The sequence below is a fragment of the Burkholderia sp. NLJ2 genome, assembly GCF_049487195.1.
Lineage (GTDB): Bacteria > Pseudomonadota > Gammaproteobacteria > Burkholderiales > Burkholderiaceae > Burkholderia > Burkholderia pyrrocinia.
In genome coordinates this window covers 1320481-1376641 of the sequence record NZ_CP137810.1, presented here as the reverse complement: position 1 = coordinate 1376641, position 56161 = coordinate 1320481, and the positions used below count along the sequence as shown (strand labels likewise).

The 56161-nt window shown below is 67.0% G+C and carries 50 protein-coding genes and 1 pseudogene (2 of these 51 running past the window's edge); 18 read left to right on the top strand and 33 right to left on the bottom strand.

Features of this window, described 5'->3' with window-relative positions:
* A protein-coding gene (locus R9B84_RS28445; protein WP_423763300.1) for a GNAT family N-acetyltransferase crosses the window boundary here: on the bottom strand, positions 1-356 show its 5' portion. 208 nt of this gene lie to the left of the window's left edge; the window shows 356 of its 564 coding nt (coding positions 1-356); it begins with the start codon at positions 354-356; the stop codon falls past the left edge of the window.
* A 98-nt stretch (positions 357-454) separates the two neighbouring features.
* Positions 455-1474: an AraC family transcriptional regulator gene (locus R9B84_RS28440; protein ID WP_423763299.1), complete on the bottom strand. Its 1020-nt coding sequence runs from the start codon at positions 1472-1474 to the stop codon at positions 455-457.
* A 427-nt stretch (positions 1475-1901) separates the two neighbouring features.
* Between R9B84_RS28440 and R9B84_RS28435 the strand changes: the two genes are divergently transcribed.
* Entirely contained in the window at positions 1902-3266 is a 1365-nt protein-coding gene (locus tag R9B84_RS28435; protein WP_423763298.1) for an MFS transporter, read from the top strand.
* Between the two features lie 75 nt (positions 3267-3341).
* Here the strand turns inward: R9B84_RS28435 and R9B84_RS28430 are convergent, their stop codons facing one another.
* Positions 3342-4235 (bottom strand): LysR family transcriptional regulator, encoded by an 894-nt coding sequence (locus R9B84_RS28430; RefSeq protein WP_423763297.1) that lies wholly within the window; start codon positions 4233-4235, stop codon positions 3342-3344.
* Between the two features lie 131 nt (positions 4236-4366).
* On the opposite strand from R9B84_RS28430, the gene R9B84_RS28425 reads away from it, so the two are divergent.
* Positions 4367-5365 carry a quinone oxidoreductase family protein gene (locus R9B84_RS28425; RefSeq protein ID WP_423763296.1) on the top strand — a complete coding sequence of 333 codons (999 nt, stop codon included), beginning with the start codon at positions 4367-4369 and terminating at the stop codon, positions 5363-5365.
* A gap of 99 nt (positions 5366-5464) precedes the next feature.
* Here the strand turns inward: R9B84_RS28425 and R9B84_RS28420 are convergent, their stop codons facing one another.
* A complete protein-coding gene (locus tag R9B84_RS28420; RefSeq protein ID WP_423763295.1) occupies positions 5465-6979 on the bottom strand; it encodes an MDR family MFS transporter in 1515 nt (504 codons plus the stop codon).
* A 230-nt stretch (positions 6980-7209) separates the two neighbouring features.
* Here R9B84_RS28420 and R9B84_RS28415 point away from each other — a divergent pair, with 230 nt between their 5' ends.
* A complete protein-coding gene (locus R9B84_RS28415) occupies positions 7210-8769 on the top strand; it encodes a methyl-accepting chemotaxis protein (RefSeq protein ID WP_423763294.1) in 1560 nt (519 codons plus the stop codon).
* Between the two features lie 56 nt (positions 8770-8825).
* On the opposite strand, the gene R9B84_RS28410 is transcribed toward R9B84_RS28415, so the two are convergent.
* The 5 genes from R9B84_RS28410 to R9B84_RS28390 form a co-directional block, all read right to left on the bottom strand.
* Positions 8826-9062 (bottom strand): hypothetical protein, encoded by a 237-nt coding sequence (locus R9B84_RS28410; RefSeq protein ID WP_423763293.1) that lies wholly within the window; start codon positions 9060-9062, stop codon positions 8826-8828.
* A gap of 90 nt (positions 9063-9152) precedes the next feature.
* Positions 9153-9596 carry a hypothetical protein gene (locus R9B84_RS28405; protein WP_423763292.1) on the bottom strand — a complete coding sequence of 148 codons (444 nt, stop codon included), beginning with the start codon at positions 9594-9596 and terminating at the stop codon, positions 9153-9155.
* Between the two features lie 22 nt (positions 9597-9618).
* The gene (locus tag R9B84_RS28400) at positions 9619-10455 is read right to left on the bottom strand and encodes a hypothetical protein (RefSeq protein ID WP_423763291.1); all 837 of its coding nucleotides are present in this window, start codon (positions 10453-10455) and stop codon (positions 9619-9621) included.
* A gap of 199 nt (positions 10456-10654) precedes the next feature.
* Positions 10655-12322, bottom strand: coding sequence for an ATP-binding domain-containing protein (locus R9B84_RS28395; protein WP_423763290.1), 1668 nt, complete (start codon positions 12320-12322; stop codon positions 10655-10657).
* Positions 12323-12433: 111 nt separating this feature from the next.
* Entirely contained in the window at positions 12434-13288 is an 855-nt protein-coding gene (locus R9B84_RS28390) for a helix-turn-helix domain-containing protein (RefSeq protein ID WP_175840076.1), read from the bottom strand.
* A 225-nt stretch (positions 13289-13513) separates the two neighbouring features.
* On the opposite strand from R9B84_RS28390, the gene R9B84_RS28385 reads away from it, so the two are divergent.
* Positions 13514-14848: an NAD(P)/FAD-dependent oxidoreductase gene (locus R9B84_RS28385; RefSeq protein WP_423763289.1), complete on the top strand. Its 1335-nt coding sequence runs from the start codon at positions 13514-13516 to the stop codon at positions 14846-14848.
* Between the two features lie 84 nt (positions 14849-14932).
* Positions 14933-16027, top strand: a complete 1095-nt coding sequence (locus tag R9B84_RS28380) for a potassium channel family protein (protein WP_423763288.1) — start codon at positions 14933-14935, stop codon at positions 16025-16027.
* 100 nt (positions 16028-16127) lie between these two features.
* On the opposite strand, the gene R9B84_RS28375 is transcribed toward R9B84_RS28380, so the two are convergent.
* Positions 16128-16754 (bottom strand): TetR/AcrR family transcriptional regulator, encoded by a 627-nt coding sequence (locus R9B84_RS28375; protein WP_423763287.1) that lies wholly within the window; start codon positions 16752-16754, stop codon positions 16128-16130.
* Positions 16755-17108: 354 nt separating this feature from the next.
* Here R9B84_RS28375 and R9B84_RS28370 point away from each other — a divergent pair, with 354 nt between their 5' ends.
* Positions 17109-17444: an H-NS family nucleoid-associated regulatory protein gene (locus tag R9B84_RS28370; protein WP_423763286.1), complete on the top strand. Its 336-nt coding sequence runs from the start codon at positions 17109-17111 to the stop codon at positions 17442-17444.
* A 76-nt stretch (positions 17445-17520) separates the two neighbouring features.
* Here the strand turns inward: R9B84_RS28370 and R9B84_RS28365 are convergent, their stop codons facing one another.
* Entirely contained in the window at positions 17521-18279 is a 759-nt protein-coding gene (locus R9B84_RS28365) for an SDR family oxidoreductase (RefSeq protein ID WP_423763285.1), read from the bottom strand.
* A gap of 135 nt (positions 18280-18414) precedes the next feature.
* The gene (locus R9B84_RS28360; protein ID WP_423763284.1) at positions 18415-19359 is read right to left on the bottom strand and encodes a LysR family transcriptional regulator; all 945 of its coding nucleotides are present in this window, start codon (positions 19357-19359) and stop codon (positions 18415-18417) included.
* 166 nt (positions 19360-19525) lie between these two features.
* Between R9B84_RS28360 and R9B84_RS28355 the strand changes: the two genes are divergently transcribed.
* The gene (locus R9B84_RS28355) at positions 19526-20740 is read left to right on the top strand and encodes an FAD-dependent monooxygenase (RefSeq protein WP_423763283.1); all 1215 of its coding nucleotides are present in this window, start codon (positions 19526-19528) and stop codon (positions 20738-20740) included.
* A 105-nt stretch (positions 20741-20845) separates the two neighbouring features.
* Here the strand turns inward: R9B84_RS28355 and R9B84_RS28350 are convergent, their stop codons facing one another.
* Together R9B84_RS28350 and R9B84_RS28345 are read right to left on the bottom strand one after the other, a co-directional pair.
* Entirely contained in the window at positions 20846-21790 is a 945-nt protein-coding gene (locus R9B84_RS28350; RefSeq protein ID WP_423763282.1) for an alpha/beta hydrolase, read from the bottom strand.
* Positions 21791-21851: 61 nt separating this feature from the next.
* The gene (locus R9B84_RS28345; RefSeq protein WP_423763281.1) at positions 21852-22949 is read right to left on the bottom strand and encodes an OpgC domain-containing protein; all 1098 of its coding nucleotides are present in this window, start codon (positions 22947-22949) and stop codon (positions 21852-21854) included.
* 381 nt (positions 22950-23330) lie between these two features.
* Here R9B84_RS28345 and R9B84_RS28340 point away from each other — a divergent pair, with 381 nt between their 5' ends.
* Entirely contained in the window at positions 23331-24485 is a 1155-nt protein-coding gene (locus R9B84_RS28340; protein WP_423763280.1) for a porin, read from the top strand.
* 39 nt (positions 24486-24524) lie between these two features.
* On the opposite strand, the gene R9B84_RS28335 is transcribed toward R9B84_RS28340, so the two are convergent.
* Entirely contained in the window at positions 24525-25439 is a 915-nt protein-coding gene (locus R9B84_RS28335; RefSeq protein WP_423763279.1) for a LysR substrate-binding domain-containing protein, read from the bottom strand.
* A 148-nt stretch (positions 25440-25587) separates the two neighbouring features.
* Between R9B84_RS28335 and R9B84_RS28330 the strand changes: the two are divergent.
* Together R9B84_RS28330 and R9B84_RS28325 are read left to right on the top strand one after the other, a co-directional pair.
* A pseudogene (locus R9B84_RS28330) lies at positions 25588-25746 on the top strand (aldo/keto reductase); the annotation flags it as partial.
* A 138-nt stretch (positions 25747-25884) separates the two neighbouring features.
* Positions 25885-26625 (top strand): sulfite exporter TauE/SafE family protein, encoded by a 741-nt coding sequence (locus R9B84_RS28325; RefSeq protein WP_423763278.1) that lies wholly within the window; start codon positions 25885-25887, stop codon positions 26623-26625.
* 102 nt (positions 26626-26727) lie between these two features.
* Here R9B84_RS28325 and R9B84_RS28320 read toward each other — a convergent pair whose 3' ends face one another.
* Complete coding sequence (locus R9B84_RS28320; protein ID WP_423763277.1) at positions 26728-28908, bottom strand: hypothetical protein; 2181 nt, start codon at positions 28906-28908, stop codon at positions 26728-26730.
* 629 nt (positions 28909-29537) lie between these two features.
* Positions 29538-30434 carry a LysR substrate-binding domain-containing protein gene (locus tag R9B84_RS28315; RefSeq protein ID WP_423763276.1) on the bottom strand — a complete coding sequence of 299 codons (897 nt, stop codon included), beginning with the start codon at positions 30432-30434 and terminating at the stop codon, positions 29538-29540.
* 502 nt (positions 30435-30936) lie between these two features.
* On the opposite strand from R9B84_RS28315, the gene R9B84_RS28310 reads away from it, so the two are divergent.
* From R9B84_RS28310 to R9B84_RS28300, 3 genes are all read left to right on the top strand, one after another.
* Positions 30937-31797: a peptidoglycan DD-metalloendopeptidase family protein gene (locus R9B84_RS28310; RefSeq protein ID WP_423763275.1), complete on the top strand. Its 861-nt coding sequence runs from the start codon at positions 30937-30939 to the stop codon at positions 31795-31797.
* A 210-nt stretch (positions 31798-32007) separates the two neighbouring features.
* Entirely contained in the window at positions 32008-32907 is a 900-nt protein-coding gene (bla, locus tag R9B84_RS28305) for a class A beta-lactamase (RefSeq protein WP_423763274.1), read from the top strand.
* Between the two features lie 97 nt (positions 32908-33004).
* A complete protein-coding gene (locus R9B84_RS28300; protein ID WP_423763273.1) occupies positions 33005-33877 on the top strand; it encodes a LysR substrate-binding domain-containing protein in 873 nt (290 codons plus the stop codon).
* A gap of 46 nt (positions 33878-33923) precedes the next feature.
* On the opposite strand, the gene R9B84_RS28295 is transcribed toward R9B84_RS28300, so the two are convergent.
* From R9B84_RS28295 to sapR, 9 genes are all read right to left on the bottom strand, one after another.
* Positions 33924-34259, bottom strand: coding sequence for a type 1 fimbrial protein (locus R9B84_RS28295; protein WP_423763272.1), 336 nt, complete (start codon positions 34257-34259; stop codon positions 33924-33926).
* 364 nt (positions 34260-34623) lie between these two features.
* Positions 34624-34878, bottom strand: coding sequence for a GlsB/YeaQ/YmgE family stress response membrane protein (locus R9B84_RS28290; RefSeq protein WP_423763271.1), 255 nt, complete (start codon positions 34876-34878; stop codon positions 34624-34626).
* A gap of 129 nt (positions 34879-35007) precedes the next feature.
* Positions 35008-35784: an ABC transporter ATP-binding protein gene (locus tag R9B84_RS28285; RefSeq protein WP_423763270.1), complete on the bottom strand. Its 777-nt coding sequence runs from the start codon at positions 35782-35784 to the stop codon at positions 35008-35010.
* The gene (locus R9B84_RS28280) at positions 35781-36695 is read right to left on the bottom strand and encodes an ABC transporter ATP-binding protein (protein WP_423763269.1); all 915 of its coding nucleotides are present in this window, start codon (positions 36693-36695) and stop codon (positions 35781-35783) included. Before R9B84_RS28280 ends, R9B84_RS28285 begins: the two co-directional genes overlap by 4 nt.
* Before the next feature lies 1 nt (position 36696).
* Complete coding sequence (gene nikC, locus R9B84_RS28275; RefSeq protein WP_096474060.1) at positions 36697-37611, bottom strand: nickel transporter permease; 915 nt, start codon at positions 37609-37611, stop codon at positions 36697-36699.
* Positions 37612-37677: 66 nt separating this feature from the next.
* Positions 37678-38748 carry an ABC transporter permease gene (locus R9B84_RS28270; protein ID WP_065501758.1) on the bottom strand — a complete coding sequence of 357 codons (1071 nt, stop codon included), beginning with the start codon at positions 38746-38748 and terminating at the stop codon, positions 37678-37680.
* A 10-nt stretch (positions 38749-38758) separates the two neighbouring features.
* Positions 38759-40360 (bottom strand): ABC transporter substrate-binding protein, encoded by a 1602-nt coding sequence (locus tag R9B84_RS28265; protein ID WP_423763268.1) that lies wholly within the window; start codon positions 40358-40360, stop codon positions 38759-38761.
* 61 nt (positions 40361-40421) lie between these two features.
* Positions 40422-40985, bottom strand: a complete 564-nt coding sequence (gene ddpX, locus R9B84_RS28260; RefSeq protein ID WP_423763267.1) for a D-alanyl-D-alanine dipeptidase — start codon at positions 40983-40985, stop codon at positions 40422-40424.
* A 27-nt stretch (positions 40986-41012) separates the two neighbouring features.
* Positions 41013-41888, bottom strand: coding sequence for a sap1 transcriptional regulator SapR (gene sapR / locus R9B84_RS28255; RefSeq protein WP_423763266.1), 876 nt, complete (start codon positions 41886-41888; stop codon positions 41013-41015).
* A gap of 257 nt (positions 41889-42145) precedes the next feature.
* On the opposite strand from sapR, the gene R9B84_RS28250 reads away from it, so the two are divergent.
* The 4 genes from R9B84_RS28250 to R9B84_RS28235 all read left to right on the top strand — a co-directional run bounded on the left by R9B84_RS28250 (position 42146) and on the right by R9B84_RS28235 (position 46801).
* Complete coding sequence (locus tag R9B84_RS28250) at positions 42146-42394, top strand: helix-turn-helix domain-containing protein (protein ID WP_423763265.1); 249 nt, start codon at positions 42146-42148, stop codon at positions 42392-42394.
* Between the two features lie 3 nt (positions 42395-42397).
* Entirely contained in the window at positions 42398-43732 is a 1335-nt protein-coding gene (locus R9B84_RS28245; protein WP_423763264.1) for a type II toxin-antitoxin system HipA family toxin, read from the top strand.
* A gap of 415 nt (positions 43733-44147) precedes the next feature.
* Complete coding sequence (locus R9B84_RS28240; protein WP_072438967.1) at positions 44148-45404, top strand: oxalate decarboxylase family bicupin; 1257 nt, start codon at positions 44148-44150, stop codon at positions 45402-45404.
* A gap of 89 nt (positions 45405-45493) precedes the next feature.
* Entirely contained in the window at positions 45494-46801 is a 1308-nt protein-coding gene (locus R9B84_RS28235) for an Nramp family divalent metal transporter (protein WP_423763263.1), read from the top strand.
* Between the two features lie 35 nt (positions 46802-46836).
* Here R9B84_RS28235 and R9B84_RS28230 read toward each other — a convergent pair whose 3' ends face one another.
* From R9B84_RS28230 to R9B84_RS28205, 6 genes are all read right to left on the bottom strand, one after another.
* Complete coding sequence (locus R9B84_RS28230) at positions 46837-48126, bottom strand: hypothetical protein (RefSeq protein ID WP_423763262.1); 1290 nt, start codon at positions 48124-48126, stop codon at positions 46837-46839.
* Positions 48127-48294: 168 nt separating this feature from the next.
* A complete protein-coding gene (locus R9B84_RS28225) occupies positions 48295-49884 on the bottom strand; it encodes an ABC transporter substrate-binding protein (protein WP_423763261.1) in 1590 nt (529 codons plus the stop codon).
* A gap of 130 nt (positions 49885-50014) precedes the next feature.
* Positions 50015-50350, bottom strand: coding sequence for a sugar ABC transporter ATPase (locus R9B84_RS28220; protein ID WP_065501768.1), 336 nt, complete (start codon positions 50348-50350; stop codon positions 50015-50017).
* Positions 50351-50601: 251 nt separating this feature from the next.
* On the bottom strand, positions 50602-50931 hold the full coding sequence (locus tag R9B84_RS28215) for a hypothetical protein (protein ID WP_423763260.1): 330 nt from the start codon (positions 50929-50931) through the stop codon (positions 50602-50604).
* A gap of 130 nt (positions 50932-51061) precedes the next feature.
* The gene (locus tag R9B84_RS28210) at positions 51062-51982 is read right to left on the bottom strand and encodes a bestrophin family protein (RefSeq protein WP_423763259.1); all 921 of its coding nucleotides are present in this window, start codon (positions 51980-51982) and stop codon (positions 51062-51064) included.
* 12 nt (positions 51983-51994) lie between these two features.
* Positions 51995-54319, bottom strand: a complete 2325-nt coding sequence (locus tag R9B84_RS28205; protein ID WP_423763258.1) for an FdhF/YdeP family oxidoreductase — start codon at positions 54317-54319, stop codon at positions 51995-51997.
* A 155-nt stretch (positions 54320-54474) separates the two neighbouring features.
* On the opposite strand from R9B84_RS28205, the gene R9B84_RS28200 reads away from it, so the two are divergent.
* Positions 54475-55896, top strand: a complete 1422-nt coding sequence (locus R9B84_RS28200) for a PLP-dependent aminotransferase family protein (RefSeq protein WP_423763257.1) — start codon at positions 54475-54477, stop codon at positions 55894-55896.
* A gap of 55 nt (positions 55897-55951) precedes the next feature.
* Here R9B84_RS28200 and R9B84_RS28195 read toward each other — a convergent pair whose 3' ends face one another.
* Positions 55952-56161 carry the end of a mechanosensitive ion channel family protein gene (locus R9B84_RS28195; protein WP_423763256.1) on the bottom strand. The gene runs 1032 nt beyond the window's last position, so only the last 210 of its 1242 coding nucleotides appear in the window; its start codon lies off the right edge, out of view — the gene reads right to left on this strand; it ends in the stop codon at positions 55952-55954.

Genomic DNA, 56161 nt, shown 5'->3' with positions numbered 1-56161 from the left:
GGGCCGGCTTCGCAGCGCGCGATCAGCGCCGCGAGCAGTGCGCGGCCGATCCCGCGCCCGCGCTGCGCATCGTCGATGTAGATCGAATCCTCGATCGTGAAGCGGTAGGCGCTGCGCGTGCGGTAAGGCGTCGCGTACGCATAGCCGGCCACGCGGCCGTCGTTTTCCGCGACGAGATACGGCAGCCCGTGGCCCAGTACCGCGTCGCGGCGCGCGCGCAGCTCGGCGGTGTCGGGCGGCGTTTCCTCGAACGACGCGACGCCGTGGCGGACGTGATGTGCATAGATCGCGTGGATGGCGGCGAGATCGGCGTCGGTCGCATCGCGGACGATGCAGGCGGCTGGCGTGGCGGACATGGTGACGGGGCGGCAGGGCGGGGATGCGGGCAAACCATTACTATGCGGGCGATTGCGTGACGCGTAAAGCGACGGCCGCGCGTGCAGCGCCGCGGCGTTCAGTTCGGCGTACGGTTCTTCTGCGTGTCGCGCGGCAACTCGTCGAAGCGGGCGAAGTAATAGGCGGAAAAGCGGCCGAGGTGCCCGAAGCCGAACGTCAGCGCCGTATCGGTGATGCTGGCCACCGGGTCGGTCAGCAACTGCACGCGCGCGGCGTCCAGCCGGATGTTGCGCAGCAGCTCCATCGGGGTCGCGCCGTGGTAGCGCCGGCACAGCACGTTCAGCGTCCGCAGGCTGACGCCGGCCGCCCTGGCGAGATCTTCGAGCGAGATCGGCGCGCAGAGCCGCGCGTGGATGAATTCGTGCAGCGCATCCATCTGCCGGATGCCGCCGCGCGATCCGGCTTGCGCCGGCGCGCCGCGCGCGTGCGGCGCCGGGCCGGCATGCGCAGCGGCGGGCGACGGCGGGCAATGCACGAGCAGGAACAGCGCGAGGCTTCGTTCGAAGTGGTCGCGCCATTCGGCCCGGATGCCACCGTCGTCGGCAACGGCGAGCACGTTGAGCAGCGACTGCGCGATCAGATCCCATTGCGACGCAAGCGCCGTCGGCAACAGGAATCCCGGCGCGAGGCCGGGCGTCGCTTCGTCGGGCCGGCGGCCGCAGACCGCGCGCATCAGCGAATCGGGCACCTTGACGATCAGTTGCCGGGTGCCGGAGCGCCAGCGGAGGCGGACGCGCGACGTCGGCGCCAGCACGGCGGTGCGCCCTTCGGACACGCCCATCACGTGCCCGTCGCACTCGATTTCGGCGCCGCCCGCGAGCGACGTGTGGACGAGCGAAAAGCCGTCGAACGGGCGCGGGGCGACCTCGACTTCGGCGCCGTACTGCAGCGCGTAGACGCTCAGGTGATTCAGTTGCCCCTTGAAAAGCGCCGCGTCGGGTACGCCCTGCTTCCAGCGCAGCGCATGCTCGGCCAGTTCCAGCGAGACCTGCTCGTGCGCATCCGTGCGCAAGCCGGATCGGAACACGCAATTCCGATACAGCGCGGACAGCACTTCCGCATTCGGGGTGAGGGGCATGGGGCGTCTCCTGTGTGGCGTTTTTCGCGCAGCGCATCCGGCTGGCCGCGGATGCGCGTCGTGCCACATCGGTTTCTCTTGTGAGCGAGATAACCTGAAAGGATGATATTGATCTTTGTCAGGCTTGTCGAAAGTTTCGCAAGAATCGGATAGTCCTGCCTCAACCGGGGAAAAAATCGGATAGCGCGGGGGGTGCGGTACGAGAAAAAGCGGATCAAATTCGCGAGCCGCCTGCAAATTCCGGATAGTGGGAATCATTGTGGCTTCCTACACTGCGCCGGCAGCCGGACGGACAGCGGCGCATCTCACGACGATGATTCGTACAACTACTAAATCGATAGGCTGAGCGATCGGATTAGTTCGAACGAGCGTAATGCGACGGCTACCGCCCGGCCTGAATCCCCTCTGGAAAAAGGAAGGAAGCTCCATGCGTCAAATCAACCTGCAGGCGCTCTCCGACGATGCGCGGCTGGGCAAGCTGCACGGCGTCGTGCTGTTCTGGTGCGCGCTGATCATCGTGTTCGACGGGTACGACCTGGCAGTGGCCGGCATCGCGCTGCCGGCGATCATGAAGGAGATGGGCGTCAACCCCGCGCAGGCCGGTTTCATGGTCAGCTCGGCGCTGTTCGGCATGATGTTCGGCAACATCGTGTTTGGGACCGTTGCCGAGCGGATCGGGCGCCGCTGGGCCATCGCGGCCTGCCTGACGCTGTTCAGCGTCTTTACCGCGGCGGCCGGGCTGGCGCCGACGCCCGCGCTGTTCGGCGCTGCCCGCTTCCTGGCGGGCATCGGCATCGGCGGCGTGATGCCGAACGTGATCGCCCATATGACCGAGTACGCGCCGCGCCGCGTGCGCAGTACGCTGGTGACGCTGATGTTCAGCGGCTATTCGGTCGGCGGCATGCTGGCGGCCGTGATGGGCAAGGGGATGATCGCGGCGTACGGGTGGCAGTCCGTGTTCGTCGCCGCGGGTGCGCCGGTGCTGCTCGTTCCGCTGCTCGTGAAATGGATGCCGGAATCGCTGCCGTTCCTGATCCGGCGCGGCAGGACCGACGAGCTCGCGCGTATCGCGCGCCGGCTCGATCCCGCATACCGGCGTCAACCGGGCGACTGTTATGTCGTTCCGCGCGAGGACAAGGCGGGCGGCGCGCCGGTTCGCCAGTTGTTCGACGACGGTCGTGGATTCAGTACGGTCATGTTCTGGATCGCGTGCTTCATGTGCCTGTTCATGGTGTATGCGCTCAGCTCGTGGCTGACCCGGCTGATGGCGAGCGCCGGCTACAGCCTCGGCTCCGCGTTGACCTTCGTGCTGGTGCTGAACGCCGGCGCGATGGTCGGCGCGATCGGCGGCGGCTGGCTGGCCGATCGCTTTCCGATCAAGACGGTGCTCGTGTCGATGTATCTGCTCGCCGCGGTGTCGATCACGCTGCTCGGCTACAAGATGCCGACCGCGCTGTTGTTCGTGCTGGTCGGCCTCGCGGGCGCATCGACGATCGGCACGCAGATCGTCAACTGCGCATATGCGGGGCAGTTCTATCCGATGGCGATCCGCTCGACCGGCATCGGCTGGACGCTGGGCGTGGGCCGCAGCGGCGCGATCCTGGCGCCGATCGTCATCGGTTTGCTGGTGGGCATCGATCTGCCGCTGGAACAGAACTTCATGGCGATCGGGCTGCCCGCGCTGGCGGCGGCCGTCGCGGTCGGCCTGATCGATCATCGGCGCTCGGCGTCGCATCACGGCCTTCCGGCTTCGGCCGGCGAACGGCAGGCGTCGCCTGTCCGGCAGTCCTGAGCGGCGCGTCGGCGGGGCGCAACCGGCCGGGGATCATGGCCGGCCCGGAGCAGGGGCTCCGACGGGCATGCTCCGTCAGAGCCGCCCGTCCGCCGCGCGCACCGCGTCCGCGATCGCATCCGCGACGCGCTGGACGCGCGGCGAGCGACGCACATCCGGATGGACGACGAGCCAGATCTCGCGCTCGATGTCGCAGCGCGGCGCGGACGTTAGTTCGACCAGCGGCGCGGGCGCGGACGAGGGTGCCGCACCGGCCTCGGCGCGCGAATCGTCGACGAGAAACCGCGGCAACAGCGCGACCCCCGCGCCGGCGACGCACGCGCGATGCAGCGCCGCGAGGTCGTTCGCGACGAACGCGAAACGGCGCCCGGCCGCGAAGCGTTCGAGCCATTGCTGCTGTGGCGTTTGCGCGAGCGCGTCGTCGTAGCCGACGAACGGCCAGGTGTCGGGCGGCGCGTCCGCCCATTCCGGCGACGCGCACAGCGCGAAGCGCATCGTGCCGAGCCGGCGCGCGGCGAGCCCCGGCTCGCTCGGTCGCGACAGCCGCACCGCGAGATCGGCTTCGCGTGCGTACAGGTTCGCCGCATGCATCTCGCCCATCAGGTCGATCCGCAGCGCCGGCCATGCGCGCTGTGCGCGGGCAAGGCGCGGCGCGAGGAAATGGCTGGCGAACACCGGCGACGCCGACACGCGCACGACGCCGTCGAGCGCTGCCGCGCCCTGCGCGGCGCGCGCGAACGCATGTGCATCGGTTTCGAGGCGGGCGGCGTGCTCGGCGAGGTGCAGCCCTTCGTCGGTCGGCGGCCAGCCGCGCGGCAGCCGGTCGAACAGCCGGATGCCGAGCGCGGACTCCAGCGCGTCGATGCGCCGCGCGACCGTCGAATGCTGGACCTGCAGCGCGCGTGCGGCGGCCGACAGGCTCCCGCCGCGCATCACCGCGAGGAAGGTGCGGATGTCGTCCCAGCTCATCGGCAGCGCGGACGCAGGAACGGGATCTGGATCGGTCGAATTTTGCACAGTAGATGGGCGGAAAACGGGAATTCCGATCGATTATGCACGATGGGATGATCGTGTCACTTCATTCGATTGCGAGGAACGTCATGACCCAAACAACCACCGCCATCCGGATCGGGCTCGACCGCTACGGCGACGCCGGCGTGCTGCGCCGCGTCGATGCGCCCGTCGCGTCACCCGGCGCCGGCGAGGTGCGGATTCGCCAGACCGCCGTTGGCGTGAATTTCGTCGACATCTATTTCAGGACGGGCGCGCACGCGTTGCCCGCGCTGCCGGACGCGCTCGGCGTCGAGGCGGCCGGCGTGATCGACGCGGTCGGGCCCGGCGTGACGGATCTCGTGCCGGGCCAGCGCGTCGCGTATGCGGGCATGCCGACCGGCAGTTATGCGAGCCTGCGCACGATGCCGGCGGGGCGCGTGCTGCCGATACCCGACGGCCTGAGCGACGACGCGGCCGCCGCCGGGCTGCTGAAAGGGATCACCGTCTACATGCTGCTGCATCGCGTCCGGCAGGTCGGTGCCGGCGACACGGTGCTCGTGCATGCGGCGGCGGGCGGCGTCGGGCTGCTGGCGACGCAATGGGCGCGCGCGCTCGGCGCGCGGGTGATCGGCACGGTCGGGTCGGCCGCGAAAGCCGCGCTGGTGCGCACGCATGGCGCGGAGGAAGTCGTCGATTATCGCGAGGAGGATTTCGTTGCGGCCGCGCGTGCGTTCGGCGGCGGCGCGGGTGTCGATTACGCGATCGACGGGATCGGCGGCGACGTGCTGACGCGTACGCTCGGCGCGATCCGGCCGTTCGGGATGGTCGCGAGCATCGGGCAGGTGGCCGCGATCGGCGCACGGCAGACGTTCGATCTCGACGAACTGGGGCCGGCCCACTCGATCGCGCTTGCGCGGCCGAGCGTGCTCGGTTTCATTGCGCGCGATGTGGCCGGATATCGCGAAGCCGCACGCGCGACGCTCGAACGGCTGGCCGGCGGAATGCACGTCGAGATCGGCGCGCGGCTGCCGCTCGAACAGGCGGCCGATGCGCACCGGCTGCTGGAGTCGCGGGCGACGACGGGCGCGGTCGTGCTGGTGCCGTAACGGCGGGCCGCCGTGGATGGGTCGCGATGCGGGGCGATGGCCTGAAGGCCGCGACATGGCGTGCTTCCGGTGCCGGTCACGGCGCGGCTCGCATCCCGATCAGTTGTGCGTGCGCAGCGGCGCATCCTCGACGAACCACGCGAGCACGAACGCGATCGCAACCACGACGGCCGCCGCGAGATACACGACATGCAGCGAGCCCGCGAACGCATGCAGGTACGCGTCGCGTACGGCATCCGGCAACTGGTGCACGGCGCCGGGGCCGAGCGCAGGCGGCAGCTCCGTGCCGGCCGGCAGCGCCTGCAGCATTCGCGCCTGCAGTCCGTGCGAGAACAGCGCGCCGAACGCCGCGACGCCGATCGAACTCCCGATCGAGCGGAACAGCGTCGCGCCCGATGTCGCGACGCCCATGTGCCGGAACTCGACCGTGTTCTGCACCGCGAGCGTGAGCACGGGCATCACCATCCCGAGGCCGATCCCGAGCAGCGCCATGTACGCGTACATCGTATGCAGCGGCGTATCGAGCGACAGCGTCGACAGCAGCGCCAGCGCGATCCCGCCGATCAGCGTGCCGGCGATCGGGAACATCCGGTATGAGCCGAGCCGCGAGATCAGCCGGCCGCTGATCGCCGACATCGCGAGCATCCCGCCCATCATCGGCAGCAACTGCATCCCGGCCTGCGATGGCGTCGAGCCCTTCACGACCTGCAGATAGAGCGGAATGAACGTGACCGAGCCGAACAGCGCGGTGCCGACCACGAAACCGATCAGGCTGACCAGCACGAACGTGCGATGGCGGAACAGTTCGAGCGGGATGATCGGCTCGGCCGCGAGCCGTTCTTCATAAATGAAGCCGCCGATCGCGACGACGCCGAGCACGAGCGTCATCCACAGTTGCGGCGACGTCCACGGCAGCAGCGAGCCGCCTTCGCTCGTGAACAGGATCACGCAGGTGAGGGCGGTCGCGAGGAACGCGGCGCCCATGTAGTCGATCCGGTGCTTCACGTGCGCGGTGTGCGGGCGGAACGCGATGCCGATCACCGCGAGCGCGAGAACGCCGAGCGGCAGGTTGATCGTGAAGATCCAGCGCCACGACAGGTGCTCGACCAGGAAGCCGCCGAGCAGCGGGCCGACGATCGTCGCGAGGCCGTAGACGCCGCCGAACATCCCCTGGTAGCGCGCCCGGCGATCGGGCGGGACCAGATCGCCGATCGCGGCCATCGTGACGACCATCAGGCCGCCGCCGCCGAGCCCCTGCAGCGCGCGCAGCACGATCAGCTGCGTCATGTCCTGCGCGACGCCGCACAGCGCGGAGCCGGCGAGGAACAGCACGATCGCGGCCTGCAGCACGATCTTGCGGCCGTACAGGTCGCCGAGCTTGCCGTACAGCGGCAGCACGACGGTGGACGACAGCAGGTACGCGGTGACGACCCACGACAACTGGTCGAGCCCGCCGAGCTCGCCGACGATCGTCGGCAGCGCGGTCGACACGATCGTCTGGTCGAGTGCGGACAGCAGCATGACGAGCAGCAGCGCGGCGACGATCAGGCCGGTCGGCGCGTCGCGGCGGGCCGTTTGGGCGGCAGGCGCAGTAAGGAGGGTGTCGGTGGTCATCGAGATATCTGCCATGGCAGGGAATTGGTTCGGAATATAACGACCAATGATTGACTAGTCAATTTCTGCCCAGCCTCAATATGTTGCAGCCGTAACAGGAGATTGCCGGCGCGAAAAATTGACCGGGATCAGGGAGAAAGAGGGCCGGACTCAAGTTTTCTGCAGGCAAACCGTAATCCAGAGTGCTGCGGACCGATTGCCGCGGCACTTTTTATCGCTCACGTGCCGTCATGAACCTGAACGCCCTGTTTTCCCGTTTCTCGATCCGTACGCGGATCTTCTCCACGCTCGGCCTCGTTGCCGCGCTGCTCGTCGTGTCGGGGCTGATCGGCCTCGCCGGCATGCAGAGCTCGAACCGCGCGCTCGACGAGGCCTATACGCAGCAACTGGCTGCGAAGACCGCGCTGTCCGCGGCGAGCCTGAACCTGACGATCGTGCGCACGACGCTCGACCGCGCGCTGCTGCATCCGGAAGCGGCGGAAGTGCCCGATCTCGTCAAGAAGGCCGAGAGCTATCTCGCGAAGGCCGATGCCGCGTGGCGCGGCTACGCGGCGATGCCGCACGACGGCGACGAAGGCCCGCTGGCGAGCCGTCTCGACGCCGCGCGCCAGGCGCTGATCGGGCAGGCGCTGAAGCCGTTGATCGATGCGATCCGCGACGGCCGGCGCGACGAGGCCGACCGCTTGCTGATGTCGGTCGCGCCGCCGCTGTCGGTCGCGCTCACGCAGGCGAGCGATGCGCTCGATACGTATCAGGCGGCGCGCGGCAAGGATGTCTACGACACCGCGCAGACCTATTACGGCTGGATGCGCGCAGGCGCGATCGCGGGCATCGCGTTCGGCCTGGCCGCGTGCCTCGGCTGCGCGATCGGCCTGCATTACGCGATCACGCAGCCCGTGAACCGGCTGCTGTCGCATTTCCGCCGCCTGTCGGACGGCGACCTGACGTCGGAAGTGCGCTGGTCGTCGCACGACGAGATGGCCGAACTGGTCAAGGGCGTGACGGGCATGCAGCGCAGTCTCGCGGACACGGTGCGCCAGGTCAGCCAGGGCTCCGAAGCAATCTCGACGGCGACGCACCAGATCGCGGCCGGCAACACCGATCTGTCGCAGCGCACCGAGGAACAGGCGTCCGCGCTGCAGGAGACGGCCGCGAGCATGGAGCAACTGACCGCGACCGTGAAGCAGAACGCCGACCATGCGCTCGAGGCGCAGGCGTGTGCGGACAGCGCGAGCGAGATTGCGACGCGCGGCGCGACGGTGGTCGGCGAGGTGATCGGCACGATGAACGAGATCGACCAGAGCTCGCAGAAGGTTGCGGACATCATCGGCACGATCGAAGGCATCGCGTTCCAGACCAACATCCTCGCGCTGAACGCGGCGGTCGAGGCCGCGCGCGCCGGCGAGCAGGGCCGCGGCTTCGCGGTGGTCGCGGGCGAGGTGCGTACGCTCGCGCAACGCTCGGCGTCCGCGGCGAAGGAGATCCGCACACTGATCGGCGAATCGGTCGAGCGCGTCGCGAACGGCTCGCGGCTCGTCGGCGTTGCCGGCACGACGATGCAGGACATCCAGCAGGCGATCGGGCGCGTGACGGGCATCATGACCGAGATCGCGGCTGCGTCGAACGAGCAGCGCGACGGGATCGAGCAGGTGAACCGCGCGGTGTCGCAGATGGACCAGGTGTCGCAGCAGAATGCGGCGCTCGTCGAGCAAGCTGCAGCGGCTGCCGCGTCGCTGGAAGAGCAGGCGGACGGGCTGCGTCGCGCGGTGGGGGCGTTCCGGGTGGCGTGAGTGGGCGCGTGGCGAATGGTGGCGGGTTTGTCGGTTGGCGCGACCCGCCTCACGGGTCAGTCCGTGTTCTCGCGAATGATTTGGTCGAGCAGATCGGCGGCATCCGACGGCTCCTCTGATCCCGTGAACGTACACACCTCGATGTGCCCGTCACGAAACACGTCCACGTCGACGCGCATGCCGACAACGGTGATCGAGACCAGCACGCTATCGGATCGATTGCGGCTCAAGGTATAGTAAATTTTCGCGGTATCGAACCGGTCGAGCAGGTCGAATAGCGGATGTGCAGTCATGGCCAGAATGGCTGTTTCCTGGTCCGATATTGGCAAGCGACTCGGCGTGATCACCCAAGTGTTTCGCTGCCACTTCACGCCGTCGGATGTTCAAGCGTCGGGGTCCAGGCTGAACCAGATCGCCTCGCACAGCACAGCGACTTCTGCGCCGCATGACGGCTCGAGTACGAACAATGCCTTTCGATCTGCGTCGAAATCGGCCAGATACCGATTGAGCAGGGACTCGTCGACGCTCGCCGCTTCGAAATCCTCTCGGCTGTCCATCCACTTCAGCCACTGGCCTACCTCCGCCGCCGAAAATGGGTATGCAGCGGATATCAGAAGGCGTGACACAACGTTCTGTTCCGCAAAATCGATCACTCGCTGGGAAATGACACCGGTGAAGCGAAAGGTGCCGACTCCACCGTCGATTCGACGGAACCGAAGCCGCAATTCCTGATCGGTCGGACGATGGTCGATCATGACGAGTTCGGCGTCATGGAAGGTCGGCATGTTCTCGAACCCAATGAGGTTTTGGTGATTCACGTTTTCCATAAATGAAATTCCGGCTCATATTTTAAGGAAGAATAGATATTGGTACGCCCGGCCCTCGGCGTAATTTTCCGCGAAGTGGGTCAATCGCCCAGTTATGCGCGTGAGGAATACCTTGGCCGTGATCGTGGTCGAAATCGATGTCGACTGCTGGTCGCCCACCGTCGCCGTACAAGCGCATCTGTCCGCTGCCTGGATTCGTGTACCAGGTTCCAGGTTTTCCGGTGTTCGGTGTTTTTGCAATCTCAAAAATGCCGTCGCTCGGCGACGCTTCCGAATACTCGAACGGCTGCGCGTCGCCGAGTAGCTTGGAGGTGAAGCTATCGCCAGCCTGCGTGGCTGCTCCTTCAGACCTCAAGCGACCCACAACGCCTTGCAGATAGTTGAGGAGTTCATCCGCGCTCACGTCGTTCGGCGTGACCCAACTGCGAGCGGCGGTCGTTTCGCAAGGTGAAGGCGGCATGCCGACCGGTTTGACGCTTTCCAGATCGGAGAACGGCATGAACGATGGTCCGGCCGCCATGGCCTTTCGGGCGGCCGGCTTGCTGGTTCCGCCGCTCCCGCCGGATTGCGTAGCTGTTCGCTCGATCGAAACGGAAACGCCCCCGCTTCGTATGGCCGAGCAAAGCACTGCAACAGCATCGCCGGCGGCCGCGCCAGCCGCGCTATACGACGCGTGAAGCCCAAGCCGCCGAATATAGTCCAGCGCTCTATAGGTTTCATTCCCGACGCGTGCGGTCGGCCAAGCCCGCAAGAACTCGTCCGCATCTCGTCTCTGCTGGAACGTCAACGCGTTCGGAGAAACGGGAATGCTCAAGGTGGCCTGCCTGCCGAAACCTAAAGCGATATTGACTGCAGCCATCGATCGATACCTTTCGAATGCCATACGGAATGGCTTGGCATCGTAACGACAGGCAGCAAGTGGATACACCATAACGTGTTGCAGGAACCGCTCGAAAGGCGGGTAGTTCAGGGCGCGGGGCAGAAAGAAATGTGCCCGATTGTGTCGACGAGTATCACGACGGAGCTGGTCGCCGTGTCGAACGGGCCGTGGAGCCTTATCAAACAGCCGCGAGTTGCGCGGCCGCGCGCGCCGACGCGACGATCAGCAGTTTCATCGTCGCGCGCGTCGCGCCGACGAACAGCTTGCGCGCAGCACGCGCGTCGAGCGTATCGAAGTCGACTTCGGTGAGGATCACGCACGGCGCCGACTGGCCCTTGAAGCGGTAGATCGAATCGAGCAGCACGTCGCCTTCGCGATATTCGGGGTTGCCGAACAGGTCGTACTTGCCGGTGAAGCTCTTGATCTGGTGCGGGCCGAGCTGGTCGAGCGGCGCGAGCACCGAGCCTTCGCGGCCGCGATACGACAGCACCGCGATGTCCTGCTTGCGGAAGCCGAGCGACAGCGCGTGCGTGATCGCGCGTTTGGTCGCGTCGATGCAGGCTTCCGCCAGTGCGTCGCCCGACATGCCTTCTTCTCCGTATGCCGACACCGACGGATCGGACCCGTCGAACGGGCTGCCCGAGCGCAGTTCGGCCGCGAGCGGCTCGACGCGCCCGACGACGTCGCGCACGAATTCGAGCAGGTCGCGCGGGCTGCGGTAGTTCGTCAGCGCCTTCAGCGTGACCCAGCCGCGCAGTGCGACGGGCTCGCGCATGTACAGGTTCTGCAGCGGATCTTCGAGCCACCACCACGCGCCGTCCGGTGCCAGCAAACGCTCCAGTGCGGCCGCCCACGGCGCATGGAAATCCTGCCCTTCGTCGACGATCAGCACGTCGAAGCGCCAGCGTTCGGGGATCGGCGCTTGTGCGAAGCGCGCTTCGAGCCGCTCGAATTCGCCGGGTACCTGGAAATCGGGTGTATAGCCGCCGTCGCGCGCGACCCAGTCGCACAACTGGTGGTAGTTCGCGATCTTCGCGCCGGGCGGCGCGATGCGCGCGATGTAGTCGGCGAGCGGCCGGTTGAAGCACACGTAGAGCACGCGCTTGCCGGCCGCGACGGCATCGCGCATCGCCTGCACCGCGAGCTGCGTCTTGCCCGAGCCGGCCGTGCCGGTGACGCGCAGCCGGAACGGCGCGAATTCGAGCTGGCGCGCCCACGCGGCGAGGCCGCCCGACAGCCGCGTGACGAGCGTGCCGGCCTGCCCGACGAGTGCGCTCGTGTCGGGCGTGAGTGCGAGTTCGTCCGCGAGGAAATGGTGGAGCTTCGGCGCGTTCGGGAGACGTTCGTCGTCCTCGGGCAGGATCTGCAGGATCACCTGCGCGAGCTGCGCCTTGCGCGACGCGTCGACGATCCGGTCGGCCGCGACGCCGGCGATCGACGCCTGGCGGATCGAGTAGTCGGGGCAGTACAGCAGCGCCTCGACGCCGTAGACGCCCGCGCCGAGCGCGGCCGTCAGGCGCCGGTGCAGCGTTTCCTGCGTGCGCGCGAGCTGGATCGCGACGTTGCGCTCGGTCTGCAGGTAGACCTTCACGAGCCCCTTCGGCGTTTCGCGCAGGAAGCCGGCCTTTTGCTCGATCAGCAGCACGCGGCCGGCCGGGCTCACGACGACGAACGCGGCTTCACCGAACACCGAGAAGCCTTGTTCGGCGCGCGTCCAGTGCACGCCGTGATACACGGTGTAGCTGTCCGGCAGCGCGCGTTCGAGCGCGGCGAGCGTTTCGCGCTCGCGTTCGGCCGCGCCGGTCGCGGCGAGGCTTTTCCAGTCGTCGGGAATGAGGCGGGCCATGGAGTCGGGCGGCGTAGGCGTGAACAGGTGCGGCTATTGTACTGAGGAACCTGTTCACGGCCGCCGTGCCGCGGACGTCGGCCGTCCGGAAGAGGCGCGGCGCGGCGGAAATTACCCGCGCGCGAGCCGTTTCGCGAGATCGGCGCTGAGGATTGCCATGCGTGCGGGTTTTTCGTAGCAGACGACGTCGAACGCGCGGATCACTTCGCTGATGTCGGCTTCGCTCGCGCGGCCGGTGAGCAGGTCGCCCGTCAGCACGAAAATCGGTGCGCCCGGGTTGTCGGACGTGCGCACGGCCTTGATCGCGGTCGCGGCCGTGCTGTCGTCGAACAGCCATTCGGTCAGCACCGCATCGAAGGCCTGGCCCTGCAGCGCGTCGACGAACGGCGCGAGGCCGTCGAACGCGGCCGTCGCAAAACCCTGCCGTTCGAGATAGCGGCACAGCTCGGTCGCGCTGACGCGATCGGGATCGATCACGGCGACGACGAGCTTGTCGCTCTCCGCGCGGCGCGGATAGATTTCGATCTTGTGCACGTCATACGCGTTCTGGTACAGCACGCCCGTGTGGCGCAGCACGCGCCAGCGGCCGTTCTGTTCGTACGCGACGAACTCGGGGCGCGCGCCGGCTTCGAGCGGCGCGCCGATCCATGCGGTGCACGGAATCTCGGCGACGCCCGCGTAAAGTACGGCCTCCTGCGAATAGGCGCCGACCATGCCGGGGTCGAGCGTTTGCGCGCCGAACAGTTGCGCGGCGGGTTCGCCGTACGCTTCGGCGACTTTCTTGATTTGCGCGAGCGTCCAGGGGCTGCTGCCGCGCAGTTTGCGGTGGCCTTGAGAGAAACTCAGGTCGAGGATGCGGCACAGCTCGGTGGTCTGCTGGCGCTTGCCGATGCCGTTGCGGGTCATCAGCTCGCGCACGCGCTCGGCAACCGCGAGGGAATCCGTGGTGATTGCTTCAATGGTCATGCTACGGGAACGGATCGTGACGTTCAGAATGACGCCTTGCGGCAGTCTCGACGGACAGTCTTCATGACGTCCAGTGGCGAGCCGACCGGCCACGCGCGGAAAAGATAACTTTACCGCAAAATGGTCGTCATTCAGTGTCGCGAAAGGTGCGTTTGTGTGAAAGGTGTGTCACGACGTTACCGCAACAGCCCGTATTCCGAATGTATTAACGCCTGACAGGAAGCAATGACGACAACCTATCCGCTGCACGATGCATTGACCCGCGTCGAAACGGCGCTGCCGGCCGAGGCCGACGTCGTGATCGCCGGCGCCGGCATCATGGGCTGCGCGGCCGCGTACTACCTGGGTTTGCGTGGCCTGAAGGCCGTCGTGCTCGACAAGTCGCGCATCGCCGGACAGCAGTCGACACGCGCGTGGGGCTTCGTGCGGCAGCAGGGGCGCGAAGCTGCCGAGGTGCCGCTGATGATGGCCGGCATGCGGATCTGGGAGCAGTTAGAGGAAACCCTCGGTTTCGATCTCGAATGGCGGCAGGGCGGCTGCCTCTATATTGCGGACAACGAAACGGACTGGGCGTCGTTCAACGCGTGGCTCTCCGTCGCGCGCGAGCACGGGCTCGATACGCGCACGCTGACGCGCGCGCAGATCGACGAGCGCGTCAGCGGTCTTTCGCCGCAGGCGCGCACGCTCGGCGGGCTGTACACCGCGACCGACGGGCAGGCCGAGCCGCGCCGCGTGGCCGCGGCGTTCGCCGCGCGCGCAACCGAGGCCGGTGTGCGCTTCTTCGAAGGCTGCGGCGTGACGGCGATCGAGACGGCCGGCGGCGCGGTCGTCGGCGTCGCGACCGAGCGCGGCACGATCCGCACGCGGCGCGTGATCTGCGCGGCCGGCGCGACCAGTTTCCGGTTGCTCGACGGCGTCGGCATCCGGCTGCCGCAGCAGGCCGTGCGCGGCACCTGCATGCGCACCAACGTGGTGCCTCCGGTGTCGGCGTCGACGCTCTGGGGGCACGGCCTCGGCATCCGGCAGCGCGAGAACGGCGCGATCAATCTCGCCGACGACATGCAGGTCGACGTCGACCTGACGCTTGGCCACCTGCGCGGGTTGAGTCTGTTCTGGCCGGAGTTCTGGTCGCAGCGTGACAAATTCCGGCTGCACGTGAATTCGGCTGCATGGCGCGATGCGTTCGCGCGCATCAACGGCGCGGCCGGGCCGATCGAGCCGCGCGATCCGCAGCCGCAGCCGAATCGCGCGCACGCGCCGCGCGCGCTCGCGAAGCTCAAGGCGATCTTCCCCGCGCTGAAGGACGCGCAGATCGTCGAGGCATGGGCCGGCCTGATCGACGTGCTGCCCGACGGCATTCCGGTGATCGATGCGCCGGGCACGCCGGCGGGGCTCGCGATCGCGACGGGGTTCTGCGGTCACGGTTTCGCGATGGGGCCGATCGTCGGCCGGCTGCTCGCCGAATGGATCGACACGGGGGCGCCGTCGCTCGACCTGTCGGCGTTTCGTGCGCAGCGTTTCGTCGACGGGACGATGGTGCGGCCGCGCAGCATGCTGTAGCGGACGAATCGATGCGATGACGTCGGGCCGGATCACCGTCGTCCCGTCGTAGAATCGAGCCCGCATCCTTCAGGAGATTCCCCGTTGGCCTCGCCCTCCGCCCAGCGCCGCTCGTTGCGCTCACGCCTGCGTCGCGCCGGCAACCCGTGGCAGGCGCCGCGTGCGCGCATGTTGTTCACGCGTCCCGCGACGTCGCCGCGGCGCACGCTGCTGTTCCGGGTCGGTGCGGTCGTGCTGTTGTGCGTGCTCGCGTTCCTCGTGCTGTATCTCGATCGCGACGGCCTGCGCGATTCGACCAAGAGCACGCCGATGACCGTCGCCGATCTCGTGTACTTCACGATGGTCACCGTTGCGACGGTCGGCTACGGCGACATCGTGCCCGTGACCGCGCGTGCCCGCCTGATCGATGCGTTCTTCATCGTGCCGATCCGCATCGTCATCTGGTTCATTTTCCTGGGCACGGCGTATCAGTTCGTGATCCAGCGCGTCATCGAGGAATTCCGCATGAAACGTCTGCAAAAGCACTTGTCCGATCACATCGTCGTGTGCGGTTACGGCCTGTCGGGGTCGATCGCCGTGCGCGAACTCCTCGAGAGCGGTGTCGATGCCGCGACGATCATCGTGATCGATTCGCAGCAGCAGGCGCTCGAGGCCGCGACGTCGCTCGGCGTGACGGGGCTGCTCGGCGATCCCGCGCACGAGGACCTGCTGCAGCAGGCGCAGGTGCGCGCGGCGAAGGCCGTGATCATCTCGGTGACCGACGATCCGACCGCGATCCTGCTGACGCTGTCGGTGCGCAGCATCGCGCCCGATACGAAGATCGTCGTGCGGATCCAGGAGAACCTGTACCAGCGGCAACTGCGGCAGGCCGGCGCGGACGTGATCGTGTCGTCGACGAAGATCGGCGCGTTGCTGCTCGCGGATGCGGTGCAAAGCCGCTATATCGTGCCGTTCGTGAACGACATGCTGTCGACGCGCGGGCGCGCGACGCTGCTGGAGCGCGAGGCATTGCCGCACGAGATCGGCTGCATGACCAATGTCGTGCCGGGCGCGATCGTGGTCGGGCTCGATCGGTGCGGGAAGATCCAGTCGTTTTATGAAGACCCGCCGTGCCGGATCGAGAAGGGCGATACGCTGGTCGTGATCCAGTCGGCGCGGATTCCGGATCCGGATGTTTGACGGCTGTCTTATAAGCAGCGCGCGATAAATTCACGTCGACGCGCGCGAACCGGCTCCATCGCGGAGCCGGCTTTCTCCGTTATCGTCCGCGCATCCCGAATCAGCGCACCGGCGCCGCCGACGCCAGCAAGCTGCGCAGGAACACCATGATCATGTGCCCGATCGGCACCTCGGACAGGATCGACTGCTGCAGCGACAGCCCTTGCGAGAGCCCCATGAACGACACGGCCAGGACGGCCGGCGATTCGGGCGGCACCTTCTTCATCCTCGCGAAAATCTGTTCGATGCAGTAGGCGAGGCCATCGCGGTGGCCGTCGAGTAACGCCTGCGACGCCGCTGCAAACGCCGGGTTGCGACGCCCCTGAAGCTTGAACTCGACGCCAAGCACCGACCACTCGGGTTCGGCATCGACTGTCCGCGACCAGACTTCCAGCGCATTCAATATGTCGTCCCCGGTCGCGGACGGGTCGCTCAACGCCCGGGCGATGTCGGCCACTTGCGTCTTCGAACGCTCCCGCATCAACTCCACGAACAGTTCTTCCTTGCTCGCGAAATTCGAATAGAACGCGCCCTGGGTGTAGCCGGCCTCGGCCGCGATATCCCTGAGCGACGTGGCGCCGAAGCCGCGGTCGACAAACAGCCGCTTCGCCGCGGCGAGCAAATGCGCACGGGTCTGCAGTCGACTTTCTTCGCGGCTCAGCCGCGGGGGAAGGGGCGCCGTATTCATGGCAGGAAGGATATCAGTTGATATTTGAGATAGATACCATTACGATCGCGTTTCACATATCACTTGATATGTGAAACGCAGCGCGTGATTGTTCGTCCGGATGAACGCAGAGGGGTTCGTTCCGCGCGGACGATCGTTTCGGCGGGGCGTGCCTGTCTGTAGGCGGCATCGGGGTGAATGCCGGGGCGTTGGCGTTCCGCGGATTGTCCGTCTCTTCGCGTCGCGTGATCCGGCGCGTAGCGGTGCGTCGCATGCCGGTCAAGCGAATGCCGTCGTTTCGGGGCGTTGTAAAACAGTCTGTTAGTCATGCGAATCATGCCGATTCGCATGCGGATGCGGGACAGGAAGCAGAAGATGAGCGTGAGCAAGACTTATGCGCAGCTCGTTGCCGAGCTGGTCGAACTGGACGAGGAAATCGAGCGCGCACGCGCACGTGAACGCATCGATGCGATCGCGGAGGTTCACGCGCTGATGGACACCTATGCGATCAAGCATCGCGACCTGGTCGGCCGAAACGGCCGCCGAGGTGCGTACATCGTGAAAGCACTGCCGGCGCGGTATCGCGACCCGGCAAGCGGGAAGGAGTGGAGCGGGCGCGGCAACGCGCCGCTCTGGATCAGGGGCAAGGACCGCCGTCAGTTCGTGATACGCAAGCCGCCGTCCGCAGGCAAGAAAGCCAAGGCAAGTTGACGAGGCATGGCCGGGGCGCTGCCCGCATCGACGGATACGCCGGTAGCGCCGGGCCCGTCTGCCGCGCCGCCTGCGTTTATCCGCGGCCCACGAAAGGCATCGCGGTCGCCATGATCGTCATGTTCAGGATGTTCGTGTCCAGCGGCAGATTCGCCATCTGGACGACCGCGTTCGCGACATGCGTGACGTCCATGCGCGCCTCGGGCGCCAGGCTGCCATCCGCCTGCGGAACCCCTTGCGTCATCCGCTCCGTGAGCGATGTCGCTGCATTGCCGATGTCGATCTGGCCGCAGGCGATGTTGTACGCACGGCCGTCCAGCGCCAGCGACTTGGTGATGCCCGTCACCGCATGCTTGGTGGCCGTGTACGCGATCGTATCGGGGCGCGGCGCGTGCGCCGAGATCGAGCCGTTGTTGATGATCCGGCCACCCTGCGGCGTTTGCGCTTTCATCAGGCGCCACGCGGCCCGCGCGCACAGAAAGACGCCGGTCAGGTTCGTCGCGACGACGCCGTTCCACACGTCGAATTCGTATTCGCCGAGTGAAACGGGCGGGGCGTTGCGTCCGGCATTGTTGAACAGGACGTCGAGCCGGCCGAACTGCTGCGCGATTTGCGAAAACGCGTGGTCGACCGACGCTTCGTCGGTGACGTCGGTGGGAAATACGTGCGCGGCGCCGCCGGCGCCGCGGATCGCTTCCTGCGTTTCGCGCAACGATTCTTCGTTGCGTCCGAGCAGTGCGACGGTGAATCCCGCCTGGGCGAGCGCGATGGCCGCCGCACGACCGATGCCGGATCCGGCGCCCGTGACGGCTGCGAATTTCTTCGTGACAGACATGGCTTGATTTCCTGCTGGTTGAATTGGGAAAGAGGGGCGATCGATGTCTTCGCCACCCGGTCAATGCATTCGAAATGTGCCCGGCGCAAGTTCAGGCGACATCGTACCGTCCACCCGGTCAAGCGATAACCGCGACTATGTCTTCCGCCCGGGCGCAGCGTTGCGCGCCCGCGCACCCGTCTCCGCGAACAGGTCGACCACCACGCCGCGCAGCCACCGGTTCCCTTCGTCCTGATTGACCCGTGTGTGCCAGAGCATGTGAATCGGCGCACCGGGCAATGTGACAGGCAACGCGCGCCAGCCGAGCGAAAACGGCGCGGCGAGTTGCAGCGCGAGATGCTCCGGCACGGTCGCGATCAGGTCGGTGCGCTGCAGGATGTAGCCCACGCTCATGAAATGCGGCACCGTCAGCCGCACGTGGCGCTTCACGCGGCGCCGCTTCAGCCAGTCATCCACCTGCCCGTGGCCCGTGTCGGCCGACACCACGACCAGATGCTCGGCGTCGCGCCACGCATCGACCGTCAACGGCGCATCTTCGAGCGGATGCCCGTGCCGGAACAGGCACACATAACGCTGATCGAACAGCCGGCGTTGATAGAACCCGCCCTTGAGTTGCGGCAGCAGGCCGATCGCGAGATCGACGCGGCCGTCGGCCATCTCGTCGCTCAGGTTGACGCTCGTGTTGCGGACGGTATTGAGCGCGATGCCCGGCGCCGCTTGCGACAGGTGTTCGATCAGCGCGGGCAGGAACACGACTTCGCCGATATCGGTCATGCCGATCGTCAGCGTGCGCGTGGCGCGCAGCGGATCGAAACCCGTCTCGGGATTCAGCGCGGCATGCAGCGTCGCGAGCGCGTGCGACACGGGTTCCGCCAGCCGCAGCGCGAACGGCGTCGGCACCACGCCGCCCGGCCCGCGCACGAACAGCGGATCGCCGAGCCGGCGGCGCAGCTTCGCGAGCGCATTGCTGACGCCCGGCTGGCTCATGTTCATCTGTTCGGCGACGCTCGACACGCGCCGCTCCTGCATCAGCCGCTGGAAAAGCAGCAGCAGGTTCAGGTCGATCTCGCTCAGTTCCATGGGTTTCGCGTTGCCCGGCTCATTGCATCCAGTGATGAGGCAGATTCATTTCATTTTATTGCGGGATGAATGTCCACTCCTGAAACTACCGATACGGCGCATGCATTCGACATGACCGCTGCGCAGCCCGCAGACCCCACATCTGAATATCGGAGACACCTTCATCATGCAGACGAACCTGAAGATTGCGATCGTCGGCGCCGGCATCGGCGGCCTGACACTCGCGCTCGCGCTGCGCGAGCACGGCATCGACGCGCAGCTCTACGAGCAGACCGACGAATTGCGCGAAGTCGGCGCGGCCGTCGCGCTGTCGGCCAATGCGACGCGCTTCTACGAACGCATGGGCTTGCGCGCGGCCTTCGACGCGGTGTGCGCGGACATCCCGGGCCTCGTCTATCGCGACGGGCGCAGCGGCGCGGTGATCGGCCATCATCGCGGCGAACCCGACTATCGCCGGCAATTCGGCGGCGCTTACTGGGGCGTGCATCGCGCCGATCTGCAGGCGGTGCTGTCGAAGGCAGTCGGTCTCGACTGCATCCATCTCGGCCATCGGCTGGTCGATCTGGCGCAGCACGCCGATCGCGTCACGCTCACGTTCGACAACGGTGAGCGCGTCGAAGCCGATCTCGTGATCGGCGCGGACGGCGCGCGCTCGATCACGCGGCGCTGGATGCTCGGTTACGACGACGTGCTGTATTCAGGCTGCTCGGGCTTTCGCGGCGTGGTGCCGGCCGAGCGCATGGACCTGCTGCCCGATCCCGACACGATCCAGTTCTGGGTCGGGCCGCACGGGCATCTGCTGCACTATCCGATCGGCGACAACGGCGACCAGAATTTCCTGCTGGTCGAGCGTCATCCGTCGCCTTGGCCGTCGCGCGACTGGGTCATGCCGGCGGAAGAGGGCGAGCAACTGCGCGTGTTCAGGGATTGGCATCCGGCGGTGCTGCAGATGATCACCGCCGTGCCGATCAGCCAGCGCTGGGGGCTGTTCCATCGGCCGCCGCTCGGCCGCTGGAGCCGCGGGCGCGTGACGCTGATCGGCGATGCCGCGCATGCGCTCGTGCCGCATCACGGGCAGGGCGCGAATCAATCGATCGAGGATGCGGTGGTATTGGCGGCGCAACTGGCGAAGGCCGGCCCGGGCAACTGGCGCGAAGCGCAGGAAGCATACGAGCGCCTGCGTCGCGGCCGTACGCGCAAGGTGCAGTACGCGTCGATTTCCGCAGCCGACGTGCTGCACCTGCCCGACGGGCCGGCCGCGCAGGCGCGCAACGCGCGTCTGGCCGAACGCGACGGCGTGCTGCATCACCTGGACTGGATTCACGATTTCGATGCGCTCGCCGAGGAGCCGAGCGAGCGGCAGGGCGGTACGTGGCTGTGAGCCCGAAGCGCGCGGGTCGCGCGCAGCGCATCGCTCCTGTCGACGGACGACGGGCCGGGCATCGGCCGCCTTGACGAAAACGGGCGGGGCAACGCCCGCCCGCCGTCACTTCACGCACTCGAGCGCGTACTTCAACCCCTGCCCGAGCAACCCGCGCCACACGTCCCACGTATGCCCGCCATCGACGATGCGCAACTCGGCCGGGTTCTGCGCACGGCGCAGCTGCGTGTACAGCACGCTCGATTCGGCCTGGATCGTCAGGTCGTCGTCGCCGGCCGCGATGAACATCGGCACGCGCCAGCTACGCGCGAAATAGCCGCGCAGCAGCGCCGGGTAGTTGAGCTCGTGCCACACGCGCGAGTCGAACTGCCGGTCGCCGAACACGCCGACATAGCGCGCGGCGGAGTTGAGCGGCGGCTCGTTCGCATAGATCGCGGGGCTCAGCAGCATCGCGCCGCAGAACAGGCCGGGTTCGAGCAGCGAGAAACGCAGCGCGCCGAAACCGCCCATCGACACGCCGCCGATCGCGCGGCCCGCGCGCTGGTTCGACACCGCGAAGTGCGTTTCGACTTCGGGCAGCAGGTCGTTGAGGAACGCGCTCTGCATCTTCTCCTTGCGGTCGACGTACCAGTCGGTGCCGCCCTGCGGCATCACGATCACGACGGGCGGAATCTCGCGGCGCTCGATCAGCGTGTCGGTGGTGGCCTGCAGCCGGCCCTGCGTGATCCAGTCGTTCGCGTTGCCGGCATTGCCGTGCAGCAGGTACATCACCGGGTAGCGCGCGCCTTCCGGGTTATAGCCGGGCGGCAGGTAGACCGTGTACGACCAGTCGCGCTTCAGCGACGCCGACCGGAACGAGCGCAGCACGACGCTGCTGCCCGGATTGACCGGCGGCTCCTGGGCGGCCGGCGTGACCGGCGCGGCCTGGGCGGCTTGCGCGGCCAACGGCGGCGGCGCGGGCGATAGCGTCGCCGCGGGCGGTGTGGCGCGGGCGGTGACGATGGAGCCGGCGATCAGGGCGACGGCGAACGGAAGGGCGAGTCGGCGCATGGCGAAGCGTTTCAGGAGAGGCGCCGGCTATCGTAGCAGCGGCGCATGACGGCGCGGCGCGTCATCGCCGCGAACGGAACGGCAGCCGCGCAACGAGCGGCCCGTAGAGTTTGGCGACGAGATACAGCAGGCCTATCGCGACGGCATCGGCGGTCAGGCCGAGCCGCACGTCGAGATAGCCTTCGGTCGCCTGGTAAAGCAGCGAATCGACCGCGAGCGAGATGCCGGTGCCCGCGACGAAGCACAGCAGCCCCTGCCGGCCGATCGTGCCGATCCACGGCATCGCGTGCGCGACCTTCTTCATCCAGCCGAGGTGCACGAGCTTGGCCGCGAGCCACGCGATCGCGAGGAAGTTCACGAGCCGCAGCGCGCCGAGGTTCTGCTTGATCGACGGATCGGTCGGGAACGGCTCGATGCGCAGCCGGTAGTACGCGCCGGCTGCGACGATCGCGAGCGAGACGGCCGTCAGCAGCCAGCCCTGCGGTTTGGGCGCGAGCGTCTGGTAGACAGGCTGGCAGCGCGCGATCACGCCGAGCACGAACAGGAACTGCCACGCGAACGGATTGAAGTCCCACGGCGCGCCTTCGACGGTCGGCAAAAAGCGCGCGACGTGCGGCGCCGCGACCCACAGCGATCCGCTGAACGCGAGCATCAGCCACGGCTGCGTGCGCGCGAGCGGCAGCGCAAGCGGGACGAGCAACGCGAAGAACGCATACATCGGCAACACCGACGCGAGGTACGGCTGGCGGCGGAACAGCAGGATGTCGCGCAGCGCGGCGAGCGGCTTGTGGAGCAGGCCGTCGAGATCGTTGGTCGGCATGTTCGGGCCGTCGATCGCGAACGCGTTCAGCGCGGCCGTGATCAGCAGCATCAGGCCGGCCGTCACGAGGAACGCGCGGTAGATCTCGAATGCGCGCCGGATGAAGCGCTGGCGCGCGGCGGCCTCGTCGTGCCGCTCGGCGAGCGAGTTGTACGCGATCGCGGTCGCGAAGCCGCCGAGGAACACGAATACTTCGGCCGCGTCGCACAGCGCGTACGCGTGCAGCGTCACGCGCGACAGGATGCTGCCGCCGATATGGTCGACGACGATGACGAGCAGCACGAGGCCGCGGAAGAAATCGAGCTCGGCGTAGCGGCCGGCCCGGGCAGGCGCGGTCATCGGAGCGCCTCCCGGCGCGGACCGCGTGCGCGGCGGGCACACGCCGCGCATGAATCGGGGTGAAGCATGACTTCGTGAAGAAATGGCGAACGGATGCGCATTGTGCCACCGATGCGACGCGTACCGGGTTTACGCGGATAGCGAGCCCGCCCGCCGCTGCCGATAAGCCCGGTCAGGCTGTCTGCGTAACGGGGCAGTTGGGAGAGCGCAACGCTTTGCGCGCGGTTTCCTTACCCCGATGGACGGACGGTTTGCGACGTGACACCATTTTGTCTGCACGCGGCCGCACACCGCGTCGTCCGCCCTGCGGGCCACACATACAACAGACCAAACAATTCGCCGGGCGCTTGCCTGCCCGGCCCCCGGCTCCGGAGATCCGTCATGAAGAAGCACGTCATTTTTGCCGCCGCGCTCGCCGCTTTCGCCGCGCCGGCGTTTGCCCAGAATAGCGTGACGTTGTACGGCCTGATCGACGAGGGCATCAATTACACGAACAACGTGAACGTCAATGGGGTCGGAAAGACGAATTACCAGCTCGCGAGCGGTTTTGCGCAGGGCAGCCGCTGGGGCCTGAAGGGCAGCGAGGATCTCGGCGGCGGGCTCAAGGCGATCTTCACGCTGGAAAACGGTTTTGACGTGAACAACGGCCGGCTCGGCCAGGGCGGCCGCATGTTCGGCCGACAGGCGTTCGTCGGGCTGAGCGAGTCGCGCTTCGGCACGCTGACCTTCGGCCGCCAGTACGATTCCGTCGTCGACTATCTCGCACCGCTGACTGCAAGCGGCAACTGGGGCGGCACGCTGTTCTCGCACCCGTTCGACAACGACAACACGGACAACTCGTTCCGCGTCAACAACACGGTCAAGTACGCGAGCCCCGACTGGAACGGCCTGACGTTCGGCGGCACGTACAGCTTCAGCAACAGCACGGGCTTCTCGAACAACCGCCAGTACAGCATCGGCGCGCAGTATTCGCTGGCCGGGCTGCAGGTCGCGGCCGCGTTCCTGCAGGCGAACAACCCGGGCATCGGCAACGCGGGCGCGATCGCGGCCGACGACGCGAACTTCGTCGCCGACCGCCTGCGCATCTTCGGCGGCGGCGTCAACTACACGTTCGGCCCGGCCACGGTCGGCGTCGTCTACACGAAGACGGACGTGAAGAACCCGGTGTCGACCGTCTACCTGCCGGCCTCGACGTTCGCCGGCCTCGGGCTGACCGCGACGAAGTTCCAGAACATCGAGATCAACGGCAAGTACCAGCTCACGCCCGATTTCTATCTCGGCGCGCAGTACGTGTACACGGACGGCAAGTTCGATGCCGCGGCCGGCTCGTTCAAGCCGAAGTACCACACGGTCGGCGTGATGGCCGACTACAGCCTGTCGAAGCGCACCGACGTCTACCTGCAGGGCGCGTGGCAGAAGGTCGGCGGCGACAAGACCGGCACGGCGGCCGACGGCGGCTACGTCGTCGGGACGGACGGCCCGTCCGCATCGTCGAACCAGTTCGCGGTGCGCGCGGCGATCCGCCACAAGTTCTGACCGCGCGGTGGCCGGGGCCGACCGCCCCGGCGCCGGTCGTCAGTTCGGCTGGCGCGTGCCGCCGCCGAGCGTTTCCGCGAGCCAGTCGACGAAGATCCGCACGCGCGGCGCAAGATGGCGCCCGTGCGGGAACACCACCGACACGGGCAGCGGCTCCGCATGCCATTCCGGCAGCACCTCGACCAGCGAGCCGTCGGCGAGCAGCGGCGCGAGCCCGTCGCGCGGCGCCTGGATCAGCCCGAGGCCCGCGAGACAGCACGCGAGATACGCCTGCGAACTGTTGACCGACACGATGCTGTGCATCTTCACCGTGTGCAGCTCGCCCGAATCCATGTCCGCATATTCCCAGTCCAGCTCGCGGCCCGTGCGGCTCGAAAAATAGCCGACCGCGATGTGGTCGGGCAACTCGTCGGGCGAGCGCGGCGTGCCGTGGCGCGCGAGATACGCGGGCGACGCGCAGTTGATCTGCGCCATCTCGCCGATCCGCCGCGCGACGAGCGATGTGTCGGACAGCACGCCGACCCGCACCGCGCAATCGATGCCGTCGGCGACGAGATCGACGAAGCGGTCGGTCGTGCCGATCACGACGCGCAGGTCGGGGTAGCGCGCATGGAAATCCGGTAGCGCCGGGATCACCTGGTTCAGTGCGAAGCGCTCGGGCAGGTCGACGCGGATCACGCCGCGCGGTGACTCGCGGGCATCCTCGAACAGCGATTCCGCATCGTCGAGATCGACCAGCAACTGCACGCAGCGCTCGTAATAGGTCGCGCCCTCGGCGGTCAGCGCGACGCGCCGCGTCGTGCGCTGGAGCAGGCGGATATTCAGGTGCTTTTCCAGATACTGGACGGCGTTGCTGACCGTCGGGCGCGGCAGTTGCAATTGCTCGGCCGCTTTCGTGAAGCTGCCGAGATGGGCGACGCGCGCGAAGATGCGCATTGCTTGCAGATGGTCCATGCGGGGCGCGAGTGTGGGCGGGTTGGAACAGGCTCCATTGTTAATCAGCGTCGAATGGTTGGGTGGAGCGTTTCGCGTTTATCGCGCGCCGCGATGCATCCGGAATCCGGTCCATCCACTCACCACGTGAAGGAAACGGACATGGACGCGCGTCGAACTGCAGGACGCTTTGCATGTGCCTGACTTGCAACTAACGGTCAATGATCTCGCACGCATCGAAGCGGCGGTTCCCGCCGGGGCGGCTGCCGGTGACCGCTATCCAGCTTCACAGATGGCTCACCTCGACAGCGAGCAGGCGCGGGGGTGATTCACGGGGCCTGAACGGCGGGCCTGACAGGCCCGTCCGACAGGCCCTAGCCAGCCTCAGGCAAAACCAGATGGCGGGCGGGCCGACGGCGGTTCACGATCGGCGCCGTATTCAACCCAACCGGACGGAACGCCCCCCATGCAAATTCAAACGCTGACGATCATCGTGCTGGTTTTCCTGCTGGCCGGCGCGGTGAAGGGAATGATCGGGCTCGGCCTGCCGACGATCGCGATGGGGCTGCTGACGCTCGCGATGCCGCCGTCGGCCGCGGCGAGCCTGCTGCTCGTGCCGTCGTTCATCACCAATGTGTGGCAGTTGTGGCTCGGTCCGTCGTTCTGGCCGCTGCTGCGTCGCCTTTGGCCGCTGCTCGTCGGTCTCACGATCGGCACGCTGACGGGCGGGCTGCCCGCGCTCGCGGCCGGCAGCACGTGGACGCATGCGGCGCTCGGCGTGGTGCTGATCGCGTACGGACTATGGGGGCTGGCCGCCGCGCGGCTGCCCGCGCCGGGGCGTCACGAAACCTGGCTGTCGGCGGTGGTGGGCTACCTGACGGGCGTCGTGACGGCCGCGACCGGCGTGTTCGTCGTGCCGGCCGTGCCGTACCTGCAGGCGCTGCGGCTGTCGAAGGACGACCTGATCCAGGCGCTCGGGCTGTCGTTTACCGCTTCGACGATCGCGCTCGGCCTGCAGTTGCGCGTGACCGGCGCATTGCAGACGGTCGATCTCGGTGTATCGGCGCTCGCACTCGTGCCGGCGCTGGCCGGAATGGCAGGCGGGCAATACGCACGGCGCGTGATGAGCGAGAAGGCGTTCAGGCGCTGCTTCTTCGTCGGGCTGATTGCGCTCGGTGCGTACATGGCCGCTTCGGGGTGGCTGTGAGCGGGCATCGCCGGGGGGCGTGATGCACGTCGTCCCGAACCATCCCGAAGCCGGTTTCTGCTGCCGGCTTCGGGAACCGTCACAGGACGGCGGTCACTCCGCTCAGGCCGGATCGGCGTACTTCAGCGTCCACCCGAAACTGCGGGTCGCGCCCGTGCCGAGCGCAAACGGCTTCGTCGTGCACGCGAAGTTCGAATGCAACTGGCCGATCGGCGTCGTCGACAGCGGATTCGTCGTGCCGTTCACCGTGTCGAAGGCGGACAGCGTGCAGTTGTCGAACCCGGACGCCGCATAGCCGGTCGCGGCACTGTTCGCGTACGTGACCGACACACCGTCGCCGTTGGCCTGCGTGGACGCGAAATCCGCGAACGACGTGAAATCCGTCTCGACCGACAGGTTGCCGGTGACCGTGCCCGAACTCAGCGTATCGCTGCGCGCGACCGTACCGTGTGCGAATGTCAGCACCGTATGCACCTGCAGGTCGAGATCGGTCGTGTACGCAGCGTTCTTCGACGCGAGACGGAACTTCGTCGTATCGAACGACACGATCACCTGGCCGTTGGCCTGCTGCACGGTCAGGTTCTTGTAGTACGTGACGGGAATGTAGGTCTTCCCGTTGTACGACACCTGCGGCACCAGCAGCGCATAGCCGAGATCGGTCGTGCCGTAGATCAGCTTGTCGGAGAACGGCACCGGGTAGTACGGCGTGAACGAGTTGTAGTCGGGCGCCTGGCTGAGGTTCAGGTTGATCACGCGCCGGCCGTCGCGCACGGTGACCAGCACCGCGCTGTACGGATGCGCGGTGTCGCCGGGCTGGTTGTACCAGGTGAGCGTGTAGCGCGGCAGCGCGTCGAGCCACGCGTTGTAGTCCGCATCCGCCATCGGCGCCTTGCCGCCGAAGCCGAGCTTGCTCCACCACGCGTTCACGTACAGGTACTGGTGCAGCAGGCTGAAGTTCTCGCCCATCACGCGCGGCTTGCCGCGATACGTGTCGGTGCCGCGGCCCTTGACCCACATGTTCACCGACGGCGTCGGCAGCGACGGGTCGTACCAGTAGGTGTCGAAGCGGTGTGCAGCCTTGTAGATGAACGCATACGCGATCTGCTTCTCCTGGTCGGACAGCACGCCCGCGTTGGCCGCGGCCGTCAGCACTTCCATGAACGCGGAATCGCCGTACGGGCCGATCGAACGGCCGTAGTTGAAGCCCTGGCCGTCGCCGTTCAGTTGCTGGAGGATCAGGTCGACCGACTTGCGCAGATAACCCTTCAGTTCCGGCGTGAGGTTCGCCTCGTTACCCATCTCGAACGTGCGCTCGGTCACTTCGCCGATCAGCAGCGTGCTGTAGCGGTCGAAGCGCGCCTGGTCGTAATAGGTCGTGTGCGTGTTCGACGCTTCGTCCGAGAAACCGCCCGACGAATCCTTGCGGATGTGGTTCGTGAGCGTGTACAGCAGCGCGTCGCGCGCGCCCATCGTCGCGACGGACGGATCGGTCGCCGACGCGAACGACGGGCTGCTCCAGCCGAGCTTCTGTCGCAGCCCGGCGATTCCGTAGGACACCGCATAGTAGTTCTGCGCGGTGTTGAGCGACGCGATGTCGATCGGTGTGCCGGCGGCCGGGCACGTACTGGTCTTGCCGCTCGCGTCGGGGCCGAACATGTCGCAGAAGGTGAGCCGCTGCTGCAGCGTCGCGAGCATCGCGTCGCTGAAGACTTCATTGAGCATCCCGTGCGCCTTCAGGTTGTTCAGCGTGACGAGGTAGTAGTACTCGCCCCACGACGTATTCGCATACGCGTAGTTGCTGCCCGACTGCGCCATCATCGCGGTCGTGATCGTCTGGTACGTCGCGAGGTAGCTTGCGTATTGCGGGTCGCCCTTCGACTTCATGTCGATCAGGATGTACGACAGGCCGAGCGCGAGCTTGCCGGGCAGGAATTTGTCGCCGGTGTTCGTGTCGAGCACGTGGACCGGCGTGCCGTCGCCGAGATCCATCACCACCTGCGTGAAGTCGGGCGATTTCCGGATCAGGTCGAACAGCGCGCGCATCTGGCCCATCATCGTGACCGGAATGTTCGTGCCGGCCGGCACGCTGGTGTCGGGCGCGCCGTAGACGAGCGCCTGCAGCGAGTTCGCCGCGAGCGCGGGCGCAGGCGTGGGCGTCGAGGTTGACGGCGGCGCCGATGGAGACGGCGTGTCGGTCACGTCGTTGCCGCCGCAGGCGCTGACGAACAGGACGGAAAGGGCGCTGAGCGCGGCGCCGAGCGCGAATCTGCTGCGCGGATGCATTGTGTCTCCAGTTTTGAATAGTGATGACGGACGGGCGGGTATGGCCGTTGCCGCGCTCGATGCCCGTACCTGACCTCCGCCTTGCAACCCTGATCCCTGAAGACGGATGGCCTGAATCACAACTCGAGCGGGCAAGCGTTCTCCCTGCACGGGCCGTGAACGGCGTCGCGCTGATGCATTGGAAAACGTTTTCCAAATTTAGGCATCGCACGGCGCGATGTCAATGAACTTTCACGCCGGAGGCGCCGGTAGAAACCCGGATAGTGGGAACGGAGAGCGAAGGGGAAGGTCAGGATTGCGCGGGAACTGCCGGGTTTTTTCGATGAGTGGTGCGGTGCGGCGTGGAGTGCAGGCGTGAATGCGGCGGGCGGGAAGGCTGTCTGGGTACGCGTTCTCGTTGGACATCGAGAGAAAACGTTATCCGTAAGGATCGGAGCGAGTCGGGTCAGCCTCAGGTCGTCGATCGCGATCAGCGCTGCCAAAGCCGAGCCTCGATCGCGGCCTTGTCGATTACCGGTCAGAACTGCCGGTTCAGGCAGTCGATATACGCGCGGTAGCGGGTGGCAAGATCGGTGTCGGCCATGGCCGTGCTTCCGTGTGTCGATGGGGTGGGGCGAATGCGGCGCGCGTTACCGCGACGTTGCTTCGCCGGACAAAAACGCCACGAACTCCCGCGTGTACTTCGGCAGCGCATCGAACGACCGCGCGCAGAGCGTCAGCTTCCGGTGGCTCCACGGATCGGCCAGCTCGACGAGCCGCACGTCCAGCGTCTGCATCGCGCGCTCGGCAGCATGCCGCGACACGATGCCGATGCCCACGCCGCTTGCGATCACGCGGCAGATCGCATCGAAGCTCTTCAGTTGCACGCGATAGCGGATCCGCTTGCCGAGCGCGCGCGCCTGGTCGGCGAGATGCACCTGCAGCGCGCTGCCGTCGGTGAGGCCGATGAAGTCGGCATCGGCGATCGCGTCGAACGCGACCTTGTCGTGCGATGCGAGCGGATGCGCGGCCGGCACGACGACGATCAGCCAGTCCTCGCGGAACGGTTTCTGTTCGAGCCCGCCGAGCCCGACCGAATCGGCAACGATGCCGACCTCGGCCGTCTTGTTGCGGATCGCATGCACGATCTCCTGGCTCGAACGCTCCTCGACGCTGATCGACAGCTTCGGATGATGCGGCAGGTAATCGGCCAGCGCGTCGGGCAGGTATTCGCTCAGCGACGCCGTGTTGCACAGCAGCCGGATATGGCCGCGCAGCCCCTGGCCGTATTGCTGCAGTTCGCCGCGCATGTGGTCGATCTGCTGCAGCACGGTGCGCGCGTGGTGTTCGAGCGCGCGGCCGGCGTCGGTCGCCTGCGCGCCCGACTTGGTCCGGTGCAGCAGTGGTACGCCGAGCTCGTCCTCCATGCCGCGGATGCGTTCGCTCGCGGCCTGCAGCGTGATGTGCGTCCGCTCGGCGCCGCTCGTGATCGTGCCGGCCTCGCAGATGTTCAGGAAGAGCCGCAGGTCGGTCAGGTCGAAGCGCATGATGGGCGGGGAGCGATAGCGTTGGAATGGCCGATAAGTTAGCAGGAACCGCAGTGCCGGTCTCAGGCGCTGCCTGAGGCGCGATTCGCCGGTTCCGAATTTTTAGGGCACGATCGATGCCCGATCATGGCCGTATCTCGACCAGGGAGCCTGTCATGCAGATCGATTCGTCGTGGGGCATGTCGTTCAAGATCGCGTTGCACGTGTTGTTCCTGTGCATCGGCATCGCGTGGGCCTGTTCCGAACTCGTCGCATGGTTGCGTTGAGCGCGGCGGCACACACCTATTGAAATCAGTTTTCCATAGTTTTCTGGAACGAAAATTCTTCCGCTTTCGCGCGAAAAGACCATCAAGTTTTTCCGGGTCGGGCCGTATTACCGGTAGCGAATGCCGGCCGGCGTCCGGTTCGTGATCGTTTGTCATCATTGTTTGCATCCGGTTACACGTCGGCCGTTCCGTTTTTGAGATGCTTGAAAGATTGTCAAACCGGAGTTGGATCGTCCATGGAAACGCGCGAGATTCACCGCAAGGCGGCATGGCTGTCGGGCCTGGCCGCCGTGCTCGTCATGGCCGGTTGTGCAAGCACGCAGTCCGTCCCGCCGAGCGACACGCTGGCGGGACAGTCGTCGCCGTCGAGCCAGCCCGCCGCTGCGCCGTCGGCCGCCACACCGCCGCCGGCGCCGATTTTCGTCGCGCGAAAGTACGTCGTGAAGCGCGGCGACACGCTGACGGGCATCGCGTCCGCGAACGACTGCAGCGTTGCCGACCTGCGCACCTGGAACAAGCTGGGCGCGAACGGCAGGCTGCGCAAGGGGCAGGTGCTGCGCATCGTCAGGCAGCAGCCGCTGCCGCCGTCGGGCGCGGCCGGCACGCAGGCTGCCGCGCCGGCCGGCGCGAGCGACGCGGTGGCGGGTAATCAGGCAACGGCACAGGCCGCGGCATCGACGGCGAGCGACCGTCAGGTCGTCAAGGAAACGAAGCGGCATGCGGGCGGCGTCGCGCTCAAGTGGCCCGCAAACGGCAAGATCGTCGAGGGGTTCCGGCCGGGCCAGAACCGCGGCATCCAGATCGCCGGCCGGCCGGGCGACCCGGTTCGCGCGGCGGCCGACGGCCGCGTGATGTATGCGGGCACCGGCCTGAACGATTACGGCAGCCTGATCATCGTCCAGCACAACGCGGATTTCCTGACCGCCTATGCGCACAACCGCAAGCTGCTCGTGAAGACGGGCGACATCGTGCGCCAGGGCGACGCGATCGCCGAGATGGGCGACCTCGACAACTCGCGCGTCGCGCTGCTGTTCGAGGTGCGGCGCGACGGCAAGCCGGTGAATCCGATGCCGTACCTGCCTTCGTCGCAAGGGTGAAGCGGGGCCGTTCCGCTGGAACGCGACGGCGGTCGCTGCTAGGCTAGGGGCTGTTTGCGAGTCCCGCGCTTCGCGCGGGGCCGACGGGCGTCTTTCGGGGATGCGCGGCGAATGCCGTTGCGGGCCGGCCGTCGGCGTGAACGGGCGTGCATCGCCGATGCGCGCCCGTATTGCTTCGTGCCATCGTTTCCGACCGAACACACCTCATCCATGGAACACTCTCCGACACGCCGCTCGCTGTTGCTTGCCGCCGTTGCAGCACCGTTCGTCGCCGCGTGTACGTCCGCGCCGGTCGCCGACCAGGGGCGCGCCCACGCCGCGCAAGCCGAACTCGCCGCGCTCGAGAAAGCGTCGAACGGCCGGCTCGGCGTCGCCGCGCTCGATACGTCGAACGGCGTGCGCATCGCCCACCACGCGCGCGAGCGCTTCCCGCTGTGTGGCACGTATGCGGTCGTCGCGGCCGCCGCGATACTCGCGCGCGGCTCGCTCGACGCGTCGCTGCTGCCACGCCGCATCCTGTACCGCCGCTATGAAGTCGTGTCGGGCTCGCCGATCACGGAAAGCCACGTCGACACGGGCATGACGATCGCGCAGCTTTGCGAGGCGATGCTGCAGTCGGGCGACAAGGGCGCGGGCAACCTGCTGATGGGCGTGCTCGGCGGCCCGCAGGCCGTCACGTCGTTCGCGCACGGGAGCGGCGACACGACGTTCCGCCTCGATCGCTGGGAACCCGAACTGAACCAGGCCGCGCCGGGCGACGAACGCGACACGTCGACCCCGGTCGCGATGGTCGACGCGCTGCAGCGCCTGCTGCTCGGCGACACGCTGCACGAACCGCAGCGCACGCAACTGTCGGAATGGATGGTCGGCGGCGCGCGCGGCGCGACCGGCATTGCGGCGGGCGTGCCGCCCGGCTGGCGCGTTGCGGACAAGGCCGGCACCGGCGGTTTCGGCACGACGACCGACGTCGCGGTGCTGTGGCCGCCGTCGCGCGCGCCGATCGTGATGGCCGTGTCGTTCACGCAACCGCAGGCCGACGCGGCGGCACGCGCGGACGTCGTCGCATCGGCGGCGCGCATCGCGGCGGGCGCGCTCACCGCGACGGCCTGAGCATCGCGCGCCTCGCGCAAAGCCGGCGTTTGGCTTATCGTGTCGGTCAGCGCGCGCCGGCGTCGGCGCGCGGTCCTTCCGTTTCTTCTGCCTTTTCATGCGCCGACTTCCGCCCCTGCACGCGCTGCAGATCTTCTCGACGGTGGCTCGCCACCGCAGCTTCACGCGTGCGGCCGAGCAGCTCTGCATCACGCAGGGCGCGGTGAGCCGGCAGATCCAGACGCTCGAGGCGCATTACGGCTTTCCGCTGTTCAAGCGCCATGCGAAGGGCCTCATGCTGACGGCGGAGGGCGAGCAGTTGCTGCCGGTGGTCAACGAGAGCTTCGCGCGGATCGAGGACATCTCGATGAAGCTCACGCGGCAGCGCACCGATCTCGCGCTGAAGGTGCCGACCTGCGTGATGCGCTGGATGCTGCCGCGCATCATGCGCTTCCAGGGCGAGCATCCCGATCTCCATGTGCAGATCACGACCGCGTGGCAGCACGTCGTCGATTTCTCGACCGAGCCGTTCGACGCGGCGGTCGTCTACGGCACGTCGCCCGGCGCGGGCGTATTCGCGCTGCCGCTGTTCGACGAACGGCTGACGCCCGTGTGCGCACCCGAGTTGCGGCAGGCGTCACCGCTCGACGCGGTCGGCGATCTCGCGCGCCATACGCTGCTGCATCCGACACGCGACCATCGCGACTGGCGTGCATGGCTCGACCATGCGGGCGAGCGCAACGTCGATCCCGCGCGCGGGCCGACGTTCGACACGCTCGATCTCGCGACGAACGCGGCGATGCAGGGCTTCGGCGTCGCGATCGGCGACGTGACGCTCGTCGACGACGACGTCAGCGCGCGCCGGCTCGAACGCCCGTTCGACATCGTGCTCGAGACGGGCGCACGCTATTTCTTCGTCTATCCCGAGAACATCGGCAACCAGCAGAAGATCCGCGCGTTCAGCGACTGGATCGCGCGCCATCGGGACTGACGCGCGGCCGCGTCGGATCTGCCGCGAACCGCGCGGGCGGCCGGTGTTACTGGTATGTCACGACGGCGATCATCGGCGCCAGATTGTTGCCCGGACGGTTCGGTAAAACGATTGCGCGCGAGGCCTGAGTAAAGGTCGTGGTCTTGACGGCCTGCATGCTCGCCGCGTCGACGAACGCGATCTGGCCGGTCGCCGGGCGCGGGCAGTCGGCGCGCACGTGCGCATGCGCGGCGTCGGCCGTGTCGAGTGCGAACGAGCAGGGCGGCTCGACGATCATGCCGGAGAAGTGAATGATGCCGGACGCGCCGGCGGCAAAGGACGAGGACGTGGCCAGAAGCGAGGCAGCCACAGCAAACGAGGCGGCGAACAGGCGATGCTTCATGACAGGCTCCAGAGTGGAAGCGCGTCGCAGCGGGGCCGCTCGGGTGGCAGTCCGTCAACGCTGCGGTGCTGAGTGCGTAAACGGCAATTCCATTGGATCTCTTGAATGAAAATTCGGAAATGACGGGAATAAGCAAACGACGCCGTATCCCTTCAATCAATTTATCTCAAATTTGAGCGGCCGCAAGTTCGGGTATTGCCGGTGCGGTAAACCAGATGGGCGGTCGCCGGCGGACGCCGGTTGTTGCGGGTGAATCGTTGCGGAGTCAACGAGTTGGTCATGCCGCGAATCGTCGGTTGCCAAAAGAAAACGGCCACTCGTGATCACGAGCGGCCGTTTTGCGTGGTGCGGTGTGGCGGTGCGATCAGGCCATGCGCTTGCGCACCGCGCCGACGATCACCAGCAGCACGATCGCGCCGATGATCGATGCGATCCAGCCCGCACCCTGGCCCGGCGCATACCAGCCGGCGGCGCGGCCGACGTAGCCGGCGACCAGCGAGCCGACGATGCCGAGCACGGCCGTCATCAGGATGCCCATCTTGTCGTCACCGGGCTTGAGCGCGCGGGCGAGGAGGCCGACGATGAGCCCGACGACCAGGGTTTCGATGAAGTGCAGCATGAACGCCTCCCTATTGCTGTTGAGCTGTTGACGAAAGCAAATTGACCCGTGCGGCGCACAAGGGTTCCATGCGGCGGCAAGCCGGCGCGTGGCGTGCCGAGTATCGCATGCCGGCGCGTCGTGCAGATGTCAGGCGGCCGGCGCGCCCATGACCGGGTCGAGACGGCGGTAGCCTTCGGTCGCCTGCAGCAGCGTGCGTGTGTAGTCGCGCGCGACCTGCCCGGCGCGCACGTCCTCGACACGAAGTTGCTCGACGATCTCGCCATGCTGCATCACGGCGACGCGCTGGCACAGGAAGCCGATCACCGCGAGGTTGTGGCTGACGAGGATCATCGTCAGGTTGCGTTCGCGATGCAGGCGGCGCAGCAGGTTCAGGATCTCGGCCTGCACCGATACGTCGAGCGCGGACGTCGGCTCGTCGAGCAGCAGCACGCGCGGCTCGACGATCAGCGCACGCGCGATCGCGACGCGCTGCCGCTGGCCGCCCGACAACTGGTGCGGATAGCGGAAGCGGAATGCGGGGCCGAGGCCGACTTCGGCGAGCGCGCGGGCGATCCGCGCATCGGCGTCGTCGATTCCGTGGATCGACAGCGGCTCGCGCAGCGTCTGGTCGACCGTGAAGCGCGGATGCAGCGATGCGTACGGGTCCTGGAACACCATCTGCACGTGACGGCGGAACGCACGGTCGAGCGTGCCGCCGACCGGCCGGCCGTCGATCGACAGGCTGCCGGACGCGAGCGGCACGAGGCCCGTTAGCGCGCGCAGCAGCGTCGACTTGCCGGAACCCGATTCGCCGACGAGCCCGAACACCTCGCCGTCGCGCACCGCGAAGCTCGCGTCGCGCACGGCGTCGACGTGACCCGTGCGGGTCGGGAAACGGATCGATGCGTGATCGACGTCGATCATCGTGCGGCCTCCTGGCGATCGGCGGATGTGGACGCAGGCGGCGCGGGATCGAGCCAGGCCGGGTCGCGCCGCAGCACGGGTAGTTCGTCCGGCGGGTTCGCGAGCGGCGGGTTCGCCGCGAGCAGCCCGCGCGTGTACGGATGCGTCGCGTCGCGCAGGTCGCGCGCGGCGCAGGTTTCGACCACGCGGCCCGCATACATCACCGCGACGCGATCGCAGAACGACATCACGAGCGGCAGGTCGTGGCTGATGAACATCAGGCCCGTGCCGTGCCGCGCGATCATCGCGTCGAGCACCGCAAGCACCTGCATCGAGACCGCGACGTCGAGCGCGGACGTCGGTTCGTCGGCGATCAGCAGGCGCGGGCCGGTCGACACCATCATCGCGATCATCACGCGCTGGCCCATGCCACCCGACAATTCGTGCGGATACGCATCGGCGACGCGCGCCGGGTCGCGGATCTGCACAGCCGCGAGCGCGTCGACGATCCGTTCGCGCAGCGCGCGGCCGCGCAGGCCGGGTTCGTGCAGCCGGAACGCTTCGCCCATTTGCTTCGCGACCGTCATCACCGGGTTCAGCGAATACTTCGGGTCCTGCAGGATCATGCCCATCTGGCTGCCGCACAGCCGCCGGCGTTCGCGCGGGGACATCGCGAGCAGGTCGTGGCCGCCGAAGCGCATCGTGCGCGCCGACCAGCGCGCGGCGTCGGGCAGCAGGCCGAGCAGCGCGCGGCCCGTCAGCGACTTGCCGGAGCCCGATTCGCCGACGATGCCGAGCCGTTCGCCGGGCGCGAGCGTCAGCGACAGGTCGCGCACGGCATCGGACACGACGCCGTCGTGCCCGCGAAAGCCGATCTTCAGCCCGTCGATCTCGCAGAGCGGCGCGGGCGCGGTGGCGGTATTCATCGGCATGTCACGCTCCATGGCGGGGATCGAAGACGTCGCGCAGCCCGTCGCCGAGCAGGTTGAACGCGAGGCTCACGAGCAGGATCGCGATGCCGGGCAGCGTCGCGACCCACCATGCGTCGAGCAGCACGTTGCGGCCCGATGCGACCATGAAGCCCCACTCGGGGCTCGGCGGCTGCGCGCCGAGGCCGAGGAAGCCGAGGCCCGCGACGGTCAGGATGATGCCGGCCATGTCGAGCGTCGCGCGCACGATCACCGACGACATGCACAGCGGCACGATGTAGCGCAGCAGGATGCGCGGGCCCGACGCACCTTGCAATCGCGCGGCGTGAATGTAGTCGGCCTGCGCGATGCGGATCGTCTCCGCGCGCGCGAGCCGCGCATAGGCGGGCCATGCGGTGATCGAGATCGCGACGACCGCGTTGATCACGCCGGGCCCGAGCGCGGCCGCGAATGCGAGCGCGAGCACGATCTTCGGGAACGCGAGCGCGACGTCGGTGATGCGCATCAGCACGCTGTCGACGAAGCCGCCGCAATAACCGGCCGTCGTGCCGATCAGCAGGCCGATCGGCACGACGATCACGACGACGAGCAGCGCGATGCCGAGCGTGAGGCGCGAGCCGGCGATCAGCCGCGAGAGGATGTCGCGGCCGAGCTGGTCGGTGCCGAACCAGTGCGACGGCGAGCCGGGCGGCAGCAGGCGGTCGGACAGCACCTGGCGCAGCGGATCGTGCGGCATGATCAGCGGGCCGACGATCGCGACGACGATCAGCGCGACGAGGATCGCGAGCCCGAACAGGTTGAGCGGATTCGTGGCGAAACGGCGCCAGCGTCGGTACGCGAGGCCGAGCGCGGCCTGCGAGCGCGATGCGGGCGCATCGGAAAGCAGCCACGCGCGCAGCGTGAGGCGCTCGGCGTTCATGATTGGACGACCTTCGGCATGGACGATGAAAGAAGCAGGGTGGAAACGGTCATGTCGAGACGGCCCTCAGCGCGCACGCGGATCGAACACGCGGTACAGCGCGTCGGTCAGCAGGTTGACGGTGATGAACATTGCGCCGATCACGAGCGTCGCGCCGAGCACCGCGTTCATGTCGGCATTCAGCAGCGCGCCGGTCAGGTACGAGCCGAGCCCCGGCCACGCGAACACGATCTCGGTCAGCACCGAGCCTTCGAGCAGGTTGCTGTACGTGAGCGCGATCACGGTCAAGAGCGGCACCGCGATGTTGCCGAACGCATGCCGCCAGATCACGCGGCGCTCGGACAAGCCCTTCGCGCGCGCGGTGACGATGTATTCCTGGCTCAACTGGTCGAGCATGAACGAGCGCGTCATGCGGCTGAGATACGCGACCGAGTAGTAGCCGAGGATCGCGGCCGGCAGCGCGATGTGCGACACCGCGTTGCGGAACACGTCCCATTCGCCCGCGAGCGCCGCGTCGATCAGCAGGCTGCCCGTGCGCGGGTCGACCATCCCGTCGTACACGGGATCGAGCCGGCCCGGGCCGCCGACCCAGTGCAGCCGCGCGTAGAACAGCAGCAGCCCCATCAGCCCGAGCCAGAACACCGGCACGGAATTGCCGATCAGCCCGACGAAGCGCGCGATGTGATCGATCGGCCGGTTGTGCTTCACGGCGGCCGCGACGCCGAGCGGCACGCCGATCGCGATGCCGATCAGCGTCGCGATCGTCGCCAGTTCGAGCGTGGCCGGGAACACGCGCTTGATGTCGTCGAGCACGGGGTTCGCGGTCAGCAGCGACATGCCGAGATTGCCGTGCAGCACGTCGCGCGCGTAGATCAGGAATTGCGTGACGAGCGGCTTGTCGAGCCCGAGCGCGATGCGTTCGGCCGCGTACGCCTCGGCCGACGCGCGATCGCCGAGGATCGCGAGCACGGGATCGATCGGCACCTTGCGGCCGATCACGAACGTCAGCGCGAGCAGCCCCGCGAACGTGACGGCGAGCGTGAGCGCCCAGCGCAGCACGCGCAGTGCCCAGCGCACGGCCGGGCGCCGCGCGGGCAGCGTGCGCAGTGCTTCGAGGGAGGAGGCGGGAGTCGACATGCGGCGAATCTTATTGCTTCTTCAGGTTGCGGTACGACACGAGATCGTTGATCGGCCCGACTTCGAGCCCGCTCACGCCGGGCCGCGTCGCGACCTGCGCGACTTTCTCGAACATGTTCACGAACGGCGAGCGCGCGAGCACTTCCTTCTGCATCGCCTGATACGACTGCGCGCGTTTCGCGGCGGTCGGTTCGGCGAGCGCGGTGTCGGTTTCCTTCGTGAGCTGCGGGATGTCCCAGCTGTTGCGCCAGGCCAGCATTTTATAGCTCGACTTGTCGGAATTGTCCGGATTCCACGCGAAGCCCTGCGCGTTGCTGTGCGGGTCGATGTAGTCGGCCGACCATTCGCCGATGTAGATGTCGTGCTGGCGCGCGCGGTATTTCGCGAGCGTCTGCTTGTTGTCGCCGGGGATCAGCTGCACCTTGATGCCCGCCTGCGCGAAGTTCGCCTGCACGGCCTGCGCGATCTCCGTGTACGGATAGTCGTTGCGCACGTCCATCGTCACCGAAAAGCCGGCGGGCACGCCGGCCTTCGCGAGCAGCGCCTTCGCCTTCGCGACGTCGAGCTTGTACGGGTTCGCGTTCAGCGTGCCGAGGAAGCCTTCGGGCAGGAAGGTCTGGTGCACCTTGTAGGTCGTCTTCACGACATTGCCCTGGATGCCGGCATAGTCGACGAGCCACTTCAGCGCTTCCTGCACGTCGGGTTTCGCGAGCGTCGGGTTCTTCGTGTTCAGGCCAAGGTACAGCAGCGTCGCCTGCGGCGATGCCGACACCTTCGCCTTGCCGGATTTCACGACGGAAACCAGATCGTCGGGGCTCAGGTCGCGCGCCGCATCGACGTCGCCGTTTTCCAGCAGCAGGCGCTGGCTCGCGGCTTCGGGCACATGGCGCAGCACGATGCGCTTCATCGCGAGCGGCAGCCGGTAGCCGTCGAAGCGCTGCAGCACGATGCTGTCGCCGGCCGTCCACTTGACCAGCTTGTACGCGCCGGAGCCGGCCTCGTTGGTCTTCAGCCACGCGTTGCCGAAGTCGCTGCCCTGCTGGTGCGACAGCAGCAGCTTCTTGTCCAGCACCGACGCGGGCCACGAGCCGAGCACGTTCAGCACGAAGGTCGGCGCGTATTTGCGGTCGGTCGTGACCGATATCGTCTGGTCGTCGAGCTTCTTCACGTTCGCCGCGACGTTCGCCTTCGTGAGGCCGATGCCGGTCAGCACGGCGGCCGGGCCCTTGTCGAGCAGCACCGCGCGCTGGATCGACCACGCGACGTCGTCGGCCGTCAGCGGGTTGCCCGAATGGAACTTGAGGCCGGGGCGCAGCTTGAACGTATAGGTCAGCCCGTCGGTGCTCACCGTCCACGACTGCGCGACATCGCCGTTGAATTTCGACGGATCGCGCAGGTCGACGCGCACGAGCCGGTCGTACGTATTCGCGACGTATTCCTCCGGCACCAGCTCGTAGATCTCGCCCGGATCGAGCGTCGTGAATTCGTCGAGCAGGGTCGCCATCACGAACAGGTCCTTCGGCGTTTCCGCGTACGCAGCGGAAAGCGGAACGGCGGCGAGAACGGACGCGGCGGCCAGCGCCGCGACGAGCCGGGATGTCAGGGGTTTCATGTGCGCTCCATCGTGAGGTGAACGTGCAATGGGTGAACGTAAAACGGCAACGGGACATGCATCACATCAGGCACCATGGGCCGCTCGCCGCGTTGTCGATCTGCGGCAACGCGTGCGAGCCGGGCAGTTCGTAGTGCCACCATTCGCTGTCGATGTGCGCGAAGCCGGCCGCGTGCATCACGCCGAGCAGCAGCAGGCGGTTGCGTTGCACGGCTTCGGACAGGCCCGCATGGAAGTGGCCCGACGCGGCGACCATCTCGTCGAAGCCGGTGCCCATGTCGAGCGGCTCGCCGTTCGCGCCGACCAGCGTCAGGTCGAGCGCGGTGCCGCGGCTGTGATTCGAGCCGCGGCCGAGATCGGCGATGAAGTCCGGATCGGGCAGGAAATCCCACAGTACCTGCTGCGCCTGCGGCGGCCGGTACGCGTCGTAGATGCGCAGCGTGAAGCCGGCCTGCGCGGCGACGTCGACCGCGCGGCGCAATGCGGCTTCGGCCGGCTCCAGCAGCAGGCAGTGCGCGCGACGGTAGATCGGCTTGCCGGTCAGGTTGCGGTCGGTCGCGTAGACGAGATCGAGGTCGACGCGATGCGTGGCGGGCGTGATTTCGACGAGGCGGTGGTCGTTCATCGGCGGTTCAGGTTCGTTCAGGCTCGCTCAGGATTCGAATTGGTCGAACGTGTGCTGCAGTTCGCGGTTGCGCGCGACGCGCCGGTCGATCGCGGGGCCGAGGCGGTCGACGACGGCCGTGATCAGCAGGTTGAACAGGCAGGTGAGCGGTGCGAGCGAATCCCAGAACTGGCCGACGTCGGTCTTCACCTGCAGCAGGTCGGCCGGCCATTCGCGCGCCCACGGGCACGACAGATCGGTGACCAGCGCGAACGGCTGCCCGCGCTCGGCCGCCGCCTGGCAATAGCGGCGCGCGCTGCGCGAATACGCGCGCGTGTCGGTGACGATGCAGTACGGCCGCTCGAATTCGGAGTTCAGCGAATCGACATACGAGCCCGACTGGCCGTCGGAATAGAACACGCGTGGGCGCAGGTATTCGAGGTAGCTGCTGAACGCGTTGCTGATCCCGCGCGTCGACTGGATGCCGAGGATGAACACGGCGTCGGCATGCGCGATGCGGTCGGCGACCTGCGCGAACACGGGGCCTTCGGCGAGCCGGTACACGTGGCGGATCGCATCGAGCTCGCGTTCGAGCGACGACACGAGCGTGCCGTCGCTGCCGTTGCCTTCGGCCGGTTGCGCGCCGGCGACGCGGCGGTATTCGTCGAGCCGGTCGGTGATCATCCACGGGCGATCGCCGCCGCCGCGCAGCTCGCGTTTCAGGTCGTCGAGATTGCGGTAGCCGACGCTGCGCAGGAAGCGCCCGACCGAGATGCCGCTCGTGCCGGCCTGCTGTGCGATCTGGTCGGCCGTCTCGAGCCCGAGCCGGTCGAGGTTCGCGAGCATGTAGCTCGCGATGCGCTTCGCGGTCGGCGTCAGCTCGGCATAGCGGGATTCGACGGTACGGGCGAACGCGCAGGTCATCGGATGTTAGATCGTTGTCGTCTGAGGATCGAATGTCATCCATCTAACAAAGCCAAAATCATTCGCGCCAGCGGATAAAAACTATGGTGTGAGGATAGGTGATAGGGTCGGAAACGCGTTCAAGGGCGGGGTGGTGGCACGCAAGGGCGCCCTTTTTATGTCTGTCAGGCATATTTTGCGTTTATGCCTGTGGGGAATAATTTGCGTTTATGTCTGTCAGGAATATACTGCGTTTATTGCCTACAGGAATCCGCGCCGTGAATTTCATCGTCAATACGCCCGCGCAGCTGGGCGATATCCTGTCTTCCGCGCGTCAGGCCAAGGGCCTGACGCAAGCCGAAGCGGCTGTGCGAATCGGCGTGGGCCAATCGCGTTTGTCGCTGCTCGAATCCACGCGTACCGAAAGCCTGTCGCTCAGCCAGTTGCTCGAGCTGACCGCGCTGTACGGCCTCGAACTCAGCATCCGCACGAAGGACGGGCGCGACTCGGCCGACGTCGAGTGGTAAGCGATGGGACGCAAATCGCACACTCGCGCGTTGTCGATCTGGACGAATGGCCAGAGGGTCGGCACATGGCGGATTCCCGCGCGCGGCGACATGGAACTGTTGTACGACGCCGGCTGGAAGCAGTCGGCTGTCGGCCGCCCGTTGTCGCTGTCGTTGCCGTTTGGTGTCGGCGATGCACCGTTGCGCGGCGAACGCGTCAATCACTACTTTGACAACCTGCTTCCGGATAGCGACGCCATTCGGCGCCGATTGGCCGCCAGGTTCGGCACGGCGACGACCGAGCCGTTCGATCTGCTCGCCGCGCTCGGTCGTGACTGCGTCGGGGCGGTGCAATTGCTCGGCGAAGACGATGCGCCAGCCGGCCAGGATCGTATCGACGGTACGCCGCTGTCGGACGACGACGTTGCACGCGTGCTCGATCAGGCGAGCGGTGTGGCGACGGGAGCCGGGGACGATGACGATTTCCGGCTGTCGCTGGCCGGTGCGCAGGAAAAGACCGCACTGCTGTTTCACGACGGACGATGGATGCGCCCGCATGGCGCGACGCCGACGACGCATATTCTCAAGCTGCCGCTCGGGCTGGTCGGCAACAAGCGGGCCGATCTCACGGCCTCTGTCGAGAACGAGTGGCTGTGTCTTGCGATCCTGCGAGCTTTCGGCCTGCCGGCCGCGAATGCGGAAATCGTGCGTTTCGGCGTGCACAAGGTACTGTCCGTCGAGCGGTTCGATCGGACGTTGCATCGTGACGGCGGGTGGCTGTTGCGCTTGCCGCAGGAGGACTTCTGCCAGGCGCTCGGCGTGCCGCCTCACCTGAAGTACGAGTCGCAGGGCGGCCCCGGCGTGCCCGACCTGGCCGGCCTCCTGCGCCGTTCGGAAACGGCGGGGGAAGATCTCGACACACTGTTCGCCGCTCTGATCGTGTTCTGGATGCTCGCCGCACCGGACGGGCACGCGAAGAACTTCAGCCTGCGTCTGCTGCCGGGCGGCCGTTTCCGTCTCACGCCGCTCTACGACGTGATGTCGATCTGGCCGGTCGAAGGCGATGGCGCGAACCAATGGTCGTGGCACAAGGCGAAGCTCGCGATGGCCGTGCACGGCAAGCGCAAGCACTATGCGATGCGCGACATTTCGCGACGGCACTTCACCGCGATGGCCGAACATTGCCTGCTCGGCGATATCGCGACGCCGATCGTCGAACGGCTCGTCACCATGACGCCGCGCGTGATCGAATCGGTCGCTGCTGCGCTGCCTCCCGGGTTTCCGGCAAAGGTCGCGGAGCGCATTCTGGGCGGATTGCGATTCGCTGCGCAACGGCTCGACGAAATGCCGCGGGAGTAAACCTCGGCTCGACGCGGCCCGGCTGGCCGGGTTCCGACGCACTGGCGTTCACCTGTTTCCTTCTGGATGATCAGTTATCCGGATCGATTGCATCGGATCGTGATCGCACGTTGCGCGCGTCGATGTCCTCTCGTCGCCATTCGGCGCATCACGACCGGGCGCGGTCGCATTTCCGCATTCACCGGACCTGACCGACTCACCGACATCTGTCGCCACGCGGCACTCCGCTGCACCGCAATAATTACAAAATTAAAGCGGATCAGATTAAATCATTAATTCAGGTTAATAATTCATTTAAGTTTTGCGTCGATTTGGATTTAACTTGCGTGACGGGATGTTCGATTTTCGATAATCCGAAAAACGGCAATTGTTCCGTAATGGGAATTCGCTCAATCGCAAGAATGAAGAGGGAATCATGACGAATCTTTCTCGACGCAAGATGCTGGCGGGTACGGCCGGCGCCATTGCCGCAGCGGGCATTGCGGTATCGGCCAAGGCCGCCTCGTTCGGTAATCCGGACAGCCCGCCGGAAGGCGCGGTGAATGCGCGTAATCGCCAGAGCCTGACCGACCCGGGCCCGAAAAATCCGGCAATCGCAAACCAGTTTCCGTCTTTTCAGGATCCGCCGGCCACCGATATCAATGGGATGCCATTATTCTGGGCATCGTTCAATAATGCTCATAAACGAATTCAAAATGGCGGATGGGCGCGCGAAGTTACACAAGACGATTTTGCGATTTCAGAAACAATATCCGGTGTAAACATGCGTCTGACGCGCGGCGGCATTCGCGAGATGCACTGGCACCAGCAGGCCGAGTGGGCGATCATGCTCGACGGCCGCTGCCGGATCACGGTGCTCGACGAACTGGGGCGGCCGTCGGTGCAGGACGTGAAAACCGGCGATCTCTGGTATTTCCCGCCCGGCCTGCCGCATTCACTGCAGGGCCTCGGCACCGACGGCGCCGAATTCCTGCTCGCGTTCGATAACGGTCGCGCGTCGGAATTCAATACGCTGCTGCTGACCGACTGGGTCGCGCATACGCCGCCCGACGTGCTCGCGCTGAACTTCGGCGTGCCGGCAGATGCGTTCAGAAACGTTCCGCTCGACAACCTGTGGATCTTCCAGGGCGACGAGCCCGGCCCGCTCGCGGAAGCCCAGCGCGCGTCGGCTTCGTCGGCCGGTGCGCCGCCGCACCCGTTCATCTTCTCGCTCGGCGACATGAAGCCGGTCAGGAAGACGCGCGGCGGCGAAGTGCGGATCGCGGACAGCACCAACTTCAACGTGTCGACGACCGTTGCCGCGGCGCTCGTCACCGTGCATCCGGGCGGCATGCGCGAGCTGCACTGGCACCCGAACGCGGACGAATGGCAGTACTACCTGCAGGGCGAGGCGCGGATGACCGTGTTCGACACGGGGCCCAAGGCGCAGACGGCCGACTTCCGCGCGGGCGATGTCGGCTACGTGAAGAAGAGCCTCGGACACTACGTGCAGAACACCGGCAAGACCGACCTGGTGTTCCTCGAGATCTTCAAGACCGACCGCTACGCCGAGGTGTCGCTGTCCGACTGGCTCGCGCACACGCCGCCGAAGCTCGTCGAGGCGCACCTGAACGTCGCGCCGGACGTGATCGCGCAGTTTCCGCGCAACCGTCCCGACGTCGTGCCGCTGTAACGCTGTCGTCGTGCCGCCGTGGCCGGCAGGCCGGCCGCGGTGCCCGCTTCCGGGCCAGCCTTCCTTATCCGAACGGAACACAACACACCATGATTCCCGTCACGAGCAAACCTGCCGGCGGCTTCGCGCTGCCGGGCCTGTCCCCCGAGCGCACTGACGGCGCGGCGCGCGCCGCGCTGGAAGGGCGCCGCACCGGCGTCGCCGCGCTGCTGCCGTTCGTCGGCCCGGCCGTGATCGCGTCGATCGGCTATATGGATCCCGGCAACTTCGCGACCAATATCCAGGCCGGCGCCGCGTACGGCTACCGGCTGCTATGGGTCGTGCTGGCCGCGAACGCGATCGCGATGCTGTTCCAGGCGATGTCGGCGAAGCTCGGCATCGTGACCGGCCGCAATCTCGCGGAGCTGTGCCGCGACCGTTTCCCCGCGCCGGTCGTGTGGGGTATGTGGATCGCATCCGAGATCGCCGCGATGGCGACCGATCTCGCCGAATTCCTCGGCGGCGCACTCGCGTTCGGGCTGTTGTGCCACCTGTCGCTGTTCGCGGGAATGATCGCGACGGCGCTCGCGACCTGCTCGATCCTCGCGCTCGAAAAACGCGGCTTCCGGCCGCTGGAAGCCGCGATCGCGGCGCTGGTCGGCGTGATCGGCGCGTGTTATCTCGGCGAACTGCTGATCGCGCCGCAGGATTGGCACGCGGCCGCGTTCCACCTGGTCGTCCCGCAGATTCCGGACCATGCGGCGCTGACGATCGCGGTCGGGATCATCGGCGCGACGATCATGCCGCACACGCTGTATCTGCATTCGGGCCTCACGCAGGATCGCACCGCGCCGCACGACGACACGGAGCGGCGGCGGCTCGTGCGATTCTCGAACCGCGAGGTCGTCGTCGCGCTCGGGCTGGCCGGGTTCGTGAATCTCGCGATGGTGATGATGGCGTCGTCGGCGTTCCACCTGAGCGCGCCGGGCATGACCGACATCGGCGACGCGTATCACACGCTGATCCCGGTGCTCGGGCCGGCGGCCGGTGCGCTGTTTCTCGTCGCGCTGCTGACGTCGGGCGTGTCGAGTTCGGTGGTCGGCACGATGGCCGGGCAGGTCGTGATGCAGGGTTTCATCCGCCGCCGCATGTCGGTATGGGTACGGCGCGCGGTGACAATCGCACCCGCGTTCGCGGTGGTCGCGTTCGGCTGCGACGTCACGCGTGCAATGGTCGCGAGCCAGGTCGTGCTGAGTTTCGTGCTGCCGATGCCGATGATCGCGCTGCTGATGCTGTCGGCGCGTGAGGACGTAATGGGCGCTTACGCGATGCGGATGCCGTTGTGGATCGTCGCCGGCGCGGCGACGATCGTGATCGTCGGGTTGAATGCGTACCTGGTGTGGGCGGCATTCAATTGAACGGCAGCGGTGCGCGGCTACCGCGAGGCTGCGGCCTACTGCTGCATGTCCGGCGCTTCGCGCAGCCGCCAGATCGCGTTGCACTGCTGGCCGCCGAGGCTCGTCGAGCGCAGCGTGACGACGGTGCCGGCCGCGACCTGGTACCAGAAATGCGCCATCAGTTCGGTGCCTTTGCGCTGCGCCTGCCCGTCTACCAGCACGTCGCACCGCAGCGGCGACGGCGAGCCGGAAGGGTGCGTGGCGTACACGTTGAGCCGCGCGATGTCGCGTGTCGCGGTGAACACGATTTCGTGGTTCCCGCTGCCGACGAGCATCGTGCCGCCCGGTTCGTCGATCGCCTGCAGGTACGCGCCCGCGCTGCCCTCGATCGCCGCGGCCGACACGGTCAGCCCGGCCGATCGCACGTATTCCGTCGCCGCGATGCGTGCGGCGACGGCATCGGACTGCGCCGGCGTGCCGTCCGACAGCGCGAACGGTGCGCCGTCGCGCAGCGCGGCGTCGACGTGATTCGCGTAGTAGCGCCAGCGGTCGAAGAAGCGGATATCGCCGGTCATGTGCAGCGCGCGGATCGGCTCGCCCTGGTACCGGAGCGTCGTGCTGCCGTTATTCGCATCGAACGATTCGTGAATGCCGTACTTGCTGACGAAGTTCTGGACCGGATCGAGCAGCGCCGTTTCGCCCTGTGCGCTCCACAGGTGCAGGAACGTCGTATCGATGCCGAAGCATTCCTGGAAATCGGTGCCGATGCGGGTCATGCAGTCGCGCAGGTGGTTCGCATAGCGCGCCCATGCATCGGCCGTTCCGGCAACAAGCCCGGCCTGCAGCGCGTTGCCGTGGCGTGCGTTGACTTCGTCGACGACGAGGCGCCAATGATGGTCGCGCCGCGCGCCGATCAGCGGCGTGACGACGAACGTGCAGAACAGCGGGTCGGGGCATACGTGGATCCGGTCGTCGCCGATCTGCGAGAACAGGTCGAACGCCGGCGCACAGAACCAGATATCGGCGTCGTACAGCGCGAGCTTGCGGATCTGCGGGTGGCGGGCGCAATACTCGGCGGCCTCGATGAAGCGGCCGACCGGCAGCGCATACGCGCTCGACGCGTCGATCACGTCGACCGACTGGCTCGCGAGGATCTGCCGCTTGCGTTCGGACAGCCCGTAGCCGATCACCGCGATCCGCCCGTCGTAGCCGGTGTGCCGCAGCGACAGCAGGAACGGCACGAGCATTTCGTACCATGCGCGGTTGTTGTCGTTGATCGCCACGCAGACCGCGTGCTCGCTCGGATGCATGTTCTGTTCCCGTTGCGCGCACTCGAGCGTGCGCATCCTGTTTTCGTCGGTGACGCGAATTCGGAGGCTTTCATCGCCGCCTGGCGCGGCCGGCCCGCGGCGTCGGCCATTGTAGATCGCCGCCGCCGCACGGCATAGCGCCGGCGCGGCGGGTTGCGGCGATTACCCGCGCGTCGGCGTGGCCGGCGGCGCGGGCAGCCGCGATTATTTCGCGAGCGTCCGGTATGACACGAGGTCGTTGATCGGCCCGATTTCCGGCCCGGTCGTGCCGGGGCGCGTCGCGACCTGCACGACCTTCTCGAACATGATGATGAACGGCGAGTTCGCGAGCACGGCCTTCTGCAGCGCTTCGTAACGCTGCGCGCGCTTCGCGGGCGACGGCTCGACGAGCGCGGCCTCGGTGTCCTTCGTCAGTTGCGGAATGTCCCAGCTATTGCGCCACGCGAGCATCTTGGTCGGCGACTGGTCCGAGTTGTCCGGATTCCACGCGAAGCCGCGCGCGTTGCTGTTCGGGTCCATGTAGTCGGGCGACCATTCGCCGATGAAGATATCGTGCTGGCGCGCGCGGTACTTGCCGATCGCCTGCTTCGCATCGCCGGGGATCAGCTTCACGCGGATGCCGCCCTGCGCGAAGTTCGCCTGCAGCGCCTGCGCGATCTCGAGGTACGGATAGTCGTTCGGCATGTCCATCGTCACGTCGAAGCCGTTCGGCAAACCGGCCTTCGCGAGCAGCGCCTTCGCCTTCGCGACGTCCTGCTTGTACGGCCGCGCGTTCAGCGTGCCGAGGAAGCCTTCGGGCAGGAAGGTTTCATGCACCTTGTAGGTCGTGCTGACGATATTGCGCTGGATGCCGTCGTAGTCGACGAGCCATTTCATCGCCTGCTGCACGTCCGGCTTCGCGAGGTTCGGGTTCTTCGTGTTCAGGCTCAGGTACAGCAGCGCGGACACCGGCCACGACGCGACCTTGATCTTGCCGGCCTTCGTCAGCGCGGCGAGGCTGTCGGGGCTCAGGTTGCGCGCGGCGTCGGCGTCGCCGTTCTCCAGCAGCAGCCGCTGCGCGGACGCTTCGGGCACGTGGCGCAGCACGACGCGCTTCATCGGGTACGGCGTGCGGTATTTGTCGAAACGCTGCAGCACGATGCTTTCGTTCGGCGTCCACTTGACGAGCTGGTACGGGCCCGAGCCTGCGTCGTTGGTCCTGAGCCAGCCGCTGCCGAAATCGTTGCCTTCCTGGTGCGACAGCAGCAGCTTCTTGTCGAACACCGATGCCGGGCACGCGCTCAGCACGTTGAGCACGAAGCTCGGCGCGTACTTGCGGTCGGTTTCGAGCACGATGGTTTGCGGGTCGATCGCGCGTACCTTCTGCATCACGTTCGCCTTCGTGAGGCCGAGATCGGCGAGCACGCCGGCCGGCCCCTTGTCGAGCAGGATGGTGCGCTGCAGCGACCACGCGACGTCGTCGGCGGTCACCGGGTTGCCGGAATGGAACGTGAGGCCGGGGCGCAGCTTGAACGTGTAGGTCACGCCGTCGGCGCCGACCGTCCACGCTTGCGCGATCTGCCCGTTGAATTTCGTCGGGTCCTTCAGGTCGACGCGCACCAGGCGTTCGTAGGTGTTCGCGACGTACTCGGACGGCACCAGTTCGTAGATCCCGCTCGGGTCGAGGGTCGTGAATTCGCCGAGCTGCGTGGCGACGACGAAGATGCCGGGCGGCGTGGCAGCTTGCGCCGGCAGCGCCGGAACAAGCGCGACGAGCGCGGCGCTGACGAACAGCCGGGACAGCAGGTGCTTCATGCGGGCTCCATCGAAAGGGAATCGTGGTGCGATTCTCTCATCGACGGCCACCCGGATGAAAATATTCGGCGTGCGCGTGGTGACGCGCACGAGTGGGCCGGGCGGGCGCCCGGCGCCGGCAGGTGTCGGATCAGATCACGCAGCGCGCGATCGCGAAGCGCATCGCTTCCTCGGGCGGCTCGCTGCCCGAGCCGCGCACGACCTTGACGACCGAACCGTTGCCCGACGGTGTCAGCGTGACGAAGTACGAGTTCGATCCGATGGAGATGTCGGTCACGCCGTTGTGCTGCGACTGCTCGGTACCCGACAGGCGGCTGTCGAGGCAGTTGGCGATCGCATGGGCCGGACGTTGCGACGACACGTAGATCATCGGCGCCGCGCCGGACGACGAGGCCGAGTCGGACGAGGGCGCCGAGCCGCAGGCGGCGAGCAGGGCGGCGGGAAGGAGCAGCAGGAATCGTTTCATGGTCGGTCGTCGTGTGTCTCGTATCGAGGCTGAGGCGCGGGGGAGGCGAAACGCGAAGCTTCGCGACGAAACCGCCCGGAATCGGGCCGTTCTTGACGGTCGATTACGGCAAGCGGCTGACGACGGAGTATACCCGCGGCATTTGACGCGGATCGTGCGTTGAAACGATTCGATACAACAACAAGCACCCGCTGCCGCACAGCGGCAGCGGGCGTTTCAGGTGAAGGCGATTGGGCGCTTGTTGTGGTCGCTTACTGGCCGATCTTGTTGCTGACCGCATTTTCCTGCTGGTTCAGCACGCGCTGTTCGCTCTTGGTGAGGTGGCTGTGATTCTGCGCAGCCATGTCCCGCTCTTCCTGGCGGATCTTGCGGTCGTCACGATGCAGGCGCGCGGCCTGTGCGTGCGACATCTCGCCTTCCTTCACTTCGTGATGGATGCGGCGATTCTGGTTCGCGAGACGCTGGTTGACCTCTTCGCGACGCGGATGCGCTTGCTGCCACTGCGTGTCGGCGAACGCGGTGCCGGTCAGCACCGACATCAGGGTGGCGGCGATCGCGAGATGGCGGGTAAGGGCTCGCATGGTGTTTTCTCCTGTCGTTGTGCGTCCGAATCGTGGGCGCTTGACGAAAAAACGCGGAGCGGGCACCGGCTGTTGACGTTCCAACCTGTATCGATTGCAAGCGTTCGTTACGTCTGCTGTTTGCAGCGTGTCAGCTGAGGCGATAGGCCTTGCCGGGCGTCACTTCCGCCGGCAGCGGCTCGCGGTTCAGCTCAAGCAGCGTGCGCTCGATCTGCCGCGTGATCGCATCGAGTGCGAGATGGTTCGGCCCGTCGCCGAACGGCTCGGCGATCGCATGTGCAATAGCGTCGAGCGCGATCAGCGTATACGCGACGAACACGGAGACGAACGGCGTCGCCGCGCCGATCGAGTCGACGAGGCCGAACGGCAGCAGCACGCAGTACGCATAGATGGTCCGGTGCAGCAGCACGTCATACGAGAACGGGATCGGCGTCGACGCGATGCGCTCGCAGCCGCTCACCATCGCGACGAGCTCGTCGAGGCGCGCGTCGAGCATCCACAGGCGCGTGTCGGCGAGGTGGCCGGCGTCGGCGCGCGCGGCGAATGCTTCGCGCAGCCCGTGCACGATCGCGACCGGGCGGAACCGCGACGCGGCGACGCGCGCGTAGGCGTCGTGGTCCAGCAGCGCACGCAGGTCCGCGGCCGGATCGGTGTCGCGCAGTTGATGCTTGAGCGCATAGACGAACGCGACGACGGTCCGCACGAACGCGCGCCGCGCGTCGTCGTCGTGATCGATCGCGCCGTAGCAGAGCGCCTGCGACACCAGCGTGCGCGTGGCGGTCAGCACGCCGCCCCACAGTTGCCGCGCCTCGCGGTAGCGATCGTAGCTCGCGTTGTTGCGAAACCCCGCGAAGATGGCCAGCGTCAGGCCGATCAGCGTGAACGGCGTCGGGTTCAGCGGCACCTTCTCGCCGAGCACGCGGCCGCCGCCCCACACCGCGACGAGGCTGATCGCGAGCGTCAGCACGAGCTGCGGCAGGATGGTCGGCAGCACCGAGCCGTTCCAGACGAGCAGCATCCGCAGCCAGTGCTCGCGCGGCCGAACGATCATCGTCGGGCTCCGTCAGGCGGCGACCGAGGCCGGCGCGGCCGCGCGGTGCAGCAGCACGGGCACCGACTTCGACGTCGGCGTATTGCACACGTCGCCGACGCTGTCGAGCGGCACGAGCGGGTTGGTTTCCGGGTAGTACGCGCCGATGCAGCCGCGCGGGATGTCGTACTCGACGAGCAGGAAGCCGTCCGCGCGCCGCTCGATGCCGTCGTGCCACACGGTTTCCATGTCGACCCATTCGCCGGCCTTGAGCCCGAGCATCGCGAGATCGTCGCGGTTCGCGAACACCACGCGGCGCTGGCCGAACACGCCGCGATAGCGGTCGTCGAGCCCGTAGACGGTCGTGTTGTACTGGTCGTGCGAGCGCGTCGTCATCAGCGTCATCAGGCGTTCGCCGTGCAGCGCGCGGGCGCGCTGGATCGGCGTGTCGGTCGGCAGCGCGTGCGCGATGAAGTTCGCCTTGCCCGTCGGCGTGAGCCATTCGCGGTCGCGCGATGCGACGCGCAGGTGGAAGCCGCCCGGCCGCGCGATGCGCGTGTTGTAGTCGTAGAAGCCGTCGAGCGTCGCCTCGATCGCGTCGCGGATCTTCGCGTAATCGTCCTTGTACGCGAGCCAGTCGATCTTGCCGCTGCCGAACAGCGCATGGCCCATGTGCGCGACGATCGCAGGCTCCGACATCAGGTTCGGCGACGCCGGCTTGTTCATCCCGTACGACACGTGGACCATGCTCATCGAATCCTCGACCGTCACGCCTTGCGCGACGTTGTCTTGCAGGTCGATCTCGGTGCGGCCGAGCGTCGGCAGGATCAGCGCGTCGCGGCCGTGGATCAGGTGGCTGCGGTTCAGTTTCGTCGTGATGTGCACCGAGAGGTCGCAGCGGCGCATGCCTTCCCACGTGCGCGGCGTGTCGGGCGTCGCCATCGCGACGTTGCCGCCGAGGCCGATCAGCACCTTCACGTGGCCTTCGAGCATCCCTTCGATCGTCTCGACGACGTCGTAGCCGTGGTGGCGCGGCGGTTCGAAATCGAACACGCGGCCGAGCCGGTCGAGGAACGCCTGCGACGGCTTTTCCTCGATGCCGACCGTGCGGTTGCCCTGCACGTTCGAGTGGCCGCGCACCGGGCACAGGCCGGCGCCGGGGCGGCCGATGTTGCCGCGCATCAGCATCAGGTTGGTCAGCATCTGCACCGTTGCGACCGAATGCTTGTGCTGCGTGATGCCCATGCCCCATGTCGCGATCACGCGTTCGCTACGTGCGTAGAGCTGCGCGAGGCCGTCGATCTGCTCGTACGGCACGCCGCTTTCGGCCGTCAGCGCGGACCAGCTTTCGTTGCGCAGGTCGTCGGCGAACGCGTCGAAGCCGGCCGTGTGCTCGCCGATGAACGCGGTGTCGAGCACGCGCGGCGCGCCGGCGGCACGCGCGGCATCGTCGAGTTCGAGCACGCGTTTCGCCATCCCCTTGGTCAGCGCGAAATCGCCGCCGATCGTCGGCTGGATGAACGTCGACGCAATCTGCGTGCCCGACATCGTCAGCATCTCGAGCGGGCTTTGCGGATCGGCGAAGCGCTCGAGGCCGCGCTCCTTCAGCGGGTTGATCGACACGATCGTCGCGCCGCGCTTCGCGCATTCGCGCAGTTCGCCCATCATCCGCGGGTGGTTGGTCGCCGGGTTCTGGCCGAAGATCAGCAGCGTATCCGCATGCTCGAAATCGTCGAGCGTGACGGTGCCCTTGCCGACGCCGACCGAGGCCGGCAGCCCGCGGCTCGTCGCCTCGTGGCACATGTTCGAGCAATCGGGGAAGTTGTTCGTGCCGTACAGCCGCACGAGCAGCTGGTACAGGAACGCCGCTTCGTTGCTCGCGCGGCCGGACGTGTAGAACGCGGCCTGGTTCGGGTCGGGCAGTGCGCGCAGGTGGCGCGCGATCAGTTCGAACGCGTCGTCCCACGCGATCGGCACGTAGCGGTCGGTCTGCGCGTCGTACACCATCGGGTCGGTGAGCCGGCCGTGCTGTTCGAGTTCGAAATCCGACTGTTCGAGCAGCTCGGTGACCGTGTGCGCGGCGAAGAATTCGGGGGTCACGCGCTTGCTCGTTGCCTCGGCGGCCACCGCCTTCACGCCGTTCTCGCAGAATTCGAACGTCGATGCGTGCTGGCGGTCGGGCCACGCGCAGCCGGGGCAGTCGAAGCCGTCCGGCTGGTTCTGGCGCAGCAGCGTGCGGTAATTGCCGCCGGCAACCTTTTCCTTGATCAGGTTGATCGTGACGGCTTTCAGCGCACCCCAGCCGGCGGCCGGGTGGGTGTACGGTTCGATGCGCGCGGTGGCGGATTTCTTTTTCATGATGCAGCGGGTGTCGGGGTCGATGCGTGCAGAGTACGCGCGGCACCCGTCCGGCTGTGTGTACACCTGTTCACTTCAAAAAAGAGTACAGTTGCGACCATTCATTCAGTGCGGATCGCAACTGTGTTGTTGAAGGGAAGTTGAAAGGGAGGCGCGTGAAGCGTTACGAACAACTCGCCGACGATCTCCAGGCTCAGATCGAGCGTGGCGTGTATCGGCCCGGCGAGCGGATTCCGTCGGTGCGGCAGGCGAGCCGGCAGCAGCAGTTGAGCGTCACGACGGTGCTGCGCGCGTACCTCGTGCTGGAAAGCCGCGGCCTGATCGAAAGCCGGCCGCAGTCGGGTTATTTCGTGCGGTCGCGCGCGGCGGCGCCGGCCGAGGCCGAGCTGCACATGTCGGCGCCGGCCGCCGAGCCGTCGGCGGTGGATGTGAGCCGGCTCGTGCTGTCGACGCTGCGCTCGATCGCGCGCGACGACGCGGTGCCGCTCGGCTCGCCGTATCCCGATGCATCGCAGTTTCCGGTGCAGCGCCTCGCGCGCTATGCGCAGGCGATCGGACGGCGCCGCACGCGCTGGGGTGTGATCGACGATCTGCCGCCCGGCAACCAGGAACTGATCCGCCAGATCGCGCGGCGTTATGCGGAGCGCGGGATCGCGGTGGAGCCGGGCGAGATCGTGATGACGATCGGCGCGACCGAGGCGATCAACCTGTGCCTGCAGGCCGTCGCGAAGCCGGGCGACACGATTGCCGTCGAGTCGCCGACGTTCTACGCGATGCTGCACGCGATCGAGCGCATGGGCATGCGTGCGCTCGAAGTCGCGACGCACCCGGGCGACGGCATCGATCTCGACGCGCTCGAACGGATCCTCGAGCGCGAGCGCATCGCCGCGTGCATGGTGATGCCGAATTTCCAGAATCCGCTCGGCTTCCAGATGCCCGATGCGCGCAAGCGCGCGCTCGTCGAACTGCTGGCGAAGCACGGCGTGCCGGCGATCGAGAGCGACGTCTATCACGAGCTGCACTTCGGCGACACGACGCCGAGCGCGCTGAAATCGTTCGACCGCGACGGGCTCGTGCTGCATTGCGCGTCGTTCACGAAGAGCCTGTCGCCGCGCTACCGGATCGGCTGGGCGATGCCGGGCCGCTACCGCGACCAGGTCGAGAAGCTGAAATTCCTGAACACGCTCGCGACGCCCGCGATCGAGCAACTGGCGATCGCCGAGTACCTGAAATACGACGGCTACGATTTCCATCTGCGGCGCATGCGCAAGCAGTATGCGCAGCAGGCGAGCCTGATGAGCGCGATGGTGCGGCGTTTCTTTCCGGAAGGCACGCGGCTGTCGCAGCCGCAGGGCGGGTATGTGCTGTGGGTCGAGCTGCCGCCGCAGGTCGATGCGATGAAGCTTTACACGCTCGCGCTCGCGCAGCGGATCACGGTCGGGCCCGGGCACATGTTCTCGGCGGGCACCGATTACCGGCATTTCATCCGGCTCAACTACAGCTATCCGTGGTCGCGGCAGATCGAGGAAGCGCTGAAGGTGCTGGGGCGGCTCGCGTCGGAGTGCGCGGCGCGGTGAGCGGCGCTGTGCCGCGAGGCAGGCGGCGGCCGGTGGCCGGCCGCCGTGGCATGGATCAACCCGCGCGCGGCGCCTGCAATTCGGCTTGCGCGGCTCCCGCCATCTGCCGCATGTCGAAGCCCGACGGGTGCTGGTACACGCGCAGCCCGAACTCCGGCAGCACCGCGATCAGGTGATCGAACAGGTCGGACTGGATGGACTCGTAGTCGACCCACGACGTCGTATCGGTGAAGCAGTACAGTTCGAGCGGAATGCCTTCGGCCGT

What these genes read in the sequence shown, in the direction of transcription:
- R9B84_RS28440 (WP_423763299.1), bottom strand. Translation starts at nt 1,474, where the DNA reads ATGCCCCTCACCCCGAATGCGGAAGTGCTGTCCGCGCTGTATCGGAAT.
- R9B84_RS28435 (WP_423763298.1), top strand. Translation starts at nt 1,902, where the DNA reads ATGCGTCAAATCAACCTGCAGGCGCTCTCCGACGATGCGCGGCTGGGC.
- R9B84_RS28430 (WP_423763297.1), bottom strand. Translation starts at nt 4,235, where the DNA reads ATGAGCTGGGACGACATCCGCACCTTCCTCGCGGTGATGCGCGGCGGG.
- R9B84_RS28425 (WP_423763296.1), top strand. Translation starts at nt 4,367, where the DNA reads ATGACCCAAACAACCACCGCCATCCGGATCGGGCTCGACCGCTACGGC.
- R9B84_RS28420 (WP_423763295.1), bottom strand. Translation starts at nt 6,979, where the DNA reads ATGACCACCGACACCCTCCTTACTGCGCCTGCCGCCCAAACGGCCCGC.
- R9B84_RS28415 (WP_423763294.1), top strand. Translation starts at nt 7,210, where the DNA reads ATGAACCTGAACGCCCTGTTTTCCCGTTTCTCGATCCGTACGCGGATC.
- R9B84_RS28410 (WP_423763293.1), bottom strand. Translation starts at nt 9,062, where the DNA reads ATGACTGCACATCCGCTATTCGACCTGCTCGACCGGTTCGATACCGCG.
- R9B84_RS28405 (WP_423763292.1), bottom strand. Translation starts at nt 9,596, where the DNA reads ATGGAAAACGTGAATCACCAAAACCTCATTGGGTTCGAGAACATGCCG.
- R9B84_RS28400 (WP_423763291.1), bottom strand. Translation starts at nt 10,455, where the DNA reads ATGGCTGCAGTCAATATCGCTTTAGGTTTCGGCAGGCAGGCCACCTTG.
- R9B84_RS28395 (WP_423763290.1), bottom strand. Translation starts at nt 12,322, where the DNA reads ATGGCCCGCCTCATTCCCGACGACTGGAAAAGCCTCGCCGCGACCGGC.
- R9B84_RS28390 (WP_175840076.1), bottom strand. Translation starts at nt 13,288, where the DNA reads ATGACCATTGAAGCAATCACCACGGATTCCCTCGCGGTTGCCGAGCGC.
- R9B84_RS28385 (WP_423763289.1), top strand. Translation starts at nt 13,514, where the DNA reads ATGACGACAACCTATCCGCTGCACGATGCATTGACCCGCGTCGAAACG.
- R9B84_RS28375 (WP_423763287.1), bottom strand. Translation starts at nt 16,754, where the DNA reads ATGAATACGGCGCCCCTTCCCCCGCGGCTGAGCCGCGAAGAAAGTCGA.
- R9B84_RS28370 (WP_423763286.1), top strand. Translation starts at nt 17,109, where the DNA reads ATGAGCGTGAGCAAGACTTATGCGCAGCTCGTTGCCGAGCTGGTCGAA.
- R9B84_RS28365 (WP_423763285.1), bottom strand. Translation starts at nt 18,279, where the DNA reads ATGTCTGTCACGAAGAAATTCGCAGCCGTCACGGGCGCCGGATCCGGC.
- R9B84_RS28360 (WP_423763284.1), bottom strand. Translation starts at nt 19,359, where the DNA reads ATGGAACTGAGCGAGATCGACCTGAACCTGCTGCTGCTTTTCCAGCGG.
- R9B84_RS28355 (WP_423763283.1), top strand. Translation starts at nt 19,526, where the DNA reads ATGCAGACGAACCTGAAGATTGCGATCGTCGGCGCCGGCATCGGCGGC.
- R9B84_RS28350 (WP_423763282.1), bottom strand. Translation starts at nt 21,790, where the DNA reads ATGCGCCGACTCGCCCTTCCGTTCGCCGTCGCCCTGATCGCCGGCTCC.
- R9B84_RS28345 (WP_423763281.1), bottom strand. Translation starts at nt 22,949, where the DNA reads ATGACCGCGCCTGCCCGGGCCGGCCGCTACGCCGAGCTCGATTTCTTC.
- R9B84_RS28340 (WP_423763280.1), top strand. Translation starts at nt 23,331, where the DNA reads ATGAAGAAGCACGTCATTTTTGCCGCCGCGCTCGCCGCTTTCGCCGCG.
- R9B84_RS28335 (WP_423763279.1), bottom strand. Translation starts at nt 25,439, where the DNA reads ATGGACCATCTGCAAGCAATGCGCATCTTCGCGCGCGTCGCCCATCTC.
- R9B84_RS28325 (WP_423763278.1), top strand. Translation starts at nt 25,885, where the DNA reads ATGCAAATTCAAACGCTGACGATCATCGTGCTGGTTTTCCTGCTGGCC.
- R9B84_RS28320 (WP_423763277.1), bottom strand. Translation starts at nt 28,908, where the DNA reads ATGCATCCGCGCAGCAGATTCGCGCTCGGCGCCGCGCTCAGCGCCCTT.
- R9B84_RS28315 (WP_423763276.1), bottom strand. Translation starts at nt 30,434, where the DNA reads ATGCGCTTCGACCTGACCGACCTGCGGCTCTTCCTGAACATCTGCGAG.
- R9B84_RS28310 (WP_423763275.1), top strand. Translation starts at nt 30,937, where the DNA reads ATGGAAACGCGCGAGATTCACCGCAAGGCGGCATGGCTGTCGGGCCTG.
- bla (WP_423763274.1), top strand. Translation starts at nt 32,008, where the DNA reads ATGGAACACTCTCCGACACGCCGCTCGCTGTTGCTTGCCGCCGTTGCA.
- R9B84_RS28300 (WP_423763273.1), top strand. Translation starts at nt 33,005, where the DNA reads ATGCGCCGACTTCCGCCCCTGCACGCGCTGCAGATCTTCTCGACGGTG.
- R9B84_RS28295 (WP_423763272.1), bottom strand. Translation starts at nt 34,259, where the DNA reads ATGAAGCATCGCCTGTTCGCCGCCTCGTTTGCTGTGGCTGCCTCGCTT.
- R9B84_RS28290 (WP_423763271.1), bottom strand. Translation starts at nt 34,878, where the DNA reads ATGCTGCACTTCATCGAAACCCTGGTCGTCGGGCTCATCGTCGGCCTC.
- R9B84_RS28285 (WP_423763270.1), bottom strand. Translation starts at nt 35,784, where the DNA reads ATGATCGACGTCGATCACGCATCGATCCGTTTCCCGACCCGCACGGGT.
- R9B84_RS28280 (WP_423763269.1), bottom strand. Translation starts at nt 36,695, where the DNA reads ATGCCGATGAATACCGCCACCGCGCCCGCGCCGCTCTGCGAGATCGAC.
- nikC (WP_096474060.1), bottom strand. Translation starts at nt 37,611, where the DNA reads ATGAACGCCGAGCGCCTCACGCTGCGCGCGTGGCTGCTTTCCGATGCG.
- R9B84_RS28270 (WP_065501758.1), bottom strand. Translation starts at nt 38,748, where the DNA reads ATGTCGACTCCCGCCTCCTCCCTCGAAGCACTGCGCACGCTGCCCGCG.
- R9B84_RS28265 (WP_423763268.1), bottom strand. Translation starts at nt 40,360, where the DNA reads ATGAAACCCCTGACATCCCGGCTCGTCGCGGCGCTGGCCGCCGCGTCC.
- ddpX (WP_423763267.1), bottom strand. Translation starts at nt 40,985, where the DNA reads ATGAACGACCACCGCCTCGTCGAAATCACGCCCGCCACGCATCGCGTC.
- sapR (WP_423763266.1), bottom strand. Translation starts at nt 41,888, where the DNA reads ATGACCTGCGCGTTCGCCCGTACCGTCGAATCCCGCTATGCCGAGCTG.
- R9B84_RS28245 (WP_423763264.1), top strand. Translation starts at nt 42,398, where the DNA reads ATGGGACGCAAATCGCACACTCGCGCGTTGTCGATCTGGACGAATGGC.
- R9B84_RS28240 (WP_072438967.1), top strand. Translation starts at nt 44,148, where the DNA reads ATGACGAATCTTTCTCGACGCAAGATGCTGGCGGGTACGGCCGGCGCC.
- R9B84_RS28235 (WP_423763263.1), top strand. Translation starts at nt 45,494, where the DNA reads ATGATTCCCGTCACGAGCAAACCTGCCGGCGGCTTCGCGCTGCCGGGC.
- R9B84_RS28230 (WP_423763262.1), bottom strand. Translation starts at nt 48,126, where the DNA reads ATGCGCACGCTCGAGTGCGCGCAACGGGAACAGAACATGCATCCGAGC.
- R9B84_RS28225 (WP_423763261.1), bottom strand. Translation starts at nt 49,884, where the DNA reads ATGAAGCACCTGCTGTCCCGGCTGTTCGTCAGCGCCGCGCTCGTCGCG.
- R9B84_RS28220 (WP_065501768.1), bottom strand. Translation starts at nt 50,350, where the DNA reads ATGAAACGATTCCTGCTGCTCCTTCCCGCCGCCCTGCTCGCCGCCTGC.
- R9B84_RS28215 (WP_423763260.1), bottom strand. Translation starts at nt 50,931, where the DNA reads ATGCGAGCCCTTACCCGCCATCTCGCGATCGCCGCCACCCTGATGTCG.
- R9B84_RS28210 (WP_423763259.1), bottom strand. Translation starts at nt 51,982, where the DNA reads ATGATCGTTCGGCCGCGCGAGCACTGGCTGCGGATGCTGCTCGTCTGG.
- R9B84_RS28205 (WP_423763258.1), bottom strand. Translation starts at nt 54,319, where the DNA reads ATGAAAAAGAAATCCGCCACCGCGCGCATCGAACCGTACACCCACCCG.